The following is a 55,990-nucleotide window of genomic DNA, read 5'->3' on the forward strand; positions in this document are numbered from 1 at the left end:
GTTCCGGGGCGGTTCCCCAGTTCCGCGTGCGCGGCCCGGACGGCGTCGGCGAAGGCGGCGATGAACAGCGGATGGTCGAAGAACTGCCGCAGCTTCACCAGTTCCGGCGCGCCGTCGCCGACCGCCGCGCGGGCACGCTCGATGTCCTCGTCGTACTGACGGCACGCGGAATACCCGCCGTACGCGCTCGTCGGGAAGACCAGCACGCGCCGGGCCCCCGCCTCGGTGATCTCGGCGAGGGTGTCCTCGACCATCGGCCGCCAGTTGCGGTTGCCGAAGTGGACCGGCAGATCGATCCCGGCGGCCGCGAGCTGCTTCTCCACCGCGGAGATCGCGTCCCGGTTGAGCCGGTTGATCGGCGAGACCCCACCGAAGTGCTGGTAGTGCTCCGAGACCTCGAGCAGTCGTTCCCGGGGGACCCCACGGCCCCGCGTGACGTTCTCCAGGAACGGCATCACCTCGTCGGGCCCCTCGGGACCACCGAACGAAAGCCAAAGCAGCGCGTCGTAACCCACCCCGCCATCTTGCCGCTGTGGCGCCCCGCACGCTGACCCGGCCCTTTTTGAACCGATCGATCCAAAACCTGGTACGGTCACCTCCATGGCCAGGCCGAAGGAATTCGACGAGCGCGCCGCGATCGGGCGTGCCATGGACGCGTTCTGGGCACGCGGTTACGAGGCCACGTCGACCCAGACCCTGTGCGAAGCCACCGGTTTGGGCCGCAGCAGCATCTACAACACCTTCACCAGCAAGCACGAACTGTTCATGCGCGCGCTCGATCACTACGCCGAACGCGGGATCGTGGCCAGGACGGCTCTGCTGGAGGAATCCGGGACCGGCGTCGAGCGGTTCCGGGCCCTGTTCGCGTACACGATCGACGAAGAAGCCGAACATCCCGGACGAGGCTGTCTCGTGGTCAACACGGTGGCCGAGTTCGGCGAGCGCGACGCCGAGATCAAGGCGCGGATCGACGCCGACACCCGGCGGCATCTCGCCCTGCTTTCGGCCTGCGCCAAGGAAGGGCAAGTCGACGGAACGATCGACCGCGGCCGCGACCCCGGTGCGATCGCCGAGTTCGCCCACAGCACCGTCGCCGGCCTCCGGCTGATGTCCCGCCGAGGTGCCGGCCGGGCGGCCATGGAGGCCGTAGCCGCCATCGCGATGGACGCGATCGCCGCGAAGTAGACCGAAACAATTCCCGTGCGTAACGCTGCCCACATTTTGGACTGATCAATACAAAACTGGAGGAAGTTCCGTGCCTTTGGCAGTCTGCGTACTCGGACTGAGCGTGTTCGCGCTCGGCACGTCCGAGTTCATGATCACCGGCCTGCTGCCGGGGATGGCGGCCGATCTGAACGTCGGCATCCCGGAGGCCGGGCTGCTCATTTCGGCCTTCGCGATCGGCATGGTCGTCGGCGCTCCCCTGCTCGCGATCGCGACCCTGAGGGTGCCGAGGCGCGCCACCCTGATGGCCTTGCTGGTCGTCTTCGGGGTCTCGCACGTCGTCGGTGCGCTGGGCTCGGGGTACGCCCTGCTCTTCGCGACGCGCGTCGTCAGCGCGGTCGCCTGCGCCGGATTCTGGGCGGTCGCGGCGGCCACCGCCGTGGCGCTGGTCCCGGTCGAGCGCCGTGGCCGCGCGCTGGCCATCCTGGTCGGCGGACTCACCGTCGCGAACATCGCCGGCGTCCCCGCCGGGACCTTCCTCGGCCAGCACGCGGGCTGGCGGGCGGCCTTCTGGGCGGTCACGGCGCTGACCGTCGTCGCGTTGATCGGGGTCTTCGCCCTGGTCCCGGAGACCCAGAACGGTCAGGACAAGACCGACGTCGCGACCGAACTGCGGCTCTACCGCGGCGGCCGGTTCTGGCTGGCGCTCGGCGTGATCGCGCTCGCGCAGGCGATGATCTTCGCGACCTTCAGCTACCTCGCGCCCTTGCTGACCGAGGTCGCCGGCCTGCCGGAAAGCTGGGTGCCGGGGGTCCTGTCCCTGTTCGGACTCGGCGCGCTGATCGGCATCACCGCCGGCGGCAGGCTCGCCGACGCGAGGCCCTTCGCGACGCTCTACGGCGGCCTCGCCGTCGCCTTGGTCGCCCTGGTCCTGCTCGCGCTCTCGGGCCCGGCGACCCCGCTCGCGATCTTCGCCGTATTCCTGTTCGGCGTCGCCGGATTCGGGGTCAATCCCGCCTTGAACGTCCGCGCCTTCGCCGTGGCGGGCAACGCCCCGACGCTCGTCGGCGCGAGCACGACCGCCGCGTTCAACGTCGGGAACACCGTCGGCCCGTGGCTCGGCGGCGAGTCGATCGACGCCGGTCTCGGCTATCCCAGCGTCGCGTGGGTGAGCGTCGGACTCGGCGCCGCCACCGTCGTCGCACTGACCTTCGCCGCCGGTGTGCAGCGCACCGACGACACCCGTCTGCTCCGCGAACCCGTTACCCAGTAAGGAGAATCATGTCCGAACGAACCCGATCCACCCTCGACGAGTTCTTCCGCCGAATGTCCACAGGAGACACTGACGGCGCCACGGAACTCTTCGCCGACGACGTCGCGTGGGACATCCCCGGTGCGACCGAGCTGGTCCCCTGGATCGGCCCGCGCCGGAACCGGGCGGAGATCCGCGAGTTCTACGAGCTGCTCGACAAAGGGCTCGTCAAGGACCGGTTCGACGTCGAGCGCGTCCTCGTCGACGGGCCGCACGCGGTCGCGATCGGCAGCCTGCGCTCGACTATCCGCAGCACCGGCAAGGTGATCGAGACCGCCTTCACCATCGAGTTCGAGGTGAACGACGACGGCCTGATCACCAAGTACCTGCTGCTCGAGGACTCGTGGCACGTCGCGAACGCCGTCCTCTAGCCCGCCGCCGCGGGGAGGATCCCGGTGGCCTGCGAGTACCGGCACCGCCACTGCCCGTCGTCGGCGCGGATGTAGGTGTCGATGTGCCAGCACTCGTGGGCGGGGATGTCGGTGCCGTCGACGCGTAGGGCGATCACGCAGCGGTAGCGCAGCACGGCGAGCGTCTCGGACGTCAGGACATCGATCTCGGACGTCGTTTCGAGTCGGCTGTAGGCCAGGTCGCCGGTGGTCAGACGCCGCCGGTACTCGGCCTTGTCCCAGACCGTTCCCGTCGGGTTGCACAACTGGTAGGCGGGGTCGTGCAGCGCGTCGAATACGGCCGTATCGACGGTGAGCAGCGCCTCGACTCGCTGCTGTTCCAGCTGGGCGAGGTGGCTGGTGAGACTGTCGGACATGGCCGCCAGCGTAGTGAGCCATGCGCGTGAAGGCCCCCTTCCCTCGGCTGAGCCGAGGGAAGGGGGCCTTCACGCGCATCGAAACTCAGATGCCGAGGGCGTGCACTCCGCCGTCGACCATGATCATCGAGCCGGTGGTGGCGGGCAGCCAGTCCGACAGCACGGCGCAGACGGACTTCGCCGTCGGGTCCGGGTCGGAGCTGTCCCAGCCGAGCGGCGCGCGGTCGCCCCAGCCCTCCTCCAGTTCCGAGAACCCGGGGATGGACTTCGCGGCCATGGTCTTCATCGGGCCGGCACTGACCAGGTTGACCCGGATACCCTTCGGGCCGAGGTCGCGGGCCAGGTACCGGTTCACCGACTCCAGCGCCGCCTTCGCCACGCCCATCCAGTTGTAGACGGGCCACGCGACGCGCGCGTCGAAGTCCATGCCGACGATCGACGAACCGCGCGAAAGCAGCGGCAGCGTCGCGACGGCCAGGGCCTTGAAGGAGAACGCCGAGACGTCGACGGCCACCTTCACGTCCTCGCCCGGCGCGTCCAGGAACGGCGCGCCGAGGCAGGACTGCGGGGCGAACCCGATCGAGTGCAGCACGCCGTCGAGCCCGTCGACGTGCTCACGCACGCGGTCGGCGAGCGAGTCGAGGTGCTCCTGGTTGGTGACGTCCAGCTCCAGCACCGGCGCCTCCTCGGGGAGGCGCTTGGCGATGCGCTCGACGAGCGACAGCCTGCCGAAGCCGGTGAGCACGACCTTCGCGCCCTCCTGCTGCGCGATCTTGGCCGCGTGGAACGCGAGCGAGGCGTCGGTGATGACGCCGGTGATCAGCAGGCGCTTGCCTTCGAGCAGTCCTGGCACGGGACCTCCAGTCCGGAGTGGTTTGTGATCGGTACGGGAAAACGGGGACGTCAGTGGCCCATGCCGAGGCCGCCGTCGACCGGCAGCACCGCGCCGTTGACGTAACCGGCCTCTTCGGAGGCGAGGTAGCGGACGGCGGCGGCGATCTCCGACGGCTCGGCGTACCGGCCGGAGGGAACCTGGGCGAGGATCTCCTTCTTGCGGTCCTCGCCGAGTTCGTCGGTCATGTCCGTGGCGACGAAGCCCGGCGCGATGACGTTCGAGGTGATGTTGCGCGAGCCCAGCTCACGCGCGAGCGAACGGGCGAGACCGACGAGACCGGCCTTGCTCGCCGCGTAGTTGACCTGACCGGCGGACCCGGTGAGCCCGACGACGGACGAGATGAAGATGTAGCGCCCCCACTTGCCGCGCAGCATGCCGCGGGAAGCACGTTTGGCGACCCGGTACGCGCCGGTGAGGTTGGCGTCGACCACGCGGGTGAACTGCTCCTCGCTCATGCGCATGAGGAGGGTGTCGTCGGTCATGCCGGCGTTCGCGACGAGGACCTCGACCGGGCCCTGGTGCTCCTCGACGAGCTTGAAGGCGGCGTCGATCTGCTCGGCGTCGGTGACGTCGGCCTGCACCCCGAAGAGGCCTTCGGGCGCGCCGGAACCGCGGTGCGTGATCGCGACCTTGTGCCCCTGCGCCGCGAGGTCCTTCGCGATCGCCAAACCGATGCCGCGGTTGCCGCCGGTGACCAGTACCGACCGTCCCACTTCAGCTCTCCTCGCCTCGTCTTTTCGCGCTGACGGCACTGAGGTTATCGGCTCGCCAGGTTCGCGCCGGAGCCGCGCCACCCCTACCTCCGGGTAACCGCGACCGTCCTAAGCGGATGTTAGGAAGCGCGCCGAAACCTTGCCCGGCCGTCACGGATTGTTCACCGTGAGCCGGAACACAGGAGGTCAAAGATGACAACCCGGATCGGCGAATCCACGCCGCCCGTGAGCGAACGTCGAGTCGTCGGCAACGTGCTGCGCGGCTCGATCGGCAACCTGGTCGAGTGGTACGACTGGTACGCCTACGCCGCCTTCACCACGTACTTCGCCAAGTCCTTCTTCCCCACCAAGGACACGACGGCGGCCTTCCTCGGCACCGCGGCGGTGTTCGCCGTCGGGTTCCTCATGCGGCCGCTCGGCGGCTGGATGCTGGGCCGGTTCGCCGACCGGTTCGGGCGACGAAGCGCACTCGTGCTTTCCGTCACGTTGATGGCGGCGGGGTCGCTGATGATCGCGCTGACGCCGACGTACGCCACGATCGGGATCGCCGCGCCGATCCTGCTGCTGGTGGCCCGGCTCATCCAGGGCCTCTCGGTCGGCGGCGAGTATTCGACCTCCGCGACCTATCTGTCCGAAGTGGCCACTCCGGGCAAACGCGGTTTCTACTCCAGCTTCCAGTACGTGACGCTGTACGGCGGCCAGCTGCTGGCGCTCGGTCTCCAGCTGCTGCTGCAGGCCATCCTGACCGAGCAGCAGCTGACCTCGTGGGGCTGGCGGATCGCCTTCGTCGTCGGCGCGCTCGCCGCCGTCGTGGTGATGGTCCTGCGCCGCGGGATGGACGAGTCGGCCAGCTTCGAGGAGACCAAGTCCTCCGGCACCGGCAAGGACGCGGGCGACAAGGGCACGCTGCGGGCACTGATCAAGTACCCCAAGGAGATCGCGCTCGTCGTCGGCCTCACCCTCGGCGGCACGGTGTCGTTCTACACCTTCGCCACCTACAGCCAGAAGTTCATGGAGAACACCGCGGGCATCCCGCGCCGGACGGTCACGCTGATCCTGTTCTGCGCGATCCTCGTCGCCGCGATCCTGCAGCCGTTCGCGGGCAAGCTCTCCGACCGGATCGGCCGCCGCCCGCTGCTGATGTTCTTCGGGATCGCCGGCAGCCTGCTGACCGTCCCGATCATGACACTGATGGGCGGCACGAACGAGCCGGTGCTCGCCTTCTTGCTGATGCTGGCCGGCCTGGTGATCGTGACCGGGTACACCTCGATCAACGCGATCGTGAAGGCGGAGCTGTTCCCGACGAAGATCCGCGCGATCGGCGTCGGCCTCCCCTACGCGCTCACCGTGGCGATCTTCGGCGGCACGGCCGAGCTCATCGCGCAGGCGCTGAAGGGGGCAGGCCACGAATCGGTGTTCTTCTACTACGTCGCGGGCTGTGTCCTGGTGTCGCTCATCGTGTACGGCACAATGCGGGAAACCTCGAAGACCTCGGAGCTGGACAAGAAGAAGCAGCCCGAGCCCGAGCTCGTGTCCGGCCGCGAAGGCTAGGCGGGAAGGTGTGGCCGTGCGGGTGCTGCTCGTCGAGGACGACGCCGGTGTCGCCGACGCGCTCGCCGAAGCGCTGCAAACGCGCGGCCACACCGTCTCCCACGCGATCCGCGGCAGCGACGCCCTGCACCGGCATCGCGCCGCCGACGTGATCCTGCTGGATCTTAACCTGCCCGACATGAACGGGCTCGACGTGCTCAGGAAGGTCCGTCAGGTGTCGCCGGTGCCGGTGCTCGTGCTCACCGCGAGCGGGGACGAACGGTCCGTGGTGCGCGGGCTGCGACTCGGCGCCGACGACTACCTGACCAAGCCCATCCGCCTGGCCGAACTGCTGGCGAGGATGGACGCGGTCGTCCGCCGTGCCGCCGTCTCCGCCGCACCGCAGGACGGCGTCGTCCGGATCGAGGACGTCGAGATCGACCTCGGCGCGCGGCGTGTGCTGGTCGGCGGGAACGACGTCGGGCTCACCGCCAAGGAGTTCGCCGTGCTGGCCGTGCTCGCCGCCCGGCCGGGCACGGCGGTGAGCCGCCAGCAGCTGATGGACGAGGTCTGGGGCGACGCGTATCTCGCCGTCTCCCGTTCGCTCGATGTCCATCTGACCCAGTTGCGCGCGAAGCTCGACAGGCCGGGATTGCTGACCACGATCCGGGGTTTCGGCTACCGGCTGGGCCGGGACTGACCGGTGCGCACCCGGCTGCTGGTCGTCCTCGTCGCGCTCGCGCTGACCGTGGTCGCCGCGTTCGCGATCCCCCTGTTCGGGTCGACCGCCGCGCAGCGGACCCAGCAGCTGGTGATCGCCCGCAACGCCGACGTCGACCGCTTCGTCGTCCTCGCCCAGCAGGCCGTCGACGCGGGTGACACGACCGCGCTGGCGGTCGACGCCGAGCGGTATTCGTCGTTATACGGCGAGGCCGTCGTGGTGGTCGACGCGCGCGGGGTCCCGCTGGTGGAGACCGGCGGGATGACCGCGGCGGAACCCGTGGTGCGCTCGCTCGTCGAGGCCGCGCTGCGCAACCAGCCCGCCAAAGGCCCCGAACAGCTGAGCCCGTGGTCGGCCGATCCGGTCCATTTCGCCCGTCCGGTGGGCACCGGGACCCGGGTGGCCGGTGTGGTGGTGCTCCGCGCGTCGGTGACCACGGCGGCCGCCGACGTCGCCGCGCGCTGGTCCGCGATCGTCGCGGGCGCGGTACTGGTCGCGGCGGTGTTCGTGCTGCTCGCCGTCCTCCTGGCGCGCTGGATGGTGCGGCCGTTGCACGAACTGGAAACCGGCGTGCAGGCGGTGACCGAAGGGCATCGCGCCCAGGTTCCCGACCGGGCCGGGCCCCGCGAGCTGCGTTCCCTCGCGACGTCGTTCAACCGGATGTCCGACGCCGTCGTGGAGGCATCGGAACAGCAACGGCGGCTTGTGGCGGACGCGTCGCACCAGCTGCGGAATCCCATGGCCGCCCTGCGGTTGCGCGTGGATTCTCTGGCCGCGCAGGTCGACGGCGACGGCCAGCGTGCCTATCGCGCGACGGTCGCGGAGGTCGAACGGCTGGAGTCCTTGCTCGACGGCCTGCTCGCGCTGGCCCTCGCGGAAAGCACCGCGACCCGGCTCGCCGCCGGTGAATCCGGCGACGAGCCCTGCGATCTCCCGGCCGTCCTGGCCGAACGGGTCGACGCGTGGCGTCCTTCCGCCGAAGACGCGGGAGTCGCCCTCGCGGCGGCGGAAGGCCACGACGAGCCGGTTCCGGTGCGGTGTGAGGAAAGCGAACTGGCCCAGGTCCTGGACGTCCTGCTGGACAACGCGGTGCACTACGCGGGACGCGGCGCCACGATCGCCACCGGCTACGAGATCGGAGACACGACGGCCACACTCTTCGTGTCCGACAACGGCCCCGGACTGTCCACAGAGGACCGCGAACGCGCGACCGAACGGTTCTGGCGGGCCGGGGGCGACGGCGCGCCACGCGGCACGGGCCTCGGCCTCGCGATCGCGAGCCAGCACGTGCTCGCCAGGGGCGGGAAACTCGAATTGCGTGAGGCGAAACCACACGGGCTTGAGGTCCGCGTCGAACTTCCTCTCGCGGCAAGGGAAAAGGCATGACGGTCACCAGGCGCACCGCGCTCCTCGCCGGGCTCGCGACACTCGCGGGCTGTTCGAGCGCGGGCTACCGGGGCCCGGAGCGTGAGGTCGTCATCGCGGCGGGCGAGAGCGGCGGGTTCTATCTCGCCTTCGCGGAACTCCTCGCCCAGCAGCTGAACCGGGCGGAACCACGGCTGCGGGCGACCGCCGTCGCCACCGAAGCCAGTGTCGAGAACCTGCGGCGGCTACGGGACGGCCGCGCCGATCTCGGACTCGTCCTCGGTGACGTCGCCGAGTCCGCCTTCGCCGGCGCGGAGCCGTTCTCCGTGCCGATCGCGTTCTCGGCCATCGGCCGCGTCTACGAGAACTACCACCAGCTCGTGGTCCGGGTGGACGGCGGGGTGCGCTCGGTCGCCGATCTGACCGGGCGGCCGGTGGCGATGGGCGCGAGCGGATCCGGCGTCGCGGTGTTCAGCACGCGCCTGTTCGCCCGCGCCGGGGTCCCGGTGAAGGCGAAGAACCTCCTTCTGGGTGAAGCGATCAACGCGCTGGCGGCGCACGAGGTCGACGCGCTGCTCTGGTCCGGCGGAATTCCGACCCCCGCGCTCACCGAACTGAACCGGACCACCCCGATCACCCTTCTCCCGCTCGACGCCCACCTCCCCGCCCTGCGCACCGGCTACGGCCCGGTGTACGACCAGGTCCACGTCCCGGCGCAGGCCTACCAGGGAGTGGGCGAGCTCCGGACGATCGGCGTGGCGAACCTGCTGCTGGCGGCCCCTTCCCTGCCGGACGACGTCGCCGCGGCGGTGACCCGGGTTCTGGCCGGGCACGCCGCCGATCTCGTCCCGGCGGCCGCGGTGGGGACGCAGTTCCTCGACGTCCGGACGCTGATCGGCACCGGCAAGGTCCCGCTGCATCCCGGTGCCGCCTCGGCCTACCGTGCCCTGCACGGGTGACCCTGGCTCCATCTTCAGAGGGATGCGCGTCGCACCGGGGCGCTGCCATGGTCGGAAACAGGCGGCCGTCGGGCCGCCCCGATCCGGAAGGACCTCCCGCAGTGGACGAATTCATGCGGTCGTCGCGACAGGGTCCAGTGGGGACAGTGTCATCGAGACGCACCAGGGTGGCGCGGGGTTCGGCGCTGATCGCGGGCCTCGCGCTCGCGGGCGGGCTCGCCACGGCGGCCCCCGCCGTCGCGGCCGACCAGGCCAAACTCACCGCACCGGCCCTCACCGGCCACCACGAGGTCGGCACGACCGACCTCCACCTCGTCGACCCCTCCCGCCCCGATCCATGGAAACCGGAGCGGCGCCGGGAACTCATGGTCACCGTCACCTATCCGGCGGACCGGTTCGCCGAGGGACCGCGCGCGCCGTGGTTCACGCCCGGGATGAGCTCCGTCATCGACCAGGTGCTGGCGAGCGAGGACTACCTCGGTCTTCCCGCGGGCTCCATCGACTGGGCGTCGGCGAAGCGGCGGGCCGAGATCGGCGTCCCCGCGGCGCACGGCGCACCGAAGCCGGTGGCGCTCTTCTCCCCCGGTTTCGGCGGGCCGAGGGAGACGTACACGGCGATCGTCGACGACCTGGCGAGCCGCGGATACGTCGTCGTCTCGCTCTCGCACACCTACGAGAGCGCCGCGGTCGAGTTCCCCGGCGGGCGGCTCGAAACGGCCGTCTCGGGCGAAGGGCCCGACTTCATGAAGAAGGCGCTCGACGCGCGGGTCGCCGACAGCCGGTTCGTCCTCGACCAGCTGGCGAAGATCACCCGCGGACAGAACCCGGACGCGGAGAACCGGCCGCTCCCCCGCGGGCTCGGCTGGTCGCTCGACCTGTCCAAGGTCGGCGCCTACGGTCACTCCTACGGCGGGTTCACCGCGGGCGAGACGATGGTCCACGACCGCCGTGTCGACGCGGGGATCAACCTCGACGGCGCGATGGCGACCGCGTTCGGGTACCCGCCCGGCAGCGCGTACGTGCCCGGTGAGGTCACGAAACGCGGTCTCGACCGGCCGTTCCTGCTGATGGGCGCCGAGGGTGTCGACGAGAACGGCAAACCACTCGAGCACACGCACCGACAGCCCGACTTCGACCGCAGCTGGGCGGATTTCTGGGCCAATCAGCAGGGCTGGAAGCGAGATCTGCTGCTGCGCGGCGGAAGCACGCATATGGCGTACAGCGACCTGCAGGTCGTGGTGCCGCAGCTCGGCTCGCGGGTGGCGCCGGAGAAGCGTGAGGCGGTCATCGGCACGATCGATCCGCGTCGGTCCGTAGCCGCGCAACGGGACTACATCGGCGCGTTCTTCGATCTGCACCTGAAAGGCCGGGACCGGCACCTGTTCGACGGCGAGTCGCCTCGCCACCCGAACATCGATTTCATCGACTGACCGGACGCGCGTGAAGGACTCCAGGCAGGCGCTCACGTGAGTGGCCGCGGTCCGTGGGGATGTCGTGAAGGGCCCCTTTGAGACGATGAAGGTCTCAAAGGGGCCCTTCACGACACAAGAGCTCGACGCCAGGCCATCGGAACCACTGAACGAGCCGCCCACTCATCCTCGAACCAAGGGAAGAAGCCCTTCACGTAGGTTGGAACCGTGACCGAGCCTCGGAAACCGATCGTCGAAATGCCGCTGCGCGTGCGCTACCACGAATGCGACGGGCAGGGCATCGTGTTCAACGCCAACTACCTCGCCTACGTGGACATGGCCATGTTCGAAGTGGAGAAAGCCCTCTTCGGCTCCCACCAAGAGGCGCTGGCCCGCGGTGTCGACGTCGTCGTCGCCGAATCCAACCTCCGCTACCGCGCGCCCTGCCGCTACGACGACGAACTGGTCGTGGCCGTGTACCTGGACCACCTCGGGACGACCTCGCTGATCATCGATTTCGAGATCACCCGCGGCGGCGACTTGTGCACCGAGGTGAAGACCCGGTACGTCTTCGTCGATCCGAAGACGCTCAAGAAGGCGGCGCCACCCGCGTCGGTGCGCGAGGTGTACGCCGCCCTCCTGCCCGCTCAGCCGGACTGAACGCCGGGCCGCCGGTCTTCGACGACGTAGCTGGCGCGCGTGCTGATCGGCGCGCCGGGGGTGTTGACGAACGGAACCACCCGGAAGTCGCTCCGCCAGCGCTGCCGGTTGACGTTGACCCGGACGTACCCGCGCTGGCTGTTGAAGAACTTCATGTGAGGGTTGGCCTTCAGCAGGTTCTCACCGGCCGGCGTCATGTCGGCGCCGTTGCCACCGCTGGTGATCGACGTCCCGACGAACTCGCTCGCCACCGTGGGCGAATCGGGGTCGGTGAAGTCGCGCTTGAGGTCCCAGGCGTAGTTCTGGTGCCGATCGCCGGTGATGACCACCAGGTTCCGTACCCCGCGGTCCTGCGCCGCGGCGAGCACGCGGTCGCGGTCGGCGACGTAGCCGTCCCACGGGTCGAGGTGGACGTTCGTCGCCTCGCCCGCGTCGGTGTCGGTCTGGCCCATGGGCGCCTGGTTGCCGAGGATCTGCCACCGCGCGCGCGACCGGGAGAAGCCGTCGAGCAGCCAGTTCCGCTGCTCCGAGCCGAGCAGCGTGCGGTTCTCGTCGAACCGTTCCGTGCAGTTCGCCGACTGGCCGTCACCGCACGGCTGGTCGTCGCGGTACTGGCGGGTGTCGAGCATGGTGAAGTCGGCCAGCGTGCCGTAGCTCAGCCGCCGGTGGAGACGCGCGTCCGGCCCCTTCGGCAGCTGGGCGATGCGGTACGGCAGGTGCTCGTACATCGCCTGGAACGCCTCGGCCCGCCGCTGCCGGAACACCGCGCGGTCCTGGTCCGGTTCCTTGTCGATCTGCGAGATGTCGCCGGCCCAGTTGTTCTCCACCTCGTGGTCGTCGTTGACGTGGATCCACGGGAAGGCGGCGTGCGCGGCCATCAGCGGCGCTTCGGACTTGTAGAGCGCGTACTGGAGCCGGTAGCGGGCCAGGTCGAAGGTCTCACCCTTGAACTGCGGGCCCACCGGCGTGCCGCGGCCGACACCCGTGACACCGCTTTCGTAGAGGTAGTCGCCCAGGTGCACGACCAGGTCGAGATCCTCCGCCGCCATGTGGTCGTACGCCGTGAAGTGGCCGGCTTCCCAGCTCTGGCAGGACGCGAACGCGAAGTTCAGCTCGCGCGGCGACGACCACGCGACCGGCGCCGTGCGGGTGCGCCCGACCGGCGAGATCTCACCGCCCGTGCGGAAGCGGTAGAAGTACTCGTGGTCCGGCGCGAGGCCATGGACCTCCGGGTGCACGGAGTGACCGAGTTCGGGCGTGGCGACCACGGATCCGCGGCGGACGACGGCGCGGAAACGCTCGTCGAGCGACACTTCGTACTCGACCCGGACCGGCGTCCGCGGCATCCCGCCGAAGCCGTCGGCCTCGTACGGCTTCGGCGCGAGCCTGGTCCAGAGCACGACACCGCCGGGCAACGGGTCGCCCGACGCGACACCGAGGGTGAACGGGTTACCGGCACCGCTGGCGAGCGGCATCGCGCCGGCGGCGTTCCAGGCACCGGTCCCCAGCAGGACTGCGGCCGCGCCGGCGGAGCCATATCCGAGGAAGCGACGCCGCGACAGGGGGTGAGGGAGCGAAGGCATGAAGCCCTCCTGTGGTGGGATGGTCACGGGCGGGCCTCATGCTCGTCCGGCTTGATGGCCGCCCGGCCGCGCTCAGGCGAAGCGCCCGTGAACGAAAGACGATCAACCCTCGTGTTCCGCATCCTGTTCTACCGCCCGGAAATCCCGCCCAACACGGGTAACGCGATCCGCTTGACCGCGAACACCGGCTGCGAACTCCACCTGGTGGAGCCGCTCGGTTTCACGCTGGAGGACAAGCAGTTACGGCGAGCCGGGCTCGACTACCACGACCTCGCGCGCGTCCACGTGCACGCGGACCTCGACGCGGCTTGGGCGGCGCTGCTGCCCGCCCGGGTCTACGCGTTCAGCGCTTCGGCGACGCGGCTGCACACCGACGTCGCGTACGAACCCGGGGACGTCCTGATGTTCGGGCCGGAGTCGGCGGGGCTGCCCGCCGAGATCCAGGAGTCCCCACAGGTGACCGACCGGGTGCGGCTGCCGATGCTGCCGTCGAGCCGGTCGCTGAACCTGTCGAACACCGCGGCCATCAGCGTCTACGAGGCCTGGCGGCAGAACGGCTTCGCGACTCCGTAGCTCCCGCCACAGGGCGTCACAGGTGTCGCGAAAGCCACTTTCGGGACATCAGACGTCGCGAAAGTGGCTTTCGCGACGTCGACGCGGGAAGGACCCGGAAGCTGTCGGGTCACGTCCGGATCGCCCGAGCCCGCGTTGCGAAAGCCGCCACTCCCGGCAAGGCCGCTACGGCAGTCTCTGCCCCAAGAACAGCGAAGCTGCGGCACCGATCATCAACACCAAAGTCCCGAGAATCACCCAAGGACGGCTCGCGTCCGCGTCCTTGAGCTCGTACCCGATCTGCTCACCGAGGTCGTCGTACACGCGTTTCAGCTCTTCGGCGCTGGCCGCCTTGTAGAAGTCGCCACCCGAAAGCCGCGCGATCTCCTCCAACGACTCGACGTCGACCTTGACTTCCTGCGGTTTGCCGTCGATGTCGACCGAGCCGTGCGTGGTCCCGAACGCGATCGACGAGATCGGCACCTGGGCCTGCTTCGCCGCCTGCGCCGCCGTGTAGCCGCCACGCGGGGCGTACAGGTCGTCCGGAACGGTCTGCTTCCCGTCACTCATCAGGACGATCCGGGCGGGCGGCGGGCCTTCCGCGCCGCCCACGATCGCCGAGAAGCTCTCGATCGACTGCAGCGCGGCGAAAATCCCTTCACCGGTGGCTGTCGACTGCGCCAGTTTGAGGTTGTCGATCGCCTTCACGACGCCGCCGCGGTCGGTGGTCGGCGCGACCAGCACGGTCGCCGTCCCCGCGAAGGAGATCAGCCCGAGGTTCACCCCAGGGGTCATGTTCTGCGCGAACGAACGCGCCGACTCCTGGGCCGCCTTCAGCCGGGTCGGGGCGACGTCGGTCGCCTCCATCGACAGCGAGGTGTCGATCACCAGCATCACGGTGGCCCGGTTGCGGGGCACCTTCTGCTCGGCCGTCGGCCCGGCGAGCGCGACGGTGAGCACCAGCAGCGAAAGCACGATCAGGATGGCGGGGACGTGCCGCACCCATCCCTGGCTCTTCGGCGCGACCTTCTCCAGCAGTTCCAGGTTGGCGAACCGCATGGTGCGCTTGCGCCGCGCGCGCTGGGAAAGCACGTAGCCCACGGCCACTGCGGCGACCACCAGCAGCAGCAGGAACCACCACGGCGAGGCGAATCCGGTGAGGCTCACGCGACACCTCCGGACCAGCGGCGCTTGCGGGCCACCACGAACCGGACCATGTCCGCGATCCAGTCCGAATCGGTGCGCAGCACGAGATGCGCGGCACCGGCGCGGCGCAGCGCGGCCGCGACCTCCTGCCGGTGAGCGTGCGCCGCGGCGCCGAATTCCTTGCGCAGCAAGGCCGAAGCGTGCACTTCGCGCTGTTTCCCTGTCTCCGGGTCGGCCAGCACGACGGTGCCCACGTCGGGCAGGTCGATGTCGCGCGGGTCGAGGACTTCGATGGCGATGAGATCGTGGTGCCCGCCGAGCGCACGCAGCGGCCGCTGCCATTCGGTGTCGCCGAGGAAGTCGGAGATCACGACGGCGAGGCCGCGACGGCGGGGCGGGCGCCGCAGCTTCTCCAGCGCCGCGGCGAGATCCCCGCGGACACCTTCTTCGGCACGCGGGGTTTCGGCGATCTTGCGGACTAGTCCCCGCGCGTGCGGGAGCCCGCCGCGCGCTGGGATCCGCGTGATGCTGCCGGCCCCGTTGGAGACGAGCGCGCCGATCCGGTTGCCGCCACCGCCGGTGAGATGCGCGACCGCGGCCGTCGCGCAGACGACCAGGTCGCGCTTCTCGCACAGCGCGGTGCCGAAGTCGAGGCTCGCGGACACGTCCGCCACCAGCCACGTCTCCAGTTCACGGTCGGCGACGGTCTCCCGGATATGCGGGCTCGTCGTCCGCGCGGTGACCGCCCAGTCCATCCGGCGGACGTCGTCACCGGGCTGGTAAGGCCGGGCCTCCCCCGGTTCCGAACCGGGCCCCGGCACCAGGCCGAGATGGTTCCCCTGCAGCAGGCCGTCGAGACGGCGGCGCACGTCGAGTTCGAGCGTGCGCAGGCCCGCCTCCATCCGCTCCCCGCGGAGTACCGGCGGAGCCCAGGAAGGACGTTCGCCCTTCTCGTTCTTCACGCTTCCCTACCTGACCGGTGCGCCGGCCGGGACCGGGCCGCCCTGCCCGGCGCCGCCCTGCGGACGGGCCGAGACCTGCGGCAACGGCACGGTCTGCAGCACCCGCGTGATGATGTGGTCGATGGGCACGCCGTCGGCGAGCGCGTCGTAGGACAGCACGAGCCGGTGCCGCAGCACGTCCGGAACGACGTCGACTACGTCCTGCGGCAGCACGTAGTCCCGGCCGCGGACCAGTGCCAGCGCACGGGCCGCGGCGATGATGCCGAGGCTGGCGCGCGGCGAGGCGCCGTAGGACACCCAGCCCGCGACGTCGGCGAGACCGTGGTCGTTCGGCGTACGGGTGGTGAGCACGAGGCGGACGACGTAGTCGACCAGCGCGTGGTGCACGAAGACCTGCGAAGCGACGTTCTGCAGCCGCACCAGTTCGGCCGGGGTCAGCACCTCTTGCGGGGTGGGCGGGGTGACGCCCATGCGATAGATGATCTCCCGCTCCTCCTCCGCCGTCGGGTATTCGACGACGATCTTGAAGAGGAAGCGGTCACGCTGCGCCTCGGGCAGCGGGTACACACCCTCGTTCTCGATCGGGTTCTGCGTGGCGAGCACGAGGAACGGGTCGGGCATCGGGAAGGTCTGGCCGCCGATCGACACGTGCCGCTCGGCCATCACCTCGAGCATCGCCGACTGCACCTTCGCCGGCGCGCGGTTGATCTCGTCGGCGAGCACGAAGTTCGCCACCACCGGGCCGAGTTCGACGTCGAACCGCTCGGCGCCCTGGCGGTAGATCCGGGTGCCGAGGATGTCGGCGGGAACGAGGTCCGGGGTGAACTGAACCCGCGAGAACGAACCGCCGACCACGCGCGCGAAGGTCTCGACGGCGAGCGTCTTCGCGACACCGGGAACGCCTTCGAGCAGGAGGTGCCCCCTCGCCAGCAGGCCGACCAGCATCCGCTCGACCAGCCTGTCCTGGCCGACGATGATCCGCTTGACCTCGAACACGGTCCGCTCAAGCAACTGGGCGTCCCGCGCCGGCGTTCCGGGCTGCTGCTGCGCGCCGTCGGCGTAGCCGGGCTCGGTCACTGTGCCTCCTGTGTTCCCCGCTTGCGTACATGCGTCCGGATGTGACCGTAGTGGTCGGTGACACAGCCGTTCGTGACGGTAGCCAACCCGATCAGCGGTATGACGGCTGTGAAGCTCTAAGAGAGGCGGTCCAGATCCTCGGGCGTGTCGATGTCGTCGCTCTCGCCCGGTTCCCCCGGCACCTCGACGATCTCCAGCCCGCCCAGCGTCCGCCGCAGCGACGCGTTCTCCACCGTCTCCGGCAGAGCCTCGCGCAGTGCCTCCGCACGCCAGGCGCCGAGCAGCCATTGCCGCTCCCCCGAGGCGTCGACCAGCACCGCGCCCGCGGCGGTCCCGAGACCGGCCAGCAGCCTGTCCACAGTGGACTTCCGGATGCCCGCGAGATCACCGGCCAGCACCACGACGAGCTCGGTGCGCACCAACGCGAGACCGGCGGCCAGCGCGGCCACCGGCCCCGTTCCCGGCGAAGACTCCCGGGTCCAGACGACGTCGCCGAATCCGGGCCGTTCCGGGCCGACGACGATCACCGGGTCGGCGTCCGCGAGCGCGGCCAAAGCCCTGGCCAGCAAGGGCTTCCCGCCGACGGGGAGCGCGGGTTTGTCCACACCGGACAGGCGACGCGCGGCGCCGCCCGCCAGCACGATGCCCGCGTACGTCATGACTAGCCGATCAAGCGGGTCGCGTACGGCATGATGCCGCCGTAGCGCACCGGCGCGATGCGGACCCGCAGACCGGACTGCGGCGCCTCGACCATCTGCCCGTTGCCGAGGTACATCGCGACGTGGTGGATGCCCCGCGCGCTGCCGCCCCAGAAGAGCATGTCGCCGCGGCGCATCTGGGACAGCGGCACCTTTCGCCCGGCGTTGTACTGGTAGCCGCTGTAGTGCGGGAGCGACTTCACCCCGGCGAACGCGTAGATCATCAGGCCCGAGCAGTCGAAGCCGATCTTGTTGTAGTCGCCGTAACGGTCCGCCGTGCCACCGTCGCGGATACCGCGCGTCGGCCCGGACGTGTTGCCACCGCCCCAGGCGTACACCACTCCGAGCTGCGACAAAGCCCGCCGGACGACGGCTTCGACGCTCGCCCCGGCGGGAGCGGACTGGACGGGCCTGCCGGTCGGACGGCCACCGCCGCCCTGACTGGGGCTGGGCCTCGACGCGGCGAGAGCGGCCTGACGGGCACGTTCCTCGTCCTCGCGAGCCTTCTGCGCCTTCCAGTCCTCGTAACGCTGGCGCTGCCCCTGCAGGCCGCTGACCTTCTGCTGCGCTTCGAAGAGCTGTTTCTCGACGCTCGCGCGATCGGCTTCGAGCTTCTGGTTCTGCGCGGCCTGGGTGTCCTGCGCGTGCTGCGCGGCGCTTTGGGCGTTGTCGGCCTCGTGCTTGGCCGCGTCGGCAGCGCGCTTGCGCTCCTGCGCGATCTCCAGCTTCTTGCGCGCGGTCGCGTCCTTGTTGGACTTGTCCGTCTGCGCGCGCTTCATCGTGTCGAGCGCGTTGAGCCTGCTGCCGCCGACCGCGTCGAGCATCTGGGCGCGGCCGAGCAGCTCCTTCGGGCTGTTGGCCGTCAGGTAGGCCGAAACCGAGCCGATCTTGCTGCCCTGCTGGAAGCTGGCGGCGGCGAACCGGTCGAGGTCGGCGCGGGCCTTGTCGATGGCGGCCTGCGCGGCGTCGGATTCCGTGCGCGCGGCCTTCGCGTCGCGATCGGCCTGCGCGGCTTCGTCCTGCGCGGTCTCCGCGTCGACCCTCGCCTTGTTGGCCTCTTCCATCTTCAGCTGGACGTCGTCGTTCAGCTGCGCGAGCTTCGACTCGGCCTGGGCCAGCTGGTTCGTGAGCCTGCCGACGTCACCCGCCTTGGCGTTGGCCTCGGCCTTGCTGGAGTTGATCTCGGAATCGCTGGGGTTCGGCGGGGGCGGCGGTACCGCGATGGCGGTACCCGTCACCCCGAGCAACAGGGCGATGCCCAGCGCGCCGATGGTCGCGCCACGGCGGACACCGGCCCCAGACCCGGTTTCACCACGCACGATCCACCCACCTCCCGATCTTGAACAACGACCTCACTGTGCCACTGCCGTCACAGCATTACCAGAAGCACCACCAGGAACTTACACACCGTAGGCACCATTTCCCCTCAACGGGGGACGAACAGACGAACGCTTCGTCACTCGAACGGCCGCAGGTCGATGAGACCTTCGTGACCCGCGTGTCGGCTTGCCAGGTAAAAAGGACGGGCGTACTGTTTGAAGAGACGAACGAGGTGTGCCATCCCGCGTCCGGACCTACGGTGGGGGTGCGCAAGACTCGCTCCCGGCCGACCCGAACGGCCTGGAGAACTCACCGAACTGACCCGCCACTGGAGTTAGAAGTGACCGCACCCGCCAGCAAGGACAGCTTCGGCGCCAAAGACACGCTGAAGGTGGGCGACGCCTCGTACGAGGTGTTCCGCCTGAACAAGGTCGAGGGCTCCCAGCGCCTTCCCTACAGCCTGAAGATCCTGCTCGAGAACCTGCTGCGGACCGAGGACGGCGCGAACATCACCGCCGACCACATCCGCGCCCTCGGCAACTGGGACGCCAAGGCCGACCCGTCGATCGAGATCCAGTTCACGCCCGCCCGCGTGATCATGCAGGACTTCACCGGTGTCCCCTGTGTCGTCGACCTCGCCACCATGCGCGAGGCCGTCACCGACCTCGGCGGCGACCCGGACAAGGTCAACCCGCTCGCCCCCGCCGAGCTGGTCATCGACCACTCCGTCATCATCGACGTCTTCGGCCGCGCCGACGCCTTCGAGCGCAACGTCGAGATCGAGTACGAGCGCAACCGCGAGCGCTACCAGTTCCTGCGCTGGGGCCAGGGCGCCTTCGACGAGTTCAAGGTCGTCCCGCCGGGCACCGGCATCGTGCACCAGGTCAACATCGAGCACCTCGCGCGCACGGTCATGGCCCGCAACGGCCAGGCGTACCCGGACTCCTGCGTCGGCACCGACTCGCACACCACCATGGTCAACGGCCTCGGCGTGCTGGGCTGGGGCGTCGGCGGCATCGAGGCCGAGGCGGCCATGCTGGGCCAGCCGGTCTCCATGCTCATCCCGCGCGTCGTGGGCTTCAAGCTCACCGGCGAGATCCCGACCGGCGTGACCGCGACCGACGTCGTGCTCACTATCACCGAGATGCTGCGCAAGCACGGTGTGGTCAGCAAGTTCGTCGAGTTCTACGGCGAGAGCGTCGGCGCGGTGCCGCTGGCCAACCGCGCCACCATCGGCAACATGAGCCCGGAGTTCGGCTCCACCGCGGCGATCTTCCCGATCGACGAGGAGACCGTCCGCTACCTGAAGCTCACCGGCCGCTCCGAGGAGCAGGTCGCGCTCGTCGAGGCCTACGCCAAGGAGCAGGGCCTCTGGCACGACCCGTCGCACGAGCCGGAGTACTCCGAGTACATCGAGCTGGACCTGTCGACGGTCGTGCCGTCGATCGCCGGCCCGAAGCGCCCGCAGGACCGTATCGAGCTCACCGACGCGAAGAACTCCTTCCGCAAGTCGATCCACGACTACGTCGGCGGCGAAGAGGTCCCGCACACCAACGTGGACGAAGCCGTCGAGGAGTCCTTCCCGGCCAGCGACCCGGCCGCCCTTTCGTTCAAGGACGAGGGCGCGGTCGACATCCAGTCGGCGGCGAACGGCCACAGCGGCCGGCCGACCAACCCGATCAAGGTCAGCAGCCCCGACCGCGGTGAGTTCATCCTCGACCACGGCGCCGTGGTGATCGCCTCGATCACCTCCTGCACCAACACCTCCAACCCGTCGGTCATGCTCGGCGCGGCGCTGCTCGCCCGGAACGCGGTCGACAAGGGCCTCGCGGTCAAGCCGTGGGTCAAGACCTCGATGGCGCCGGGTTCGCAGGTCGTCACCGACTACTACGACAAGGCCGGCCTCTGGCCGTACCTGGAGAAGCTGGGCTACCACCTGGTCGGCTACGGCTGCACCACCTGCATCGGCAACTCCGGTCCGCTCTCGGACGAGATCTCCGCGGCGATCCAGGAGAACGACCTCACGGCGGTTTCGGTGCTCTCGGGCAACCGGAACTTCGAAGGCCGCATCAACCCCGACGTGAAGATGAACTACCTCGCGTCGCCGCCGCTGGTCATCGCGTACGCGCTCGCCGGCACGATGGACTTCGACTTCGAGAACCAGCCGCTCGGCCAGGACACCGACGGCAACGACGTCTTCCTGAAGGACATCTGGCCGTCGGCCAAGGAGATCCAGGAGACCATCGACTACGCGATCACGCAGGAGATGTTCACCAAGGACTACGCCGACGTCTTCGACGGTGGCGAGCGGTGGAAGTCGCTGCCCACCCCCGAGGGCAAGACCTTCGACTGGGACGCGGAGTCCACCTACGTCCGGAAGCCCCCGTACTTCGAGGGCATGCAGGCGGAGCCCGCCCCGGTCACCGACATCTCCGGCGCGCGCGTGCTGGCGAAGCTGGGCGACTCGGTCACCACCGACCACATCTCCCCCGCCGGCGCGATCAAGCCGGGCACCCCGGCCGCGCAGTACCTGACCGAGCACGGCGTGGAGAAGAAGGACTTCAACTCCTACGGCTCGCGTCGCGGTAACCACGAGGTCATGATCCGCGGCACCTTCGCGAACATCCGGCTGCGCAACCAGCTGCTGGACGACGTGCAGGGCGGCTACACCCGCGACTTCACCCAGGACGACGCCCCGCAGGCGTTCATCTACGACGCGGCGCAGAACTACGCGGCGCAGGACATCCCGCTGGTCGTCCTGGGCGGCAAGGAGTACGGCTCCGGATCGTCCCGTGACTGGGCGGCCAAGGGCACGCGCCTGCTGGGTGTGCGCGCGGTGATCACCGAGTCGTTCGAGCGCATCCACCGGTCGAACCTGATCGGCATGGGTGTCATCCCGCTGCAGTTCCCGGCGGGCGAGTCGGCCTCGTCGCTCGGCCTCGACGGCACCGAGACTTTCGACATCTCGGGTATCACGAAGCTGAACGACGGCGAGACCCCGCGCACGGTCCACGTCACCGCGACGAAGACCGACGGCACCAAGGTGGAGTTCGATGCGGACGTCCGCATCGACACCCCGGGTGAGGCGGACTACTACCGCAACGGCGGCATCCTGCAGTACGTCCTGCGGAAGATGACCCAGGCGTAAGCACGGCACACGAAGGGCCCCTTTCCCCGCACTTTGGGGAAAGGGGCCCTTCGTGTTCTTCGGTAGCGTGGCCGTATGACCACGGGGAGAGTTCAGGTCGAGAACGGCGAATTGGCGTACGAGGTCAGAGGTGAAGGCGATCCGGTGATCCTGCTGCACGGCGGGATACTCGACTCCCGGATGTGGGACACGGAGATGACGGCGCTCGCACGTCACCACACCGCCATCCGGTACGACGCGCGCGGGCACGGCGATTCCTCGACGCCGGCAGCGCGATTCAAGCACTACGAGGATCTCCGCGAGCTGATGACCGCGTTGGGACTCCCCCGCGCTTCGCTGGTCGGGTTGTCCGGCGGCGGGCGGATCGCGGCCGATTTCGCGCTGACCTACCCGGATCTCGTCGAAAATCTCGTCCTGGTCGCCACCGGGCTCAGCGCGATGGTGCCGAAGGATCCTTTCGTCCTGGAACAGACCAAGAAGCTCGAAGGGGCGGGCGCCCGGGGTGATCTTCCCGCCGCCATCGAGTGCATCCTGCGCATGTGGGTGGACGGGCCGAAGCGCGCGCCCGCGGACGTCGATCTGCGGGTCCGGAGCCTGTGCCGAGAGATGTACACGCAGACGGTCGTCCGGCACGGTCTGTCCGGCTTCACGCAGATGGATGAGCTACGCGCCATCGAACGTACCGGCGAGCTGACCCCGCGCACGCTGACCTTGGTGGGAGACCTGGATTCCACGGATATCGCCGCCATCGCCGACCAGATCGAAAGCGAAGCACGCGACGCCCGGAAACTGGTCGTCCCCGGGGTCGCGCACATGATCAATCTGGAGAAACCCGCCGAGTTCTCCCGGATACTGCTGGACTTCCTGGCCTGCTCGTAAGTGGCGTCGCGTCCGCCACGAGTCGTCCGCCTGGACACGCGTGTCGTCCGTCTGATCGCGTGTCGTCCCTGCAGTCACGCGAAACCGCCCGACTGCAGGGGCCGAGACACGGCGACACGGCGGGTTCCCCCGCCCCATAAGACGAAGGTGGCGACGCTCCGGCGCCCCAGCAAGACACGAAGGGGCCCATCACCGCATCAGATGCAGCGAAAGCCCTTCAGCCCGGCTGACGAGCACGCCACCATGCCATGAAGGACCCCTTCATTGCGCTTAGCGCAGTAAAGGGGGCCTTCATGTACTTGGGAAGGAGCCCTTCGCGCTAACCGTCATTACCACTCACGAGGTCGTCTTCCCGGTGCTCCGGACGGCGGTCGACGACGCGGCCGAGCGGGCGCAGCAGCACGTTGACCCCGACGATCACCACGGTCCCGGCGAGCGCGACGACGTAAAGTCCCGCTCCCGCAAGGGATCCGACGGCCGCCGAGCACCACAGCGTGGCCGCGGTGTTGAGCCCGCGCACGTTCAGCCCGTCCCGCAGGATCACCCCGGCGCCGAGGAAACCGATACCGGAGACGATCTGGGCTGCGACGCGCGTCGGGTCCGCGTCACCGCTGGTGTTCAGCCCGCCGAAACCGTGGGCGGACAGCAGCACGAAGAGGGTCGCTCCGACGGCGACGAGGGCGTTGGTGCGGAGTCCGGCCATCCGGGCGCGGTACTGGCGCTCGATGCCGATGACGGCGCCGAGGCCGACGCCGGTGCCGACCCTGAGCAGCATTTCGAAGGTGTTCATGATTCCGGCTCTTTTCTGGCGTGCGTACACAAAGCCAGACAGGGAAAGGAGGCCGGAGAAGGTCAGCGCACCGCGCACACGGGTGAACGGCGACCACGTCCGGCCGGTCCAGGACTGTCTTCCGGCATGTGCCGCTCACCTCGCTTTCGTACTCGATCGGTGTTGATCAACCTTCGGGACTTTACCACCGGACGCTCCGAGCGCGGCGTGGATCGTGTCACGTAGCCAGCGCTGGGCCGGGTCGGCGTCGAGCCGCGCGTGCCAGAGCTGGCAGACCTCGATGGGCGGGAGATCCGCGGGGATCGGGAACCAGCGGATGCCGAGCGACCGGCCGTACTGCTCGGCGAGCCGCTGCGGCGCGAGCCCGATGTAGTCGCTCGACGAGACCAGGAACGCGGCGACGGCGGAGGTGGGGACGACCGCCGCGACCCGGCGCTGGAGACCGGCCGCCTCGAGCACGTCGTCGAGCGGTCCCCTGCCCCGGCCGCGCCGTGAAGCGGACACGTGCGGATACCGGCAGAGCTGCGCCAGCGTCGGGCGGCGCACGCCGCCGAGCGGCCCGTCCGCCCTGACGATCGCGACCACGCGTTCGTGGTACAGCCGCGTCGAACGGATGTCGGGCGCGGTGATGTCGCCCGCGCCGATGTCGAGATCCACCGAACCGTCTCGCAGCGCTTCGGCGCTTTCGCTGCCTTCGGCGACGAAACGCAGGACGACACCCGGCGCGACCGCGGCGGTCGCCTCGGCGGCGGCCGTCACCAAGGTCGCGGCGACACCGTCGTTGATGCGGATGGTGAAGGTGCGTTCGAGGTCTCCGATCGCCAGCTCGCGGTCGGCGCTGATGAGGGCCGACGCCTCGTCGAGCAGGGATCGCACCCGCGGGGCCGTCCGGAGCGCGAACGGCGTCGGCACCATCCCGCGGCCGGCGCGCACCAGGATCGGGTCGCCCATGGCCCGCCGCAGCCGGCCCAGCGCCCGGCTCGCCGCCGGGATCGACAGATGCAGCCGTTCGGCCGCCGCTGTCACGCTGCCTTCCCGCAGCAACGCGTCGAACACGCGCAAAAGGTTGAGGTCCAGCTGGTCGGCCATGGTTGCATCGTACGCAACTGTGGCTTGCCAAAGTTGCGTGGCACGAAGAGCCGGCAGGCCCATAGCGTCGTGGGCATGCCACTCCGACTTCGAATCCGCGACGTCCCCGAAGCCGCGACGAACCGGCGCGGCCTGCTGGCCGTCATGTGCGGCTGTGTCGTGCTCATGGTCGGCATGGTCGCCGCGATCAACCTCGCCGTCCCGATGCTGGCCGCGAGCGACCTCCATCCGTCCGCGTCGGCACTGATCTGGATCGTCGACACCTACGTCGTTTTCTTCGCCTGTCTCGTGATCCCCGGCGGAGCGGCGGGCGACCGCTTCGGCCGCAAAGGCGTCCTGCTCGCCGGTCTGGCACTGTTCGCGCTCGGCGCGCTGCTCTCGGCGCTCGCGCCGAGCGTGCCCCTCCTGCTCGCGGGCCGGGCGATCACGGGGATCGGGGCCGCCGCGGTGCTGCCCAACACGCTCGCCGTGCTGCTGCACGCCGTCCCCGCCGAACGCAAGGGCGTCACCATCGCGACCTGGGCTTCCATGACGGGCATCGGTGGCGTGGTGGGCAATGTGGGCGGCGGCGCGGTACTGGCGGGCGGATCGTGGCGCTGGCTGTTCGCGGCCGCCGTCCCGGTCTCGCTGACGCTCGTCGTGCTCGTCGCCCGGATCGCGCCGGTGTCACCAAGGCACGACCGCCCGCTCAGTCCGCTCGGCGCCGTCCTGCTGGTCGGCGCGTCCGTCGCGTTGCTGCTGGGCATCGTCGAGGGGCCTGAAGCGGGTTGGGGCAGCCCGATCGTCCTGGCCGGATTCGCCGGTGCGGTCGTGCTTTTCGCGCTGTGGACGTTCGTGGAACTGAAGGCCGAGCACCCGCTGCTCGACCCCCGGCTGTTCCGCGTACCCGCGTTGCGAAGCGCCTGCCTCGGCATGACCGCGATCTTCTTCGGGATGTTCGCGCTGTTCTACGTCAACGCGTCCTTCCTCCAGTACGGCAGGGGTTTCGATGTGCTGCGGACCGGGCTCGGGATCATCCCGCTGACCGTCCCGGTCGTCCTCGGCGCGCGGCACGTGGGCAAGCTCGTCCAGCGCTACGGAGTCGACGCTGTCATCGCCATCGCGTTCGTCTTCTGTGGCGGCGGCCTGGTCGGACTGTCCACAAGTGACACTTCGACGCTGTACCCGGTCTACGCCGCCTGGTTGGCGGTGACCGGCATCGGTGTCACGCTGGCCCTTCCGACCCTGTCCGCCGCCATCTCCGGTTCGCTGCCGCCGTCGCAGGCCGGTGTGGGCGCCGGACTGCAAGCCACCACCCGAGAATTCGGCAGTGCGCTCGGGGTCGCGGTCATCGGCACCGTCCTCACCGGACGGTTCGTCACCGCGCTGCCGTCCGACATCCGCGCGGACCACGATCCGCACACCGTGGCACAGGCGCTGTCGGCCGTGCCCGGGCGATCTCCCGAAGTGATCTCCGCGTTCGTCACCGCCGCGAGCACGGCGCTGCGGGTGATCGGTGTGAGCGTGCTCGTCCTCGGGGCGCTCGTCGTCCTCCAATCACGACTTTCCCGCGAAACCAAGTAGCTGACCGAAAGGAATCGTCATGTCCGAAGTGACCGCTTTCATGTTGGTGAAGATTACGCCGGAATGGCTCGGCCTCACCGTCGAACAGCGCGTGAAGGCCTTCAAGACCGAAATCCTCCCAGTGATCGAGAGCAAGGTGAAGGGTGTCCGGTCCCGGTTCTTCGACACGGAGTTCTACTCCGCGAGAGTGACCGACGTGTGGGTGTGGGAGGCCGACGACCATCACTCGTACCAGCTGCTCATCGAGGCGCTGCGCGAGACGCCCTTCTGGGACCGGTACTTCGAGGTCGTCGACCTTCTGGTCGGGGTCGAGAACGCGTACGCGGCGAATTACGGTCTCGACGCCTACGCGAGCGTCAACGTCTGAAGCCGGCCGGAGCGTCTCGCCGGTAGCCCACCAGAAGACGGCCTCCCACACCGTCGAGAACACCGGCGGCGACCCGCCACAGTGGAGCCGGATCCCCCGCGCACACGACCTGGCGGTAGCCGAGCAGGAGTTCCCGGCAGATCTCCGGATCGGCCTCTCTGAGCCGTCGCAGGAGCCACTTGCCGTGGGATCGCCACCGGCCACCTGTCAGGAGGACCAGCTCGGCGACCGCGATCAGCAGCCGATCGGCGATGAAGACCAGCTCATCGGGATCGCCGGCCCCGTCGAGATCGTCCAGGAGATCGGTGAGCAGGTAACGGCGGTCCTCCAGGTCTGCCGCGGACAACGGCGGAGGCCCGGCGCGCAGGCGCGCCCGGCGTCCGCCCGCGTCCTACGTCCGAAACCGTCGCGGTCGAGGAGAACGACGCCTTCGCCGCACATGTGCAGCAAAGGCGAGCGGCGGTCCGCCGTCTCCCGATCGGCGAAGCCCTCGTACGACTCGGCGGTATGGCAGAACAGTTCGACCGGGACGCCGTCCAGTTCGGTCGTTTCGCGGTACGGCGCGGGCGGTCCGTCGAGGAACACGACGACGTCGAGATCCGAACTCGCGGTGCGCCTTCCGGTGTTCGCGCTTCCGCCGAGGATCGCGGCCCTCGCCGCAGGGAAACGAGTCTCGACCACTTCGCGAGCGATACGGACGGCATCCATCCGTCCAGCATGCCGGGAGATGGGTGAGCCAGGCGCACCGGCGGCCGCGACCAAGCCGAAGCCGGTGCCCTGGTTACCCACCCGGATCTCCTGGACGAGCAGTTCGTCCGGCCGATCCGGCCCTCCCCGCCCGGAACACTAGGGCCGGGCGTTCGGGACCGGTCCCGAACGCCACGAAGGCCACCGCCGTGGGCGGTGGCCTTCGTGTTCATCGGCCCTGGATCAGGCGGTTTCGAACGGCTGGACGTTCGGCTGGAAGACCTGGCCGTTGGCAGGCACCTTCAGATCGATCAGGTAGTCGGCCGTCACCTTGTCCACCCCGAGCGAGTCGCCGAGGATGCAGTGCCCGAAGGCGTCGACCGAGAGCAGGCGGGCGTTGCCCAGCTGGTCGGCCATCCGCTTCGAGAACAGGTACTGGGTCGCCGGGTCGTAGTAGTTGCCGATGACCAGCACCGGGGTGTCGGTCTTGGCCTGCCACGGGCCGCGGTAGACGTCCGGCTTCTTCGCCGGCCACACGGGGCAGCCTGCGATATCCGAGAACGCCTGGTAGCGACCGAAAGTGGGCGATTCCTTCTCCCACTTCGCGGCGATCTCCGGAACCTTCTCCTGCTTGATCGTGATCTTCTTGTCGGAGCAGTTCACGGCGAAGTAGGAGTCGTCACCGGTGTAGGGGCTGTCCGGGTTCGCGTCCGCGCGCCCGTTCGCTCCCGACCGCAGCACCTTCAGCTCCACGGCCTGGGCCGCCTGCGTCTGCGCCGCGGGCGGGTGGACGATGTTGTACAGCGCCTGCAGGTCGTCGGCCAGCGGCGGGAACGACGTCGGCGAGTACAGCACCCCGGCCACCGTGCTGGTGAACGCGTTGATGTCGTAGCTGCTCCCGTCCGGCAGCTTGATCGGCTGCTGGCGCAGGTAGCCGCGGATCTCGTCGAACTTCTCCCGCGGCGTACCCGCGCTGAAGGAGCACTTCGGCCCGACCTGCGCGCACTTGCGCAGGAAGCCGTCCAGCGCGATCTCGAAGCCGCGAGCGCGCTCGCGGTCGTACTGCACGCCGTCGCTGGTGCGCAGTGCCGGGTCGACGTTGCCGTCGATTACGATCGCCCGGCTCTGCTTCGGGAACATCGACGTGTACGTCGACCCGATCAGGGTCCCGTACGAGAAGCCGACGAAGGTCAGCTTCTGGTCGCCGACGGCCGCCCGCATCTTGTCGAGGTCACGCACGACGTCCTTGGTGGACATGTGGTTCAGCAGCGCGCCCGCGTTGTTCTTGCAGAACTGGCCGTAGTCGCGGTACGAGGCCAGGGTCCCGGAGATCTCCTGCCGGGTCAGCGGCACGGGGATCTGCGCGGAGAAGACGTCGTCCGCGTCTTCCTGCGTGGTGAAGCACTTGAGCGGGTTGCTGGCCCCGACCCCGCGCGGGTCGAACCCGATCAGGTCGAACCGGTCGAGCACCTGCGGCTGGAAGTAGTTCGCCGCGCCGATCGGCATCCGGAACCCGGAACCGCCGGGACCGCCCGGGTTGAGGAACAGCGAGCCGACCTTCTTGTCGGGCGTCTTCGCCGCCCGCTTCAGCATCGCGATGTCGATGGTGCCGAGCGCCGCGTTGTCGTGGTCGATCGGCACGCGATACCGCGCGCAGCTGTAGAACTTGGCCTGGTCGGCGGGAACACCGCGGATCTGGTCCGCCGTGCAGGTGCCCCAGTTCACCGGCGCCGTCGCGCCGACCTGGGCGGCGGGCGGCCCGGCCTCCGGGGTGGCCACCGCCGTTCCGGACGCCCCGGTCAGCGCGGCGCCGGCCACGAGTGCCCCTACCAGTGCGAAACCGCGCACCGGCCTCCTTGTGGATCTCGGCAAAACGACTCCTCCCTCGGCTGGCGACGTGTCGGACCACGTCGCACGATGCGCCGCCGACGTCACGGCGCGTAACACCCAAGGAGCCTCGCACAGGCCGGTAACCCAGTCACCGGCCGAAAGGATGGTACGAACCTATCGAGTGGTTGTCTTCAACTCGAAAATCGGTAACACACGGCGAGCGGCTTGCTCCTCCATGGAGTAACCGGGCCAGAACTCCAGCAGCAGCTTCCACATCGCTTCGTACTCGTCTCCGCGCAGTTCCCTGGCCCTGACCGGGATCTCCTTGCCCGCCAGCGCGACGACCGCGCCGGGATTCGACCGCAGGTTGTGTGTCCACGCCGGATCGTTGGGCCTCCCCCAATTGGAGCCGACGAGCACGAAGTCTCCGTCGTGCGGGAAGTACAGGAGGTTGGTACTACGGGGCAGCCCACTCTTGCGGCCGGTCGTGGTCAGGCGCAGGGAAGGTAGCCCGGCCAGCGCGACCAGGCTCACCTTCCCCTTGAACAGCCGGTGGAGTCTCTTGTCCACCCAGATGATCCCGCCCGCGAGCCCCATCAGCCACGGTTTGGTGCCGAGGACGCGGGCGAGCGACGTGAGAGGGTTAGGCACGGACAGATCTTGCCAGGCTCACCCCGAACCGCGATTCCGAGTCCGTCCACCATTTCTCCACGGAGAAACCGGCTTCGGCCAGTTCCGCGGCGATTCCCTCCCGCCGGAACTTCGCGGAGATCTCGGTGCGCACGTACTCCCCCTCGGCGAACTTCACCCGCAGGTCGGCGCCCGGGATGTCGACGGTCAGCGGCTCGCGCGCACGCAGGCGCATTTCGATCCATTCGTTCTTCTCGTCCCAATACGAGACGTGGTCGAACGCGGCCGGGTCGAAGTTCGCGCCGAGGCCGTTGTTGATCACGTGGAGCATGTTGCGGTTGAACTCGGCGGTCACGCCGGCCGCGTCGTCGTACGCACGCTCCAGGGTCTCCCGGTCCTTCACCAGGTCCGTCCCGAGCAGGAACCACTCCCCTTCGTCGAGCACCTCACGGACCGAGCGCAGGAAGGTGGCGCGGTCGGCGGGAAGGAAATTGCCGATCGTGCCGCCGAGGAAGACCACCAGCCGCGGACGGTCACCCGGCAACAGGTCGAGATGCCGGGTGAAGTCGCCGACCACGCCACGGACTTCAAGGGACGGGTAGTCGGCCGTGATGGCTTCCGCGGCCTCGGCGAGCGCGGTTTCCGAGACGTCGAGCGGAACGAATTCCTTCAACGTGCCATGGCTCGTGAGCGCGTCGAGCAGCAGCCTCGTCTTCTCGCTCGATCCGGAACCGAGTTCGACGAGGGTGTGCGCGTCCGAGCTTTCGGCTATCTCGCCGCCACGCGCGGCGAGGACCTCCCGCTCGCTCCTGGTCGGGTAGTACTCGGGGAGGGCGGTGATCTTCTCGAACAGTTCGCTGCCGCGCGCGTCGTAGAACCATTTGGGCGGCAACCACTTCTGGTCCGCCTCCAGGCCGGCGCGGACGTCCGCGCGCAGTTGCTCGGTGATGTCCGATTCGCTGTGGTGTACGTCGAGGTCGACTTCGGTCATCGTGCCTCAGGGCTCCGATCGGCTTCGAGGGGAAGGATTTCCACGCCCGCGCCGGTGACGCGGACGGCGTGGCGGTCAGGGACGGGAGTCCAGCCGGGATCGTCGTCGCACGGTTCCGACGCGACGAGCACACCACCTCCGGTGTCCCGGTAGGACAGCGAATGCGTCCACGCGGTACCGACCAGCGTCCGGCCGTCGGTCAGCAGGAAATTGAGCCGCGAACCCGGCCCGGCCTCCTCGACCACTCCGGTGAGCCACGTGACGGCCGCGAGCGGGTCTTCGCCCGCCTCCAGCCGCTCACGCAGCAACGCCCACAGCAGTACCGAATCCGTGGTCGCCTCCAGTGTCAGCAGCCGGGTGATCGGCAGCTTCGCGGCGAGCTCGGCCATCGACTCCGGCCAGCCCCGGATCAGCCCGTTGTGGCTGAAGAGGTAGCCGCCGCCGGTGAACGGCGCGTTCGCCGCCTCGACCACGGGCATCGCCGTCGTACCGTTCCGGACCGCCGCCAGGAAGGCGTGCGACCGGACCGATCCGGCCAGCGCCGGCAGATCTCCGTCCGTCCACAAGGGAGCGGACCTGCGCAGGCGGAGCGGTTCCGCGCCGTCGGCGTACCAGCCGAGGCCGTACCCGTCGGCGTTGACCGAGCCGCCGCCCCGCATGTCACGGGGGGCGTAGGACTGCACGAGCAGCGAATGAGGGGCGTGAAAGAGCATCTCGGCGGGCGAACGCGGCTCGCCGAGATACGCGAGGTGACGGCACATGCCCCTCAGGCCACCTCGCTCGGCCGGGCGTCCCGGGCGCAGCGGAACCCGGAGAAGATCTGCCGCCGGATCGGGTGATCCCAGTTGCGGAACGTGCCGCGGATGGCCGCCGCGTCCGTCCCGAACGAGCCACCGCGCAGGATCCGGTAGTCCCCGCCGAAGAAGACCTCCGAGTACTCCTTGTACGGGAACGCGGCGAATCCCGGATACGCCTCGAAGCCACTGCTGGTCCACTCCCAGACGTCGCCGATCAGCTGGTGCACGCCCAGCGGTGAGACACCCGCCGGGTACGCGCCGGCCTCCGCGGGCCGCAGATGCCGCTGCCCGAGGTTCGCGTGATCGGGAGTCGGTTCCTCGTCGCCCCAAGGGAACCGGCGCGACCGGCCGGTCGCCGGGTCGAACCGGGCGGCCTTCTCCCATTCCGGTTCGGTCGGCAGGCGACGCCCCGCCCAGGCGGCGTACGCCTCGGCCTCGTGGAAGGAGACGTGGACGACGGGTTCCGCGGCGGGCACCTTCTCGTACACGCCGAACCGCGTCCGCCACCAGCCGTCCTGCTCTCGTTTCCAGAAGCGCGGCGCCTGGATGCCGTGCTCGCTCCGGTACGCCCAGCCACGCTCGCTCCACCACTTCGGGTCTTCGTAGCCCCCGGAGTCGAGGAACTCGGCATACGCCCCACAGGTGACCGGTGTGGTGTCGATGAAGAACGCCTCCACCGCGACCTCGTGCGCCGGACGCTCGTTGTCCAGCGCCCACGGCTCGGCGGAGGTACCCATGGTGAAGACCCCGCCGGGTACGAACACCTCCGAGGGCAGCGGCCCGGACCGCGACGGCGGAGGCGCGGGCGCGTGCAGTACCGGATCGCCCTTGCGGAGCTGGTGGGTGGCCAGCATCGTCTCGTCGTGCTGCTGCTCGTGCTGCGTGATCATGCCGAAGGCGAAGGCGTCCTCGGTGAGCCGCCTGCCTTGCAGCGGAACGGTTTCCAGGATGTCGAAGGACTTCTCCCTGACCTCGCGGACGTACTTGCGCGCCTCCTCCGGGCCCAGCAGCGGCAGGGCCGGACGATCCGCGCGGGCGTGCTGGAACGCGTCGTAGATGTCGTCGATGTCGGGCCGGAGCGCCTCCCGGCCGCCCACGTCGCGCACCAGCCAGAGCTCCTCCTGGCTGCCGATGTGCGCGAGGTCCCAGACCAGCGGTGACATCAGTTTCGAATGCTGGCGGACCAGGTCTTCGTCGTCCACGTCCGTCAGCGCGACGCTGCGCTCGCGGGCCCTGGTGAGCGCCTCGGCCGCGTGCGCCCGCAGGTCTTGCGGGCTCAGCGCGCGAAGCGGGTTGGTCTCGGTGCTTTCCACGCTCATGACTGGTGGCTCCTCGAACCGCGCAAGAGGGACTGCACGCCCTCGCTGATCTCCGTGATGGTCTCCGGCGGCAGACCGGTGGTGCCGAGTTCGGCACAGCCGAGGTCCACCACCTTGCTCGCGACGGTGGCGATCGCCGGGTCGGCCAGACCGCGCCGGGCCGCGCGCTCCCATCCGCCCGCGACCGGTTCGCACAGTTCGAGCACCTTGTCCACTGTGGACGGTCGCGCGAGCAGTGCGGCCAGCAGGGCCACCGGATGCAGCCACCTGGCGGCGGGCTGGGCGTCCAGATACCGGATCTCCAGATACCCCTGTGGCCGGACCGGGGTGAAGAAGGTCGTCAGGTGATAGGCCAGGTCTTCCTCGGTCGGCCTGCCGAGCCCGGCGCCCTCACCCCGCCCGTCGATCCAATCGGCGAAGGTCAGGGAATCGGGCGCGTCCCAGCGGCCGTCACCACCGGGCAGCACCATCAACGGCGTGTCCAGGATCCGGCGCGCCCATTCACCCGCCGGATCCCGGGTCGGCTCCGCCGACCGGGTGCGGACCTTTTCCGTTTCCATCACGGCCAGCCAGCGCGCGGACGCGTGCCCGGTGTCGTGTCCGGCGTGGACGCGGGAATTGGCGAAGGTGGCCAGCAACGGCGGGCCGAGCGCGTGGACGGCGGCCCAGCGGTCGGCCAGGTCGCCGGCCTCGCCGGTGTCCACACAGACCTGAAGGCCGGCGGTACTGCACATCATGGTCGCGCCCCCAGCACCCATGGGGGCGAAGCGGCGTTCCATCGCGGCGTAGCGCGGTGTGCCCAGTTTGCGGGCGGGGGGCCGATACCTGTCTATCCCGGAATCACCCAGGTACAGGCCTCGCGTGGCGAGAAGGTTTTCGAGGTGGGCCAGATCGGCCGAGACGACGGCGTCCAGGTGGCGCAGCGTGGTCTGTGGTTGCGCGGAGATCTCCACCTGACATCCGGGCTCGAGGCTCAGCGGCGAGCCTGCCGGAAGCGGGAGGGCGGGGCTGTCGGGGCGCAACGTCCGCGGGGTGTGCGGGCCGAGCGCGGTGGCGAGATCGTCGGGGTCGAGAGGCCGGGCGGGCTCGTCGGCGTAGTGCACGGTGAATTCCAGCTCTACGCCGAGAAGTCTCGGTGGCCCGTGCTTGAAGCACACGGAAGCCACATACGCCTCGCCCTCGGCGCGGTCCGAAAGGACCTTCGCCGTCGCGTTCGACGCGCTCCCGGACTTCTCGGGGAAATCATGAACAGTAGTCATCTTTCCGCCGTCCAGTCGGTTGTCCGATAACTGAGATACCTTGACTTCGGACGCTACACGCGGGGTCCGACAAATTCAGGCCGGTTCTCGCGGGGCAGGATCCCCCGACCACCTCTCAGGACCGGGCGATTCCGGGCAAAGCGGGCTCCGTGCCCAGTCCCAGCGCGGCCGCCGCGTCGCGGACCGCCTCGATCACCAGCTGCAGCGCCGGTCGCCGCGACGAGGTGGTCCGGTAGGCGATCGAAACCGTCCGGAGCAACGGTGTGGTCAACGCGACGACGTCGATCCCCGGCGGCCGGAGGCCGAGTCCGAGATCCGAAACGAGGGTCACTCCGAGCCCCGCCCGGACCATGGCCATGGCCGTCGACTGCTCCTCGACCTCGTGGTTGATCTTCGGCTCGAACCCGTGACGGAGACACGCCGTGCGCACCGCGCGGCCGAAATGGCTCTTCGGGCTGGCGAGGATCCACGGGTGCTCGGCCAGTTCGAGCAGCGACGCGCTCCCCGCGGGGACGGCGCCGGCGGGCACCGCGGCGTGCAGCCGTTCGACCGCGATCACCGCGCGTTCCAGACCGGCGTCCCACGGCATCGGCGCGTCGGAGTAGTCGATCACGAACGACAGGTCCAGTTCACCGTCGCGGACGGCGTCGGCGGTGTCCTCGGGTGCCAGCTCGCGGGTCCGGACCTGGATCCCCGGATGCGCACCCGCCAGCGCGGTCAGCGCGTGCGGAAGCAGTCCCGAAGCGACCGACGCCCACACCCCGGCCATGAGCCGCACTGAAACGGTCTCCTGCGCCTCTTCCAAGGCCAGTGTCGCCCGCTCGACGGAACCCAGGATCTCCTCGGCGTGCTCGGTGAGCAACAGCCCCAGTTCGGTCAGCTGAACACGCCTGCCGAAGCGTTCGAACAGCTTCGCGCCCACGTCCCGCTCCAGCTGCGCCAGCTGCTGCGACACCGCCGAAGCGGTGTAGTGCAGCGAAGCGGCGGCCGCCGTGACGGTGCCACGACGGCTCAGCTCGCGGAGCATCCTCAGGCGGTGCAACGAAAGCTCCATGACCCCAACGTAATCGGGCGCGGTCACCGACGCCCGATGGCGCGTTACACCAGTTTCTCTGCACGACATCGTTCAGATTCGGTAAATGGACGCCCGCGGCAGGCAGGGCGCACCCTCGGAAGTGGCGCAGGACGACCCCGAATCCCGAAGGAGGTGGCCGCATGGCCGCGAGGAACGCCGAACCGCTGATGAGGCTCATCTGGACCGACCCCGTCACCGGTGCCACCGGCTACCTCGTAGTGCACAGCCTGGTCTCCGGTATCGCGACCGGCGGGACCCGGATGCGCGCGGGCTGCACGATGTCGGAGGTCGAGGACCTGGCGAGGGGGATGGCGAACAAGACCGCGACCTTCGGCCTGCCGGTCGGCGGGGCCAAGGGCGGGATCGACTTCGATCCGAAGGACGAGCGCGCTTTCGGTGTGCTGGAACGGTTCTGCGCGTTCCTGCGGCCGTGGATCGACAACCACTGGGTGACCGCCGAGGATCTCGGCGTACCCCAGCACCTGATCGACGAGGTGTTCGCGAAGCTCGGGCTCGAGCAGTCGTACCACGCGGCGATCCGCCGTTCGGCCGATCCGGCGCACACCCTTCGCCGCGTGCAGGCCGGGTTGAGCACACCGGTCCCCGGCGGCCTCCTGCTCGGTGACGTGATCGGCGGTTACGGCGTCGCGCAAGCCTGCCTCGGCGTCGCGGACGCGTGGGAATGGGCCGCCGAGAACACCACGGTCGCCGTCCAGGGCATCGGCACCATGGGCGGCGGCGCGGCCTGGTACCTGCACGAAGCCGGGATGAAGGTGGTCGCGGTCGCCGACGCGGCCGGGACGCTGTACCGGCCCGAAGGCCTCGACATCCCGGCGCTGCTGGAGCTGCGAGACTCTTATGGCGAGATCGACCGCAGCCGCCTTCCCGCCGGCGTCCGGCTGCTTCCGCGCGACGAGATCGTGGCGACGGACGCCGACATCCTCGTCCCGGCGGCGATCTCCTACGCGCTGCGCGCCGGGAACCAAGGCGCGGTCAAGGCGAAGGTCGTCATCGAAGCCGCCAACGCGGCGACCACTCCCGACGCCGAAGCCGGACTGGCGGCTCGCGGCATCCCGGTGATCCCGGACTTCGTCGCGAACGCGGGCGCGGCCGCCTGGGCGTGGTGGCTCCTGCTCGGCGAGGTCGGCGCCGATCCGGCCGATTCGTTCCTGCGCCTGCGGACCGAGATGCGGGCGAAGGTGGCGCTGCTGCTGAGCTCGTGGAATCTCGACCGGATCGCCCCGCGCACCACCGGCCTGCGGCTGGCCGAAACCACCCGTTCGGACGCCACCACTCCTGCGACCGCTCCCGTCCTGGTCATCCCCTGACGTCATGCGCGTGAAGGCCCCCTTCCCTCGGCTCAGCCGAGGGAAGGGGACCTTCACGCGCGATCCGCCGCTCAGGAGGCGAAGCGGTCCGTCGCGCCGATGAGGACTTCGCGCATCGGCTCGTCCTGGGTGCTGTGGCCGACCTCGTCGATGATCACCAGTTCGCTGCCAGGCCACGCGTGGGCGAGTTCCCACGGCGTGCCGATGAGGTTGCCGAGGTCGAGGCTTCCTTCGGCGAGCACGGCCGGGATGTGGGCCAGCTTCCCGGCCTCCCGCAGGACCACGCCGTCGTCCAAAAAGGATCCATGGCTCCAGTAGTGCGTCACCAGCCTGGCGAAGGCGAGCCGGAACTCCGGCGTCTCGAAGCTCTTGTAGGGCGGGGAGGTCGGGACGATCGCGTCCTCCCAGGCGCACCAATCCGCCGCTGCCTTCTCGTGCACCGCCGGATCCGGGTCCATCAGCAACTTCAGATAGGCCGCCGCCAGATCGCCGTCGCGATCCTGTTCGGGAACGCCGTCGCGGAACTTCGCCCACGCTTCGGGGAAGACACCGCCGAGGCCGCGGGTGAGCAGGTCGGTCTCGCTCCGGCGGCCGGTGGCCAAGCCCATCAGGACCATCTCCGAGACCCGGTCCGGATACCGCTGGGCGTAGACCAGCGCGAGCACCGAACCCCAGGATCCGCCGAAGAGCAGCCACTTCTCGATGCCCAGATGCTCGCGAAGCAGCTCCATGTCGGCGAGCAGGTGGTCGGTGGTGTTGGCGGAGAGGTCGGCCTCGGGCTCGCCCGCGTGCGGCGTGCTCCGGCCGCAGCCGCGCTGGTCGAAGAGCACGACACGGTACTTGGCCGGGTCGAAGTACCGGCGCAGACCGGTGCTGCACCCCGTCCCCGGGCCGCCGTGCAGCGTGACGGCGGGCTTGCCCTCGGGATTCCCGCAGACCTCCCAGTACACGAGGTGCCCGTCGCCGACGTCGAGCATCCCGTGGTCGTACGGTTCGATTTCCGGATACAACCGTGTCACGTTCTCGTCCTCCCAGACCCGCGCGAAATACAACAGCGCTGTCACAATAGCCGGGACGGATCTCCCGGCGCGCGTGCTTTAAGTACGTGAAGGCCCCCTTCACTGCGTCCAGCGCAGTGAAGGGGGCCTTCACGTACTTGCCTCTGGCTAGCCTGGCAGAGTCCCGGAGACGTGCCGGAGCGCGTCGGCCAGCTCCGCCGGGCCCGCGGGCCCGATGTGGACCACCGCGTCGTTGCCGTGCCCGGTCGTGTAGCTGAGGTACCGGCCCCAGTCCGTGTCGGCGAAGTGCAACGGATCCTCGACGGCCACATGCCTGCCGATCTCGTCCCGCTTGCCGACGTAGAGCTCGCCGCTCCCCTCGACCGGCCGCTGCACGAGGCTGACGATGTCCGCGATCACCGGCGGCAGCGAATGCGTGTCCGGGCCGCGCCGTGCCGCCTCTTCGAGCTCGTACGCGCGGACCGTGCGAAGCCTGCCGCCGCCCGCCGGAACGGGCGGCAGCTGTTCGATCAGCGTTTCCGGCAGCCGCCGCCGATCGATCTCCTGCAGTCCGACCCAGTCACCCGACGCCACGGCCAGCACCGCCTGCAGGCCGAGCGAGGCGGCGAGGACGCCGTAGGTCTGGCCTCCGGTGTTCACCCAGCCGTAGTACTCGATGGCCGGTTTCGTGAGCACCGGAAGCCAGTCCAGGAAGTCGACCGACGCACGGCCGCTCGAATCCAGCAGCCCGGCCTGCGCCAACGCCGCTTCCACTCGCTTGTCCGCCTCCGCGCGGGCCGTCCTGGACAGCCAGCGCGGTTCGGGTCGCAGCGTGATGTGCAGGTCGCCGACGCGTTCGCGTTCGGCGAGCGCCGCCAAGGCTTCGACCGGGACGTCCACCCGGCCCGTTCTGACGGTCATCCGCTACTCGCCGATGACCGGCGGACTGGTCCGCTGGTCGGTGCCGAAGATCGCGTCGGGGTCGGCCTCGATCAGGTAGTCGGGACGCTGGTGCTCGTCGTCATCGTCACCGTCGGCACGCCTGCCGCCGGCGCCCATCGGGCCCATCGCGCCCGCGCCACCACGACCGGCGGCGCCACCACGCCCACCGGCCAGGTCTCCGCCACCCAGGCCGCCGAGCCCGCCCATGCCGGAACCCCGGCCGGCACCCAGACCACCGGAACCGGGCCCACCGGGACCGCCCGCGCGGCCGCCGGTGCCACCCTCGCCGCCGAGAAGCCTGCCCGCCGCGCTGTTGGGCCCGGGGACGTTGCGTCCGCTGGTTCCGCCGGGCGGGTTCTGCCCGGTGTTGCCGCCGGGGTTGTAGTTCTGGCCCGGCCCGTTCGGGAGACCGATGACGTTGTCCGAGTCACCGGGTCCGCGTCCGGGGACCCGGCCCGGGATGTCGGTCGTCGGTCCGGGCTTGCCCTTGCCGCCGCCGGTCGGGCGCGTGGTGTCGTCGTCGCCGGTACCCGGCGGCTTCCGCGTCGGCGTCGTGATGTTGCCGTCGGGCCTGTCCCTCGGCGGCACCGGACGGTCCTCGTTGGTGCCCGGCCTGTTCTGGTTCTGGTCGCCGCCCGGCCTGTTCTGGTTCTGATTGGTGCCGTTGTCGTCCGTGCCGCTGGTGTCGGTGCCGTCGTTGTCGTCACCGCCGCCGTTCCTGCCGGGCTTCACCGGGGGGTACGGCGGGATCACGATCGGGGGCGTACCGCCGGGGGTCTTGACGCTGACGTTCGCGCCGTCGTTCTTCAGGACGCCGTAATCGGTCGGCAGGCTGGAGCTCGTGCTGCTGGTGACCGAGTCGTACTGGTCCATCACCCGGACGTTGTTCTGGTTCGCCGCCTCGTGCTTCGCGACGCCCTCTTGGTAGTTCTTGATGTCGTTGTTGACCATGAACGGCCCGGCGATGGGAATGGCGCCCTTCAGGCCGGTGGTCCAGGGGTTGGGCTTGTCCGGCTTCGGCGGCACTGGCACGACCGACGACCCCGAGTCGTCGAAGCTGTCGGCCTGGGTCGTCACCGAATCCCTGGTCTGGAACAGCGGATCGGCGGTCTCCTTGAAGGCCTGCTCGAGCGGGCCCGCGCCGGCGTTCGCCGCGTCGGCGGCGGAGCCCGTCCAGGAGGAGGTCATCCGCGTCTGCAGGGACTTGATAGCCCTCCCACGCTCGACGTAGGCCTCCGAGAGTTTCGCGATGCGATCGGCCGCCGAACGCAGGTTGCGGGTATCGCCCTGGGTGAAGTTCTCGAAGATCTGTTTGCCGTCCACCCTCATGCCCCCTTGAGTGTCTTGATCAGGGCCGACGCGACCTTCTGCGCGGTCCCACAGGAATCCTGCTCGTTCTCGTAGCCCTCGGCTTGGGCGCTGATCGCCAGGTCGTCGGCGACGCCGACCGAAAGGTCGCAGTTGCCACGCGCTCGCCGGTCCTGCAGTCCGTAATAGACGGTCGGATAGCCGTCGACGTCGGGGCCGGGCTCCAGGAACTTCAGTTGCCCGGCTTCCTTGGCCTTGTGCAGGCCTGTCAGGCCACCCATGCCCTTTTCGCGGTTGCCACTGCCGAGGATGATCTGCAGACTTTCGGCCTTGCCCCGGATTCCCCAGCTGCAAGCGGGGTTACTGGTGTCGTTCTTCGCTTCTCCGGGCTCGGTGAACCCCAGTTCCGCAGCCGCGCCTGCCGGGAGCAGCTTGCACGCGTCACCGACGAACGCCGAGGCGTCCAGGGGATTCGTCACCTTCGGGACGTTCGGGTCTTCCGGCGCGGCCGAGGGAGCCGATGACGGTGCTGTTCCCTGGGTGGGGCTCGGTGTACCTGGAGTCTCCCCCGTGCACCCTGCGACCACGGCGGAAACGAACAAGAGCGCCACCGCGGCGGCACGATTTCTCAACACGTTCGGCATCCTCAGGTCGTGCGCAGGGTGTTGGCCTGATCGGTGGCCATCGTCTTCGTGCGAGCGAGCTCGAGTTTCTTGATGTACCCCTCGATGTAGTCCTTCATCGAGTCGTTCTGGTTCTGCAGGGCGATCAAGGAGGTGATCCCGGAATCGACGTAACTCGAGCTGGCTTCGTCCTTTCCAGGCGGCATCAGGTCCTCCGAGATCCGGCGGATCTCGTCGCCGTCCTTCACGACCTTTTCCAGCTCGTCTTCCCACAGCCCGATGACGGTCTTCAGCTCCTCGGGGCTCATCTCGAACCCGCCGCCGCCACCGCCGCCACCGCCGTAAACGGTCGGCTCCTTCGGCGTGGTCAGGTCACCCCAGACGGCCTTGATCGCGCTCGCGGCGTCGCCGATGATGTTCACGCCCGCACCTTCCCCTCAGCATTCACGCACCGTGACGGACAAAGCGTAGCCAAGCGGCGGACGGCGTGTCAGCCGATCCGGCCGAGTAGTCCGACGTGTCGCGAAGCCGTTCGGTTCCCGCGACGGCCGATCATCCCGCGAACCGGTCACAGTACGTACGTACGGATTGCATTGAGCGGGTCCTCGGTGACAGGATTCCAGGATGCCACGGGTCAGCCAGGATCACCTCGACGCACGCCGGCGCCAGATCCTCGACGGCTCCCGCGTGTGCTTCGCACGCTATGGCTACGAGGGTGCCACCGTCCGGCGGCTGGAGGAAGCCACCGGCCTCTCCCGTGGCGCGATCTTCCACCATTTCCGGGACAAGGAGTCCCTCTTCCTGGCCTTGGCCGAGGACGACGCGGTGCGCATGGCCGACATCGTCGCCGAGCAGGGTCTCGTCCAGGTGATGCGCGAGTTGCTGTCGAACCGCAGCGAGCATCCCGCCGACTGGCTCGGCACGCGGCTGGAGGTCTCCCGGCGGTTGCGCACGGACCCCGAGTTCCGCGCCCGCTGGGCCGAGCGGTCCCATCAGCTGACCGCCGCGACCCGCCGCCGTCTGCTGCGTCAGCGTGACGCCGGGATCCTGCGAGACGACGTCGACGTCGATGTCCTGACCGCGTATCTGGAGCTCGTCCTCGAAGGTCTCGTCTCGCACCTGGCGATGGGCCAGCCGGGTGACGATCTCGGCCCCGTCCTCGACCTGGTCGAGGAGAGCGTGCGGCGGCACCGGGCCCACGCGGCCGGGGGAACGCGTTAAGATTGTCCCATCGTCGCAGTACAGCGGCGGTATCTGTTGGTTTCCGATCGAGGAGTGACTCTTTTCGTGCGCGACGCGCAGTCACCTGGTGACAGTATCGAGCCGGGTGGCGAACCCGGCTGTTCCGTGACACTTCCCGCCGACCCCGCCGGCAGGGAATGATGGAAGTCCTGCTCGCCGTTCTCGGCATTCTCCTGTTCCTCCTGCTGACCGTCGGCACCGGCCTCGCCGTCGCCGCCGAGTTCTCCCTCACCGCGCTCGAGCGCAGCACGGTCGACGCGAACGTCCGCCAGGTCGGCGACAAACGCGCGCACACCGTGCAGAAGGCGCACCGCACGCTCTCGTTCCAGCTGTCCGGCGCGCAGGTGGCGATCACCATCACCACCCTGATCACCGGTTATCTCGCGGAGCCGGTGATCGGTGACCTGCTCCACCCGCTGTTCACCGCCGTCGGGTTCTCCGAGGGCGTGGCGAACGGGGTGTCGCTCGCGGTCGCGCTGATCCTGGCCACGTCGCTGTCGATGATCCTCGGCGAGATGATGCCGAAGAACCTCGCGATCGCCCGGCCGCTGCAGACCGCGCGCGCCGTCGCGGGGTACCACTCACGGTTCTCGTCGCTGTTCCGCTGGCTCATCACCCTGATGAACAACAGCGCCAACTTCCTCGTCCGCAAGTTCGGCGTCGAGCCGCAGGAGGAACTGCGGTCGGCCAGGTCGCCGCAGGAACTCGGCTCGATCGTGCGGTCCAGCGCGGAAAGCGGCACGCTCGACACGTCCACGGCCGAGCTGTTGGACAAGTCGCTGCGCTTCGGCGAGCGGACGGCCGACGAGCTGATGACGCCCCGCGTCCAGCTCGAATCGCTGACCGTCGACGACACGATCTCCGACCTCATCGAGATCTCCCGCCGCACCGGCTTCTCGCGCTTCCCGGTCTACACCGAGGATCTCGACGACGTGCAGGGCGCGGTGCACATCAAGCAGGCCTTCACCGTCCCGGCCGCCCAGCGCGCCGCGGTACGGATCGGCTCGGTCATGCGGCCGATCCCGACGGTGCCCGAATCGCTCCCGGGCGACTCGCTGCTCAACCGGCTGCGCGATTCCCGGTTCCAGCTCGCGATCGTCGTCGACGAGTACGGCGGCACCGCGGGCCTCGTGACCCTGGAGGACGTTGTCGAAGAGATCATCGGCGACGTCCGCGATGAGCACGACGAGCGGGAAGCGCCCTCCTCCCAGCAGGTCGGCGCCGACAACTGGCTCGTGTCCGGGCAGCTTCGCGCCGACGAGGTCACCGACGAGACCGGGTTCCGGATGCCCGACGGCGACTACGAGACCATCGCCGGGCTGATCCTCGAACGGCTCGGCCGGATCCCCTCCCCCGGTGACGCCACCGATCTCGACGCGTGGCGGCTCACGGTGACCAAGATGGACCGGCTCCGCATCGCCGAGGTCGAGGTCCGGCGGGTCAGCGAGACCGCCACGTCCGCCGAGCAGGAGCCCGCCCGATGAACGACTGGTTCAACATCTTCCTCGTCGTGGTCCTGCTGCTGGCCAACGCGTTCTTCGTCGGCGCCGAGTTCGCGCTCATCTCCTCGCGCCGCGACCGGCTGGAAGCCTTGCTGGAGCAGGGAAAGACCCGCGCCCGGATCGTCATCAACGCGAGCAAGAACGTCTCGCTGATGCTCGCGGGCGCGCAGCTCGGCATCACCATCTGCTCGCTGCTGCTGGGACGGCTCGGGGAGCCGGCCGTCGCGCACCAGCTGGCCGGATTCTTCGAGCTGTTCGGGATTCCCGACGTCCTGCTGCACCCGATCTCGTTCGCGATCGCGCTGGCGTTCATCACCATCCTGCACGTCCTCATCGGCGAGATGGTGCCGAAGAACCTCGCGATCGCCGAGCCGGAACGGCTGGCGCTGTGGCTGGTCCCGGTGCACGTGGCCTGGGTGAAGCTCGCCAATCCGTTCATCTGGTTGCTGAACTTCGTGGCGAACTCCCTGCTGCGGGTGTTCAAGGTCGAACCGAAGGACGAACTCGAAACCGCCTACACCTCCGACGAGCTCGCGGAGCTGCTCAGTGAGTCGCGGCGCGAGGGGCTGCTGGAGCATTCCGAGCATCAGCGGCTGAGCAAGACGCTGTCCTCGGTGGAGAAGACGGTGGCCGACGTGCTGGTCCCGACGGCCCAGCTGACCACGCTGCCCTGCTCGCCCACGTTGGGCGACGTCGAGCGTGCGGTGTCCTCGACCGGGTTCTCCCGTTTCCCGGTGTGCACCGACGACGGGACGCTGACCGGCTACATCCACGTCAAGGACATCCTCGACCTCGTGGGCGAGGACCCGACCACCGTGGTGCCGCCGGACAAGACACGCGCGCTCACCGAACTGCACGCCGACGCCCGGCTCGACGAGGCGTTGTCGGCGATGCGCAAGGAAGGCAGCCACCTGGCGCGGGCGCTGAGCCCGGCGGGGGCGGCGGTCGGCGTCGTCGCGCTGGAGGACCTCGTCGAGGAATACGTGGGGACTGTCCGCGACGGTACCCACGTCAGGGCATGACCGGCCCGATCGTCCTTCCCGAGCCCGTCTGGCGGGCTCGGGAGGACGAGCACGTCACGCGGATGCGGCGCTGGACGACACCGCACCAGCTCCGCCGTTCACGGGGCGAAAAGCATCCGGTGCTCGACTTCCTCTTCACCTACTACTCGCACCGGCCAGGGCATCTCGAACGCTGGCAACCGGGTCCGGGGGTCGTGCTCGAAGGCGCGGCCGCCCGGCGGTTCCTGGAGCGGAAGGGTTACCTGGAGACCCCGGAGGGCGTCATGCTCGATCCGGCGGGCTTCACCGAGGGCCGGGCCAAGACCGCGGAATTCGTCCTCGGACTGCTTTCCGCGACCGCGTCCCGCTCTCCGAGACTCAGTTGTTTCGGGTTGCATGAATGGGCAATGGTTTACCGGGAATCGGCGGATGAGGTTCGTCACTCACAACTTCCGCTCCGGCTCGGTTCGGCCGGAACCGACGGCGTGGTCGAATCGCTCGAGATCCGGTGCGGGCATTACGACGCGTTCCGGTTCTTCACCGAGCCCGCCCGGCCTCGCAACACGCTGCGGCCGGCACGGGAGAACCAGACCGAGTTCGAGCAGCCGGGCTGCCTGCACGCCAACATGGATCTCTTCAAGTGGGCGTACAAACTCGATCCGTTCGTGCCCGCCGAGCTGGTCGGGGACTGCTTCGAGCTGGCGGCGGACATCCGGGAACTGGACATGCGGGCCAGCCCCTACGATCTGGCGGAGTTCGGATACTCACCCGTGCGGATCGAGAGCCCCGAAGGCCGTGCCGAGTACGCCCGCGCGCAGGCCGCGTTCGCCCGCCGGGCCGCGCCGCTGCGTGAGCACCTGATAGCGCATTGCCAACGGCTCCTCGCCGAGTTAAAGAAGGTGCCCGCGACACGCGGAAAACAACTGTGAGTCGTCGCATTCCCCGTAACATCCTCCCCTGTTAGAGTGATAACGGTTTGATTGCATACGCAGCGCGAGCGCGCACGTTTCGAAAGGACAACGATGGGGCGACACAGCGTGGCCGAGGAGCCGGTGCCGCATCCCCTCGACCCGCCGAAGCGGCCTCAGGGCCGCGGTGAGGCGACCGGTTCACACCGGATCGTCGGGAAGAAGGCCCCGCGGCGCCGGATCGCCAAGTGGCCGATCGCCTGCCTGGTCCTCTTGGTCCTGGTCGCGATCGGCGTGTTCGGCTGGAACTGGGCCGACGGCGAGCTCAACACCCGTGCCGAAGCCCAGGCCAAGGCGTGCAGCGCCGGCGACACCCCGATGCGGATCATCGTCACCCCCAGCATCGAAAAGCCCGTGCGAGCGGCGGCCGAGCGGTGGAACAACGCCGCGACCGTGGTCCGCGACCACTGTGTGGTCATCCAGGTCGACGCGCTGTCCTCCGCTTCCGTGCTCGACGGCCTCGTCGGCCGGACCAACCTCGACTCCATCGGCGGCCTCCCCGCCGCCTGGATCCCAGAATCCACCTACTGGGTGACCGAGCTGAACACCGCCAAACCCGCACTGGTCGGGTCGCCCGCCCAGTCGGTCGCGACGGCGCGTTCGGCCGACTACCCGCTCGTCGGCCTCGCCGGCAAGAGCATCGACGAGGTCCAGATGCGCGCCGCTCAGACCTTCCGTCAGTACCTGCAGCAGCCGGCCCAGCAGGCCGACTTCGCCGCCGCGGGTATCAAGGCCACCTGAGCCCCTCGAACCGCGGGAAAGGCCCCTTCGCCGCTCGGGAAGGGGCCTTTCCCGTACCTCGACCCTCGTGAGCGGTGCCACGGCGGTAACCCCGCATCGCAAGTCCGTGACGGACTGACCCAGGGTCTCCTGGAGTTCCCCTCATCCGCCCGGGACTCGGCGACCTCGCCCGCCGCAACGATGTCGCATGCTCACCAAAGTTCGGTCGTGGGAATGTCGTGAAGGGCCCCTTTGAGACGATCAAGGTCTCAAAGGGGCCCTTCACGACATGGGAGTTCGACGCCGGGCCATCGGAAGCTGACGGAGCCGCCCGCCCACTCCCGGGTCTCGTGAGTGGTATGGACGGTTAGAGCCAACCGTGTCCTGGTACCTACTGAGGGTCTTGCGTGACTGGATGGACGACACACGTGTCTGGACGGACGGCTCACGGTGAAGGCTTCGCCACGGCCGTGTCGTTCATCCGGTCCCGTGTGTCGTCCGCCGGATCACACGTGCCGTCCGGTCAATCACGCGAAGCCGCCGTTCGGCCCAGGTAATCGTGAGTGGTAAGGACGGTTAGAACCGTCCTTACCACTCACGAGCCGAAGGTGTCCGGGTCCGGCCCGGTGCGCGTCCCGTCGTCGAACTCCGCGAGGGCCGCGAGATCGTCCTCGGCCAGTTCGAAGTCGAATACGTCGAAGTTCTCGCGAATCCGGGACGGCGTCACGGATTTCGGGATCGCGACCGCGCCGAGCTGCAGATGCCAGCGCAGCACCAGCTGTGCCGGACTCTTGCCGTACTTGGCGGCGAGGGCGGTCAGTGTCGGGTCCGAGAGCAGCGATCCCTGCGCGAGCGGGCTCCACGCCTCGGTGACGACGCCGTGCTCGGCGTGGAACTCGCGCAGTGCCTTCTGCTGCAGCCGCGGGTGCAGCTCGACCTGGTTGACCGCGGGCACGATGCCGGTCTCGTCGAACAGCCGCCGCAGATGCGGGACGTGGAAGTTCGAGACCCCGATGGCGCGCGCCCGGCCGTCCGCGTAGAGCTTTTCCAGCGCACGCCAGGTTTCGACGTACTTCCCGCGGGCGGGTGTCGGCCAATGGATCAGGTACAGGTCCACACGGTCCAGGCCGAGTTCCGCGAGGCTCGCGTCGAACGCCCGGAGCGCCTCGTCGTAGCCGTGGCCCGGATTCGGGAGCTTCGTGGTGATGAACAGTTCGTCGCGGGGTACTCCCGCCGAACGGATCGCCTCGCCGACACCGGCTTCGTTCCCGTATGACGCGGCGGTGTCGATGCTGCGGTACCCGGCCTCGATGGCGGTCCGGACGACCTTGGCCGTGTCACCCGCGGGGACCTGCCAGACGCCGAAACCGAGTTGGGGGATGGCTACCTCGTTGTTCAGGACGACGGAAGGCACGGCCATGGAAGAGGAATCCTCACTGGAGTCTGTGGCGGGACTTCTTGCCCGGCATCATTCCACCCCGCGCGCCGCGTACGCGCGCAGATATTCCGCCGTGTCCGCGTCCGCCGGGAAGAAGGACTCGATCACCAGCTCGGCGACCGTGACGTCCAACGGCGTCCCGAAGGTGGAGACCGTGCTGAAGAAGGTGAGCTCGGCGTCCTCGTGCCGAAGCTTCAACGGAACGAAGATGTCACCCGGCCCGGGGACCTCCACTTCGGGAACGGGGTCCGCGCACGGATAGGAGAGCAGTTCCTCCAGGAGTTCGGTCAGCGCCGGGTCGGCCGTCTGGGTCACCTGCCGCCGCAGCCTGCCGAGCAGATGGGCGCGCCACTCCCCCAGGTTCAGCACGTGCGGCGCCATCCCCTCCGGATGCAGCGTCACCCGCAGGACGTTGACCGGCGGCGTCATCAAGGCCGGCGAGACCAGGCCGGTCATGATCGAGATGCTCGCGTTGGCGTCGACCAGGTTCCACCAGCGGTCGGCGACGGCGGCCGGGTACGGCTCGTGGCTGGTCATCAGCTGCCGGACCGCCTTGCGGACCGCCGCCATCTCCGGGGCGCCGAGGCCGCTTTCGGCGTACGCGGGCGCGTAACCCGCCGCCAGCAACAGCTGATTGCGTTCCCTCAAAGGCACCTCCAGGTGCTCGCCGAGCCGCAGCACCATGTCGCGGCTGGGCTTGGACCGGCCGGTCTCCACGAAGCTCAGATGCCGGGTGGAGATATCCGCCGAGATGGCGAGGTCCAGCTGGCTGATCCGGCGGCGGTCACGCCATTCGCGGAGGAGCTCGCCGACAGGGCGGCCCGCGGTCACTGTGGTCGTCACGATCACGAACCTACGGACCCGCGCGCGGAGCCGCCATTACCTCCCGCGTAATCGACGGGACCCACCCCCGGCCGACATTGTTGCGGCATCGAACAACCCCGAACGAAACGAGGAGACACACCATGTCGGACATCCAGCGCGTCGCCGAGCAGTACATCGCCGTGTGGAACGAGACCGACGCGGACAAGCGCCGCGCGCTCATCGCCGAAGTGTTCACCGAGGACGCCGCCTACACCGACCCGCTCGGCGCGGTCACCGGCCATGACGGCGTCGACGGCTTCATCGCCGGCGCCCAGGCCCAGTTCGCGGGGCTGAAGTTCAGCCTGCCCGCGGCGCCCGACGCGCACCACGACATCGCGCGGTTCCAGTGGTACCTCGGCCCCGACGGCGCGGAAGAGCCGCTGGCGATCGGGTTCGACGTCATCACCGTCGAGGACGGACGGATCAAGCAGGTGCTGGGCTTTCTCGACAAGATGCCCGGCTGACCCCTCAGGCGAAGGCCTCCGGTGGCGGGCAGGAGCAGACGAGGTTGCGGTCGCCCGCGGCCCCGTCGATCCGCCGCACCGGAGACCAGATCTTCGACGCGGTGAACCCGGCCGGGAAGACCGCGATCTCCCTGCTGTACGGCCGATCCCACTCGCCCGCGAGGCAGCGCGCGGTGTGCGGGGCGTTGCGCAGCGGGCTCTCGGCCACCGGCCACTCCCCCGCGGCGACCTTCTCGATCTCGTCGCGGATCGCGATCATCGCGTCGCAGAACCGGTCGAGTTCGCCGAGGTCCTCGCTCTCGGTGGGCTCGACCATGAGCGTGCCCGCGACCGGGAAGGACATCGTCGGTGCGTGGAGCCCGTAGTCGGCCAGCCGCTTGGCCACGTCGTCGACGGTGACGCCGGTCCGTTTGGTGAGCGCGCGGAGGTCGAGGATGCACTCGTGCGCCACGAGCCCCTCATGCCCGGAATACAGCACCGGATAGTGCGCGGCGAGACGTTTCGCAACGTAGTTGGCGTTCGCGACCGCGGTCAGCGTCGCCCGCCGCAGGCCGTCGGCGCCCATCATCCGGACGTAGGCCCACGAGATCGGCAGGATCGACGCGCTCCCCCACGGCGCGGCGCTGATCGGGCCCACGCCGGTGGCCGGGCCGGCGTCCGGCTGCAGCGGGTGGTTCGGCAGGTACGGCGCCAGGTGTGCTCGGACGCCGATCGGGCCGATCCCCGGGCCCCCGCCACCGTGCGGGATGCAGAAGGTCTTGTGCAGGTTCAGATGGGAGACGTCGGCGCCGAACTTGCCGTACTGCGCCACCCCGATCAGCGCGTTCAGGTTCGCGCCGTCGACGTACACCTGGCCGCCCGCGTCGTGCACCAGCGCGCAGACCTCGCGGACGGTGTCCTCGTAGACGCCGTGCGTCGACGGGTAGGTGATCATGATCGCGGCGAGGTCGTCCGCGTGCCCGTCCACAGTGGACCGGAGGTGGCCGAGGTCGATGTTGCCCTCGTCGTCGCATTTCACGACGACCACCCGCATCCCGGCCATGACCGCGCTGGCCGCGTTCGTCCCGTGGGCGCTGGACGGGATCAGGCAGACGTCACGTGCCGCGTTCCCGCGCTCGCGGTGGTACGCGCGAATCGCCAGCAGCCCGGCGAACTCGCCCTGGCTTCCGGCGTTCGGCTGCAGGGAGACCGCGTCGTAGCCGGTGATGCCGGCGAGCCACCGCTCCAGATCCTTGACCACGGTGAGCAGCCCGGCAGCGTCCTCGGCGGGCGCGAACGGGTGCAGTCCGGCGAACTCGGGCCAGGTGATCGGCTCCATCTCGGCCGTGGCGTTCAGCTTCATCGTGCAGGAGCCGAGCGGGATCATGCTCCGGTCGAGCGCGATGTCCTTGTCGGACAACGACCTCAGGTACCGGAGCAGCGCCGTCTCCGAGCGATGCGCGTGGAAGACCGGATGCGTCAGGTAGTCGCTGGTGCGGCGCAGATCCGGCGGGAAGCCGTCCGCGGTGTCCGCGTCGAGCGAGTCCACATCGGACACCGCGACCCCGAACGCCTTCCACACCAAGGAAAGATGCTCACGGGTCGTCGTCTCGTCGCACGCGACGGCGACGTGGTCGGCGTCCACGAGCCGCAGGTTGACCCCGAGCTCCCTGGCCGTGCCGACGATCCCCGCCGCACGCCCCGGGACGGAAACCGTCACGGTGTCGAAGAACTCGCAGTGCACGACGTCCACACCGCTCTCGGCGAGGCCCGCCGCGAGCACGGTGGCCATCCGGTGCGCGCGGTTCGCGATGGCGCGCAGGCCTTCGGGACCGTGGTACACCGCGTACATCGACGCGATCACCGCCAGCAGCACCTGGGCGGTGCAGATGTTGCTCGTCGCCTTCTCGCGGCGGATGTGCTGCTCGCGGGTCTGGAGCGCGAGCCGGTACGCGGGCGCGCCGTCGGCGTCCTTCGACACCCCGACCAGCCGTCCGGGTAGCTGCCGTTCCAGCCCCTGCCGGACGGCGAGGTACGCCGCGTGCGGCCCGCCGAAGCCCATCGGGACGCCGAACCGCTGCGTCGACCCGATCGCGACGTCGGCGCCGAGCTCACCGGGCGGGCGCAACAGGGTCAGCGCCAGCGGATCCGCGGCCATCACCACCGCCGCGCCCAGTGCCTTGGCCTCGGAGATGGTGTGGTCCCATTCGCGGACGGCTCCCGACGCGCCCGGATACGACAGCAGCACGCCGAAGAAGTCGCCGCCGAGCCCGAGCCCGGTGATGCCCTGGGACAGATCCGCGGTCACCAGCTCGATGCCGAGCGGTTCGGCGCGGGTGCGCAGGACCTCGATCGTCTGCGGAAGGGTGTCCTCGTCGACCACGAACCGGTTCGACTTCGCCTTGCCCGCCCGGCGGACCAGCGTCATCGCCTCGGCCGCCGCGGTCGCCTCGTCCAGCATCGACGCGTTGGCGATCGGCAGGCCGGTCAGATCGGACACCATGGTCTGGAAGTTCAGCAGCGCTTCGAGGCGGCCTTGCGAGATCTCCGGCTGATACGGCGTGTACGCGGTGTACCAGGCCGGGCTCTCCAGCACGTTCCGGCGGATCACCGGCGGGGTCACGGTGTCGTGATAGCCGAGGCCGATCATCTGGACCATCGGCCGGTTGCGCGCGGCCAGTGCGCGGAGCTCGGCGAGCGCGCGGGTCTCGGTGGCGGGCGGCGGCAGCTCCAGCGGTGCCGCGGACTTCCGCAGCGACGCGGGGACGGCCCGCTCGGCGAGTTCGTCCAAGGAGGTGACGCCGACGACGTCGAGGATGCGCGCGAGCTCTTCGGTGCCGGGACCGATGTGCCGGTCCGCGAAGGGGGTTCCGGATTCGAGAGCGGCCAGTGAAACGGGCTCCATCGGGGACCTCCCAAGACGCGGGGGTGGGGCCGGGACGATTGTCCTGGCCCTCCCCACTCTGTCCGTACCCCCGTGGGGGCGCCTGAGAGTTTCGCCCGAGTGTTGAGCCGGGCTTGCACCGTCGGCGGGGCCGCCAGGCTGTGACCTGGCGAACCACTTTCCAGAGGCGTCTCTTCCGCGCGGTCCAGGGTGCCTGAGAGGTTCCGGGGAGGACTTGCTCCTTCGGCGCCGAGCTCAACGGTTATCGGCTCGGTCTCTCCCGCGCGGATTCGTCGACCGCGGAAGTGAGCCTACCCTGCCGCGTCCGCGGCCTCATGATCAGCCGGTGCGACGGGCGTTGCGGCGCTGCGTGAGCTCGTCCGGTGTGACCGTTTCGATCACGCCGCCGTCGGCCCGCTCGGCCGGGAACTCGTGGATGGTGCCGCTGATCTCCTGCATCGCCCCGCTGACCGCGATCCCGAAGACACCCTGCCCGCCCTGGAGTAAATCGACGATCTCTTCGGGCGAAGTGCACTCGTAGACGGTGGTGCCGTCGGAGAACAGGGTGACCTTGGCGAGGTCGCGGACGCCGCGCAGGCGCAGGTGGTCGACGGCGACGCGGATGTTCTGCAGGGAGACACCGGTGTCCAGCAGCCGCTTGACGACCTTCAGGACGAGGATGTCCTTGAACGAGTAGAGCCGCTGCGAACCGGAGCCGTGCGCCGTGCGGATGCTCGGCGCGACCAGCTTCGTGCGGGCCCAGTAGTCGAGCTGCCGGTAGGTGATCCCGGCGATCTGGCAGGCGGCGGGACCGCGGTAACCGACGAGTTCGTCCGGGAGGGAAGAGTCGGGGAACAGCTCGCCCTGCTCGCCGTCAGCGACCGGAACGAGCGGCTCTTGAGGGCTACCAGCCTCGACCACGCCATGCCTCCCCTCGCCCGACCTGGCGGCCGGCGAACAAAGCCGCGCGGACCCACGTGAGCCCGCACCGGAGTTCCTCGTCAAGACGAATGCCCCAGACATCCGAATCACACCTTGGCGATTCACCTTCATTGACGGTAAGCGCGTCCGGCAAAGCGGTCAACGCGACGCGCGGTCCACCTCAAGCTCTTCTTGAGGCTTGTCGAGCACAGTCCCCCGTTCGGCTGCACCGTTGCCACTTTTACTCAGTCGTGTTATTTTTTACTCATGCAAGTAACTCCCTCCACGCAGAGCGCCATGCAAGAGGTCCAGGCGGAGCTGGGACTGTCGGTCACCGAGGCGGCCCGGCGGGCCCAGATCATCGGGGCGACGATCGCGACGATCTCCGACCTCGGATATCACAAGACGTCGTTCGCGAAGATCAAGGAACGGGCCGGGCTGTCCAGCACCCGGATCGTCTCGTACCACTTCACCAACAAGGCGGGCCTGATGCAGGCCGTGGTCACCACCGCGACCGGGATGAAGGACAAGTTCCTGGAGGAGCGGATCCAGGGCACCACCGACCGGCCCGGGCTGCTGCGCGGCTACATCGAATCGGAGATCGCGTTCCTGGGCTCGTACCCGGAACTGGTGCGGGTCATGGTCGAGATGGGCGCGAGCGGCTCGGACGCCGAGGGCTGGTTCATGTCGGCGCCGCTGGTCGAGGAGTTCCGGACCGGCCGGCTCGAACGTCAGCTACGCCAGGGCCAGCAGGAAGGCGCTTTCGGCGGCTTCGCGGCGGACGTGATGGCGTTGTCGATCGCGCAGGCCATCGACGGCGTCGCGGCGAAGTTCGCGGCGGATCCGAAGCTGGACCTGGAGCGGTACGGGCGCGAGCTGGCGGACCTGTTCGTCAAGGCGACCGCGGCCTGATCCGCATTCAGAGGACTAAACGCGCATGAAGAAGGGGCGGCACCAGCAGGCGCCGCCCCTTCGGTCAAGTTATCGGGATCAGGTGTCCGCGCCGCGGAAGTCCTCCGGCGAGACCGAGTCGAGGAACTCGCGGAACTTCTCGACCTCGTCCTCCTGCTCGTCGGGGATGATGAGACCCGCTTCCTCCAGCACCGCGTCCACGGCGTGGATGGGCACCCCGACCCGCAGCGCCAGCGCCACCGAATCGCTCGGACGCGCCGAAACCCGGATGTCCCCGTCGAAGACCAGCTCCGCGAAGAACGTGCCTTCCTTCAGATCGGTGATGACGACCTGCTCCAGCTCGCGGCCCAGCGCTCCGATGACCTCCTTGAGCAGGTCATGGGTGAGCGGACGGGCCGGGCGGACTCCCTGCTGCTCCAAGGCGATGGCGGTGGCCTCGACCGAGCCGATCCAGATCGGCAGGTAACGCTCGCCTTCGGTTTCCCGCAGCAACAAGATCGGCTGATTCGCGGGTAGCTCCACCCGCACGCCGACGACGCGCATCTCGCTCATCGGGCTTCGCCTCCCTCTCGTGCGCACGGGCTGCAACGCTTGTCTCGACGACCAAGCGACGGCAGTCCCGACGCTACCCGTCTTCCGAGCGCTGTGCTCGCTGTCTCCGACATTCTCGGTTCGCCCGTGGCAAACCCAACTCTCACGGTACGGCATAGGGTGCCGAACATTCAGGCATTGACAAGTGGCCGCACAACGGCTCCCGGCTCCTCGAAGCCGTTCAACCGCCTGTGACAGCCCGTATTCCGGCCTTCACCAAGAGCGTGTGCAACGCCACGGTCAAGGCGGCCAGCTCCCGGACGACCTCGTCGCCCCTCGCCTGGGCGTCCTCGTCACGATGCCGATACACCGGGGTCACGATCTGCTCCAGCAGGCCCACCTCGCGGTCGGCCGCGGCCCGGAAGGCACGCAGATGTCTCGGCTCGATACCGAATTCGGTCATCGCCTTCACGGTCTTCGCCACGAGGACGGCGTCCGGGTCGAAGAACCCCGCCGCTCCCGGACGGACAAGACCGTATTGCCGCAGCTCAGCCAGGGTGGCGGCGTCGATCCCGGCCTGGCGGAGCAGATCTTCCTCGGTCAGCCTGATCTCGCGGTCGGTCTCGAAATCCCCCGGGGACGGCAGTCCGCCGTTCTCACCGGGGGCGTCGAGCGACACGAGTTTCCGCGGCAGCCGCGGCATCGCCGCGGTGTGCTCGGCGGACGCGGCGCCCTGATCCGCCGCGTCCAGCTGTTCCTTGATGACCTTCAGCGGGAGGTAGTGATCCCGCTGGGCGGACAGGACGAACCGCAACCGCTCCACGTCCGCCGGAGCGAACTGCCGGTACCCCGACGGGGTCCGGCCCGGCTGGACCAGACCCTCCGCCTCGAGGAACCGGATCTTGGAGATGGTGACATCGGGGAAGTCGCCGCGCAGCTGTGCCAGCACGGCCCCGATGCTCAACCCATCGCGCTGCGACGCATCCCGATCAGGCCGCCCGGCCGCCGTCACCGTGCCCCCTGGCCCCCGTGACCCGGGCCGGTCAGGAAGACCAGGCGGAACTTGCCGATCTGCACCTCGTCGCCACCGGCGAGGACGGCCTGGTCGACCGGCTCGCGGTTGACGTAGGTGCCGTTGAGGCTGCCGACGTCGATGACGACGAACTCGCCACCCTCACGGCGGAACTCGGCGTGGCGCCGGGAGACCGTGACGTCGTCGAGGAAGATGTCGCTGTCCGGGTGCCGTCCCGCGCTGGTGGTGTCGCGGTCCAGCAGGAAGCGCGAACCCGCGTTCGGGCCCCGCTTGACGACCAGCAGCGCAGAACCCGCGGGCAGCGCGTCCACACCCTGGACGGGGGCCTCGGCAGCCGGAGGAGCCTCGGTGCCTTCGACGTCGGCCAGGAAGTCGGCCCGGAAGACAGAAGTCCGCTCCGGAGACTGCTCCGGGGGAACGCCGGGCCCGTCGTTCGTGCTCACCTGAGCTCTCCTAACGCATGTGTGTTGCCACTACTCAAGAACGTGTGGAGTCAAACGTACCGTGCCTGATCGAATCTCCGGCCCGCGGCTCCCCCTACTCTTCCCGAAGGGCCGCGGCCTGCGGCTATTCCTTGATCAGCGCCTGGTACGCCTCGGCCTCCAGCAGGGATTCCACCGAGCTCGCGTCGTCGAGACGGAGCTCGATCAGCCAGCCTTCGCCGTAGGGGTCGCTGTTGATCAGCTCGGGTGACTCGGTCACCGCGTCGTTGACCGCGACCACCTCGCCGTCGAGCGGGGCGAACAGCTCCGAAACACTCTTGGTCGACTCGACCTCGCCGAACGCGTCGCCCGCACCGACCTGCTTGCCGACCTCGGGCAGTTCGACGAACACCACGTCACCGAGCTGGTCCTGGGCGTACTCCGTGATGCCCACGCGCACGAGCCCTCCGTCGCGCACGGAGACCCACTCGTGTTCCTCGGTGTACCGCAGTTCTTCTGGAGTGGACAACGCCGCTCCCCTTTCTGATGCCCTCGCTCGAAACCGACGCGCGCAGTTTCGCATCCCGCCGGGTCACGCGCCCGGCGCCTCCCGCAAGGCGCGCACGGTCTGGACGATGTACAGCACGCCCGAAT

General features: G+C 69.2%; 57 protein-coding genes and 1 riboswitch (2 of these 58 running past the window's edge). Of the genes, 22 read left to right on the forward strand and 35 right to left on the reverse strand.

All coding sequences use genetic code 11. The features are described 5' to 3' along the window. Positions 1-515: the 5' portion of a ferrochelatase gene (locus H4W30_RS21090; RefSeq protein ID WP_192744439.1), read on the reverse strand. The gene continues 532 nt to the left of window position 1, outside the view; 515 of the gene's 1,047 nt are visible here — the first part of the coding sequence; the start codon lies at positions 513-515; its stop codon lies off the left edge, out of view. 85 nt (positions 516-600) lie between these two features. On the opposite strand from H4W30_RS21090, the gene H4W30_RS21095 reads away from it, so the two are divergent. The 3 genes from H4W30_RS21095 (at position 601) to H4W30_RS21105 (ending at position 2,847) form a co-directional block, all read left to right on the forward strand. Then, positions 601-1,185, forward strand: a complete 585-nt coding sequence (locus H4W30_RS21095; protein ID WP_192744440.1) for a TetR/AcrR family transcriptional regulator — start codon at positions 601-603, stop codon at positions 1,183-1,185. A 70-nt stretch (positions 1,186-1,255) separates the two neighbouring features. Next, the gene (locus H4W30_RS21100) at positions 1,256-2,437 is read left to right on the forward strand and encodes a Cmx/CmrA family chloramphenicol efflux MFS transporter (protein ID WP_192744441.1); all 1,182 of its coding nucleotides are present in this window, start codon (positions 1,256-1,258) and stop codon (positions 2,435-2,437) included. A gap of 8 nt (positions 2,438-2,445) precedes the next feature. Next, positions 2,446-2,847 carry a nuclear transport factor 2 family protein gene (locus H4W30_RS21105; protein WP_192744442.1) on the forward strand — a complete coding sequence of 134 codons (402 nt, stop codon included), beginning with the start codon at positions 2,446-2,448 and terminating at the stop codon, positions 2,845-2,847. On the opposite strand, the gene H4W30_RS21110 is transcribed toward H4W30_RS21105, so the two are convergent. The 3 genes from H4W30_RS21110 to fabG all read right to left on the reverse strand — a co-directional run bounded on the left by H4W30_RS21110 (position 2,844) and on the right by fabG (position 4,850). Then, the gene (locus H4W30_RS21110; RefSeq protein ID WP_192744443.1) at positions 2,844-3,242 is read right to left on the reverse strand and encodes a nuclear transport factor 2 family protein; all 399 of its coding nucleotides are present in this window, start codon (positions 3,240-3,242) and stop codon (positions 2,844-2,846) included. The genes H4W30_RS21105 and H4W30_RS21110 overlap by 4 nt on opposite strands. 85 nt (positions 3,243-3,327) lie before the next feature. Beyond that, entirely contained in the window at positions 3,328-4,095 is a 768-nt protein-coding gene (gene fabI / locus H4W30_RS21115; protein ID WP_192744444.1) for an enoyl-ACP reductase FabI, read from the reverse strand. Positions 4,096-4,145: 50 nt separating this feature from the next. Continuing rightward, positions 4,146-4,850: a beta-ketoacyl-ACP reductase gene (fabG, locus tag H4W30_RS21120; RefSeq protein WP_016334125.1), complete on the reverse strand. Its 705-nt coding sequence runs from the start codon at positions 4,848-4,850 to the stop codon at positions 4,146-4,148. A gap of 192 nt (positions 4,851-5,042) precedes the next feature. Here fabG and H4W30_RS21125 point away from each other — a divergent pair, with 192 nt between their 5' ends. From H4W30_RS21125 to H4W30_RS21150, 6 genes are all read left to right on the forward strand, one after another. After that, positions 5,043-6,401 carry an MFS transporter gene (locus tag H4W30_RS21125; protein WP_192744445.1) on the forward strand — a complete coding sequence of 453 codons (1,359 nt, stop codon included), beginning with the start codon at positions 5,043-5,045 and terminating at the stop codon, positions 6,399-6,401. 16 nt (positions 6,402-6,417) lie between these two features. Then, the gene (locus H4W30_RS21130; RefSeq protein WP_192744446.1) at positions 6,418-7,080 is read left to right on the forward strand and encodes a response regulator transcription factor; all 663 of its coding nucleotides are present in this window, start codon (positions 6,418-6,420) and stop codon (positions 7,078-7,080) included. Between the two features lie 3 nt (positions 7,081-7,083). Continuing rightward, entirely contained in the window at positions 7,084-8,487 is a 1,404-nt protein-coding gene (locus tag H4W30_RS21135; protein ID WP_192744447.1) for a sensor histidine kinase, read from the forward strand. Further along, positions 8,484-9,425 carry a TAXI family TRAP transporter solute-binding subunit gene (locus tag H4W30_RS21140; RefSeq protein WP_192744448.1) on the forward strand — a complete coding sequence of 314 codons (942 nt, stop codon included), beginning with the start codon at positions 8,484-8,486 and terminating at the stop codon, positions 9,423-9,425. Before H4W30_RS21135 ends, H4W30_RS21140 begins: the two co-directional genes overlap by 4 nt. Positions 9,426-9,571: 146 nt before the next feature. Further along, positions 9,572-10,855 carry an alpha/beta hydrolase family protein gene (locus tag H4W30_RS21145; protein ID WP_318780636.1) on the forward strand — a complete coding sequence of 428 codons (1,284 nt, stop codon included), beginning with the start codon at positions 9,572-9,574 and terminating at the stop codon, positions 10,853-10,855. 207 nt (positions 10,856-11,062) lie between these two features. Further along, positions 11,063-11,494 carry an acyl-CoA thioesterase gene (locus H4W30_RS21150; RefSeq protein ID WP_192744449.1) on the forward strand — a complete coding sequence of 144 codons (432 nt, stop codon included), beginning with the start codon at positions 11,063-11,065 and terminating at the stop codon, positions 11,492-11,494. Here H4W30_RS21150 and H4W30_RS21155 read toward each other — a convergent pair. After that, on the reverse strand, positions 11,482-13,077 hold the full coding sequence (locus H4W30_RS21155) for an alkaline phosphatase D family protein (protein WP_192744450.1): 1,596 nt from the start codon (positions 13,075-13,077) through the stop codon (positions 11,482-11,484). The genes H4W30_RS21150 and H4W30_RS21155 overlap by 13 nt on opposite strands. A gap of 111 nt (positions 13,078-13,188) precedes the next feature. Here H4W30_RS21155 and H4W30_RS21160 point away from each other — a divergent pair, with 111 nt between their 5' ends. Continuing rightward, on the forward strand, positions 13,189-13,650 hold the full coding sequence (locus H4W30_RS21160) for a tRNA (cytidine(34)-2'-O)-methyltransferase (protein WP_037337394.1): 462 nt from the start codon (positions 13,189-13,191) through the stop codon (positions 13,648-13,650). Positions 13,651-13,815: 165 nt separating this feature from the next. Here H4W30_RS21160 and H4W30_RS21165 read toward each other — a convergent pair whose 3' ends face one another. From H4W30_RS21165 to H4W30_RS21185, 5 genes are all read right to left on the reverse strand, one after another. After that, a complete protein-coding gene (locus H4W30_RS21165; protein ID WP_034306538.1) occupies positions 13,816-14,796 on the reverse strand; it encodes a VWA domain-containing protein in 981 nt (326 codons plus the stop codon). Then, the gene (locus tag H4W30_RS21170) at positions 14,793-15,677 is read right to left on the reverse strand and encodes a DUF58 domain-containing protein (protein WP_225950060.1); all 885 of its coding nucleotides are present in this window, start codon (positions 15,675-15,677) and stop codon (positions 14,793-14,795) included. Before H4W30_RS21170 ends, H4W30_RS21165 begins: the two co-directional genes overlap by 4 nt. Positions 15,678-15,743: 66 nt before the next feature. Further along, on the reverse strand, positions 15,744-16,814 hold the full coding sequence (locus H4W30_RS21175) for an AAA family ATPase (RefSeq protein WP_034306533.1): 1,071 nt from the start codon (positions 16,812-16,814) through the stop codon (positions 15,744-15,746). 116 nt (positions 16,815-16,930) lie between these two features. Further along, positions 16,931-17,473 carry a molybdenum cofactor guanylyltransferase gene (gene mobA / locus H4W30_RS21180; protein WP_192744451.1) on the reverse strand — a complete coding sequence of 181 codons (543 nt, stop codon included), beginning with the start codon at positions 17,471-17,473 and terminating at the stop codon, positions 16,931-16,933. 2 nt (positions 17,474-17,475) lie between these two features. After that, positions 17,476-18,831: an NlpC/P60 family protein gene (locus H4W30_RS21185; RefSeq protein WP_192744452.1), complete on the reverse strand. Its 1,356-nt coding sequence runs from the start codon at positions 18,829-18,831 to the stop codon at positions 17,476-17,478. Between the two features lie 341 nt (positions 18,832-19,172). Here H4W30_RS21185 and acnA point away from each other — a divergent pair, with 341 nt between their 5' ends. After that, the gene (gene acnA, locus H4W30_RS21190) at positions 19,173-21,980 is read left to right on the forward strand and encodes an aconitate hydratase AcnA (protein WP_192744453.1); all 2,808 of its coding nucleotides are present in this window, start codon (positions 19,173-19,175) and stop codon (positions 21,978-21,980) included. A gap of 75 nt (positions 21,981-22,055) precedes the next feature. After that, entirely contained in the window at positions 22,056-22,859 is an 804-nt protein-coding gene (locus H4W30_RS21195) for an alpha/beta fold hydrolase (protein WP_192744454.1), read from the forward strand. 319 nt (positions 22,860-23,178) lie between these two features. On the opposite strand, the gene H4W30_RS21200 is transcribed toward H4W30_RS21195, so the two are convergent. Continuing rightward, the gene (locus H4W30_RS21200) at positions 23,179-23,649 is read right to left on the reverse strand and encodes an MgtC/SapB family protein (protein WP_225949801.1); all 471 of its coding nucleotides are present in this window, start codon (positions 23,647-23,649) and stop codon (positions 23,179-23,181) included. A 135-nt stretch (positions 23,650-23,784) separates the two neighbouring features. Further along, positions 23,785-24,738 carry a LysR family transcriptional regulator gene (locus tag H4W30_RS21205; protein ID WP_192744455.1) on the reverse strand — a complete coding sequence of 318 codons (954 nt, stop codon included), beginning with the start codon at positions 24,736-24,738 and terminating at the stop codon, positions 23,785-23,787. Between the two features lie 144 nt (positions 24,739-24,882). On the opposite strand from H4W30_RS21205, the gene H4W30_RS21210 reads away from it, so the two are divergent. Both H4W30_RS21210 and H4W30_RS21215 read left to right on the forward strand, forming a co-directional pair. Beyond that, positions 24,883-26,301 carry an MFS transporter gene (locus H4W30_RS21210; protein ID WP_225950064.1) on the forward strand — a complete coding sequence of 473 codons (1,419 nt, stop codon included), beginning with the start codon at positions 24,883-24,885 and terminating at the stop codon, positions 26,299-26,301. 19 nt (positions 26,302-26,320) lie between these two features. Further along, positions 26,321-26,668, forward strand: a complete 348-nt coding sequence (locus tag H4W30_RS21215; RefSeq protein WP_192744457.1) for a darcynin family protein — start codon at positions 26,321-26,323, stop codon at positions 26,666-26,668. Here the strand turns inward: H4W30_RS21215 and H4W30_RS43755 are convergent. The 9 genes from H4W30_RS43755 to H4W30_RS21255 form a co-directional block, all read right to left on the reverse strand. Continuing rightward, a complete protein-coding gene (locus tag H4W30_RS43755) occupies positions 26,658-27,014 on the reverse strand; it encodes a hypothetical protein (protein WP_225950755.1) in 357 nt (118 codons plus the stop codon). The two genes, H4W30_RS21215 and H4W30_RS43755, sit on opposite strands and share 11 nt — an antisense overlap. After that, positions 26,903-27,376 (reverse strand): nucleotidyltransferase domain-containing protein, encoded by a 474-nt coding sequence (locus H4W30_RS21220; RefSeq protein WP_225949802.1) that lies wholly within the window; start codon positions 27,374-27,376, stop codon positions 26,903-26,905. Before H4W30_RS21220 ends, H4W30_RS43755 begins: the two co-directional genes overlap by 112 nt. 222 nt (positions 27,377-27,598) lie before the next feature. Beyond that, the gene (locus H4W30_RS21225) at positions 27,599-29,203 is read right to left on the reverse strand and encodes an alpha/beta hydrolase (RefSeq protein ID WP_192744458.1); all 1,605 of its coding nucleotides are present in this window, start codon (positions 29,201-29,203) and stop codon (positions 27,599-27,601) included. A gap of 156 nt (positions 29,204-29,359) precedes the next feature. Beyond that, on the reverse strand, positions 29,360-29,782 hold the full coding sequence (locus tag H4W30_RS21230; RefSeq protein WP_192746741.1) for a nitroreductase family deazaflavin-dependent oxidoreductase: 423 nt from the start codon (positions 29,780-29,782) through the stop codon (positions 29,360-29,362). 46 nt (positions 29,783-29,828) lie between these two features. Beyond that, entirely contained in the window at positions 29,829-30,806 is a 978-nt protein-coding gene (gene egtD, locus H4W30_RS21235; RefSeq protein ID WP_192744459.1) for an L-histidine N(alpha)-methyltransferase, read from the reverse strand. Continuing rightward, a complete protein-coding gene (gene egtC / locus H4W30_RS21240) occupies positions 30,803-31,567 on the reverse strand; it encodes an ergothioneine biosynthesis protein EgtC (protein WP_192744460.1) in 765 nt (254 codons plus the stop codon). The genes egtD and egtC overlap by 4 nt, the downstream gene beginning before the upstream one ends. 5 nt (positions 31,568-31,572) lie before the next feature. Continuing rightward, entirely contained in the window at positions 31,573-32,922 is a 1,350-nt protein-coding gene (egtB, locus tag H4W30_RS21245; protein WP_192744461.1) for an ergothioneine biosynthesis protein EgtB, read from the reverse strand. After that, on the reverse strand, positions 32,919-34,181 hold the full coding sequence (locus H4W30_RS21250) for a glutamate-cysteine ligase family protein (protein WP_192744462.1): 1,263 nt from the start codon (positions 34,179-34,181) through the stop codon (positions 32,919-32,921). The genes egtB and H4W30_RS21250 overlap by 4 nt, the downstream gene beginning before the upstream one ends. Before the next feature lie 115 nt (positions 34,182-34,296). Further along, entirely contained in the window at positions 34,297-35,235 is a 939-nt protein-coding gene (locus H4W30_RS21255; RefSeq protein WP_192744463.1) for a LysR family transcriptional regulator, read from the reverse strand. A gap of 161 nt (positions 35,236-35,396) precedes the next feature. On the opposite strand from H4W30_RS21255, the gene H4W30_RS21260 reads away from it, so the two are divergent. Next, positions 35,397-36,584, forward strand: coding sequence for a Glu/Leu/Phe/Val family dehydrogenase (locus tag H4W30_RS21260; protein WP_192744464.1), 1,188 nt, complete (start codon positions 35,397-35,399; stop codon positions 36,582-36,584). Between the two features lie 71 nt (positions 36,585-36,655). On the opposite strand, the gene pip is transcribed toward H4W30_RS21260, so the two are convergent. The 5 genes from pip to H4W30_RS21285 form a co-directional block, all read right to left on the reverse strand. Continuing rightward, entirely contained in the window at positions 36,656-37,603 is a 948-nt protein-coding gene (pip, locus tag H4W30_RS21265; protein ID WP_192744465.1) for a prolyl aminopeptidase, read from the reverse strand. 147 nt (positions 37,604-37,750) lie between these two features. Next, on the reverse strand, positions 37,751-38,482 hold the full coding sequence (locus H4W30_RS21270; RefSeq protein ID WP_192746742.1) for an ESX secretion-associated protein EspG: 732 nt from the start codon (positions 38,480-38,482) through the stop codon (positions 37,751-37,753). A gap of 24 nt (positions 38,483-38,506) precedes the next feature. Further along, positions 38,507-39,853: a WXG100 family type VII secretion target gene (locus tag H4W30_RS21275; RefSeq protein ID WP_192744466.1), complete on the reverse strand. Its 1,347-nt coding sequence runs from the start codon at positions 39,851-39,853 to the stop codon at positions 38,507-38,509. After that, on the reverse strand, positions 39,850-40,476 hold the full coding sequence (locus tag H4W30_RS21280; protein ID WP_192744467.1) for a DUF3558 domain-containing protein: 627 nt from the start codon (positions 40,474-40,476) through the stop codon (positions 39,850-39,852). Before H4W30_RS21280 ends, H4W30_RS21275 begins: the two co-directional genes overlap by 4 nt. 2 nt (positions 40,477-40,478) lie before the next feature. Further along, on the reverse strand, positions 40,479-40,877 hold the full coding sequence (locus H4W30_RS21285; RefSeq protein ID WP_192744468.1) for a hypothetical protein: 399 nt from the start codon (positions 40,875-40,877) through the stop codon (positions 40,479-40,481). 202 nt (positions 40,878-41,079) lie between these two features. On the opposite strand from H4W30_RS21285, the gene H4W30_RS21290 reads away from it, so the two are divergent. The 5 genes from H4W30_RS21290 to H4W30_RS21310 all read left to right on the forward strand — a co-directional run bounded on the left by H4W30_RS21290 (position 41,080) and on the right by H4W30_RS21310 (position 45,909). Beyond that, complete coding sequence (locus tag H4W30_RS21290) at positions 41,080-41,676, forward strand: TetR/AcrR family transcriptional regulator (protein ID WP_005150059.1); 597 nt, start codon at positions 41,080-41,082, stop codon at positions 41,674-41,676. A 158-nt stretch (positions 41,677-41,834) separates the two neighbouring features. Continuing rightward, positions 41,835-43,181 (forward strand): hemolysin family protein, encoded by a 1,347-nt coding sequence (locus H4W30_RS21295; protein WP_192744469.1) that lies wholly within the window; start codon positions 41,835-41,837, stop codon positions 43,179-43,181. After that, positions 43,178-44,221 (forward strand): hemolysin family protein, encoded by a 1,044-nt coding sequence (locus tag H4W30_RS21300; RefSeq protein ID WP_192744470.1) that lies wholly within the window; start codon positions 43,178-43,180, stop codon positions 44,219-44,221. The genes H4W30_RS21295 and H4W30_RS21300 overlap by 4 nt, the downstream gene beginning before the upstream one ends. Then, positions 44,218-45,129 carry a 3-methyladenine DNA glycosylase gene (locus tag H4W30_RS21305; protein WP_192744471.1) on the forward strand — a complete coding sequence of 304 codons (912 nt, stop codon included), beginning with the start codon at positions 44,218-44,220 and terminating at the stop codon, positions 45,127-45,129. Before H4W30_RS21300 ends, H4W30_RS21305 begins: the two co-directional genes overlap by 4 nt. Positions 45,130-45,222: 93 nt before the next feature. Next, positions 45,223-45,909 carry a hypothetical protein gene (locus H4W30_RS21310; RefSeq protein ID WP_225949805.1) on the forward strand — a complete coding sequence of 229 codons (687 nt, stop codon included), beginning with the start codon at positions 45,223-45,225 and terminating at the stop codon, positions 45,907-45,909. A gap of 574 nt (positions 45,910-46,483) precedes the next feature. Here the strand turns inward: H4W30_RS21310 and H4W30_RS21315 are convergent. Beyond that, entirely contained in the window at positions 46,484-47,308 is an 825-nt protein-coding gene (locus H4W30_RS21315) for an aldo/keto reductase (protein WP_192744472.1), read from the reverse strand. 48 nt (positions 47,309-47,356) lie between these two features. Next, entirely contained in the window at positions 47,357-48,175 is an 819-nt protein-coding gene (locus tag H4W30_RS21320; protein ID WP_185927032.1) for a helix-turn-helix domain-containing protein, read from the reverse strand. Positions 48,176-48,291: 116 nt separating this feature from the next. Here H4W30_RS21320 and H4W30_RS21325 point away from each other — a divergent pair, with 116 nt between their 5' ends. Continuing rightward, on the forward strand, positions 48,292-48,654 hold the full coding sequence (locus H4W30_RS21325) for a nuclear transport factor 2 family protein (RefSeq protein ID WP_192744473.1): 363 nt from the start codon (positions 48,292-48,294) through the stop codon (positions 48,652-48,654). Between the two features lie 4 nt (positions 48,655-48,658). Here H4W30_RS21325 and gcvP read toward each other — a convergent pair whose 3' ends face one another. Beyond that, positions 48,659-51,538: an aminomethyl-transferring glycine dehydrogenase gene (gene gcvP / locus H4W30_RS21330; RefSeq protein WP_192744474.1), complete on the reverse strand. Its 2,880-nt coding sequence runs from the start codon at positions 51,536-51,538 to the stop codon at positions 48,659-48,661. Between the two features lie 170 nt (positions 51,539-51,708). Beyond that, positions 51,709-51,810: riboswitch (glycine riboswitch) on the reverse strand. A gap of 46 nt (positions 51,811-51,856) precedes the next feature. Continuing rightward, positions 51,857-52,438 carry a MerR family transcriptional regulator gene (locus tag H4W30_RS21335; protein WP_005150040.1) on the reverse strand — a complete coding sequence of 194 codons (582 nt, stop codon included), beginning with the start codon at positions 52,436-52,438 and terminating at the stop codon, positions 51,857-51,859. A 297-nt stretch (positions 52,439-52,735) separates the two neighbouring features. Between H4W30_RS21335 and H4W30_RS21340 the strand changes: the two genes are divergently transcribed. Next, positions 52,736-53,350: a TetR/AcrR family transcriptional regulator gene (locus H4W30_RS21340; RefSeq protein ID WP_192746744.1), complete on the forward strand. Its 615-nt coding sequence runs from the start codon at positions 52,736-52,738 to the stop codon at positions 53,348-53,350. Positions 53,351-53,428: 78 nt separating this feature from the next. Here the strand turns inward: H4W30_RS21340 and H4W30_RS21345 are convergent, their stop codons facing one another. From H4W30_RS21345 to H4W30_RS21365, 5 genes are all read right to left on the reverse strand, one after another. Continuing rightward, positions 53,429-53,902, reverse strand: coding sequence for a bifunctional nuclease family protein (locus H4W30_RS21345; protein WP_005150031.1), 474 nt, complete (start codon positions 53,900-53,902; stop codon positions 53,429-53,431). Positions 53,903-54,122: 220 nt separating this feature from the next. Further along, positions 54,123-54,893 (reverse strand): transcriptional regulator FtsR, encoded by a 771-nt coding sequence (gene ftsR, locus H4W30_RS21350; RefSeq protein ID WP_192744475.1) that lies wholly within the window; start codon positions 54,891-54,893, stop codon positions 54,123-54,125. Next, positions 54,890-55,357 carry a glycogen accumulation regulator GarA gene (gene garA, locus H4W30_RS21355; RefSeq protein WP_005150023.1) on the reverse strand — a complete coding sequence of 156 codons (468 nt, stop codon included), beginning with the start codon at positions 55,355-55,357 and terminating at the stop codon, positions 54,890-54,892. The genes ftsR and garA overlap by 4 nt, the downstream gene beginning before the upstream one ends. A gap of 124 nt (positions 55,358-55,481) precedes the next feature. Next, positions 55,482-55,865 (reverse strand): glycine cleavage system protein GcvH, encoded by a 384-nt coding sequence (gcvH, locus tag H4W30_RS21360; RefSeq protein ID WP_192744476.1) that lies wholly within the window; start codon positions 55,863-55,865, stop codon positions 55,482-55,484. Positions 55,866-55,928: 63 nt separating this feature from the next. Then, positions 55,929-55,990, reverse strand: the 3' portion of a protein-coding gene (locus H4W30_RS21365) for a CDP-alcohol phosphatidyltransferase family protein (protein ID WP_378233321.1). It continues 550 nt past the right edge of the window; 62 of the gene's 612 nt are visible here — the last part of the coding sequence; its start codon lies off the right edge, out of view; it ends in the stop codon at positions 55,929-55,931.

The organism is Amycolatopsis roodepoortensis, from assembly GCF_014873915.1.
GTDB lineage: Bacteria > Actinomycetota > Actinomycetes > Mycobacteriales > Pseudonocardiaceae > Amycolatopsis > Amycolatopsis roodepoortensis.

Bases quoted from the DNA above. Each gene is read 5' to 3' on its own strand.
- H4W30_RS21315 (WP_192744472.1), bottom strand. From the start codon at position 47,308: ATGGCCGTGCCTTCCGTCGTCCTGAACAACGAGGTAGCCATCCCCCAA.
- H4W30_RS21095 (WP_192744440.1), top strand. From the start codon at position 601: ATGGCCAGGCCGAAGGAATTCGACGAGCGCGCCGCGATCGGGCGTGCC.
- H4W30_RS21215 (WP_192744457.1), top strand. From the start codon at position 26,321: ATGTCCGAAGTGACCGCTTTCATGTTGGTGAAGATTACGCCGGAATGG.
- H4W30_RS21325 (WP_192744473.1), top strand. From the start codon at position 48,292: ATGTCGGACATCCAGCGCGTCGCCGAGCAGTACATCGCCGTGTGGAAC.
- H4W30_RS21300 (WP_192744470.1), top strand. From the start codon at position 43,178: ATGAACGACTGGTTCAACATCTTCCTCGTCGTGGTCCTGCTGCTGGCC.
- H4W30_RS21275 (WP_192744466.1), bottom strand. From the start codon at position 39,853: ATGAGGGTGGACGGCAAACAGATCTTCGAGAACTTCACCCAGGGCGAT.
- H4W30_RS21125 (WP_192744445.1), top strand. From the start codon at position 5,043: ATGACAACCCGGATCGGCGAATCCACGCCGCCCGTGAGCGAACGTCGA.
- H4W30_RS21255 (WP_192744463.1), bottom strand. From the start codon at position 35,235: ATGGAGCTTTCGTTGCACCGCCTGAGGATGCTCCGCGAGCTGAGCCGT.
- H4W30_RS21230 (WP_192746741.1), bottom strand. From the start codon at position 29,782: ATGGGGCTCGCGGGCGGGATCATCTGGGTGGACAAGAGACTCCACCGG.
- H4W30_RS21170 (WP_225950060.1), bottom strand. From the start codon at position 15,677: ATGGAGGCGGGCCTGCGCACGCTCGAACTCGACGTGCGCCGCCGTCTC.
- H4W30_RS21340 (WP_192746744.1), top strand. From the start codon at position 52,736: ATGCAAGAGGTCCAGGCGGAGCTGGGACTGTCGGTCACCGAGGCGGCC.
- egtD (WP_192744459.1), bottom strand. From the start codon at position 30,806: ATGACCGAAGTCGACCTCGACGTACACCACAGCGAATCGGACATCACC.
- egtC (WP_192744460.1), bottom strand. From the start codon at position 31,567: ATGTGCCGTCACCTCGCGTATCTCGGCGAGCCGCGTTCGCCCGCCGAG.
- H4W30_RS21220 (WP_225949802.1), bottom strand. From the start codon at position 27,376: ATGGATGCCGTCCGTATCGCTCGCGAAGTGGTCGAGACTCGTTTCCCT.
- H4W30_RS21260 (WP_192744464.1), top strand. From the start codon at position 35,397: ATGGCCGCGAGGAACGCCGAACCGCTGATGAGGCTCATCTGGACCGAC.
- H4W30_RS21155 (WP_192744450.1), bottom strand. From the start codon at position 13,077: ATGCCTTCGCTCCCTCACCCCCTGTCGCGGCGTCGCTTCCTCGGATAT.
- H4W30_RS21195 (WP_192744454.1), top strand. From the start codon at position 22,056: ATGACCACGGGGAGAGTTCAGGTCGAGAACGGCGAATTGGCGTACGAG.
- egtB (WP_192744461.1), bottom strand. From the start codon at position 32,922: ATGAGCGTGGAAAGCACCGAGACCAACCCGCTTCGCGCGCTGAGCCCG.
- H4W30_RS21345 (WP_005150031.1), bottom strand. From the start codon at position 53,902: ATGAGCGAGATGCGCGTCGTCGGCGTGCGGGTGGAGCTACCCGCGAAT.
- mobA (WP_192744451.1), bottom strand. From the start codon at position 17,473: ATGACGTACGCGGGCATCGTGCTGGCGGGCGGCGCCGCGCGTCGCCTG.
- H4W30_RS21105 (WP_192744442.1), top strand. From the start codon at position 2,446: ATGTCCGAACGAACCCGATCCACCCTCGACGAGTTCTTCCGCCGAATG.
- H4W30_RS21200 (WP_225949801.1), bottom strand. From the start codon at position 23,649: ATGAACACCTTCGAAATGCTGCTCAGGGTCGGCACCGGCGTCGGCCTC.
- H4W30_RS21110 (WP_192744443.1), bottom strand. From the start codon at position 3,242: ATGTCCGACAGTCTCACCAGCCACCTCGCCCAGCTGGAACAGCAGCGA.
- H4W30_RS21310 (WP_225949805.1), top strand. From the start codon at position 45,223: ATGGGGCGACACAGCGTGGCCGAGGAGCCGGTGCCGCATCCCCTCGAC.
- H4W30_RS21140 (WP_192744448.1), top strand. From the start codon at position 8,484: ATGACGGTCACCAGGCGCACCGCGCTCCTCGCCGGGCTCGCGACACTC.
- H4W30_RS21210 (WP_225950064.1), top strand. From the start codon at position 24,883: ATGTGCGGCTGTGTCGTGCTCATGGTCGGCATGGTCGCCGCGATCAAC.
- H4W30_RS21280 (WP_192744467.1), bottom strand. From the start codon at position 40,476: ATGCCGAACGTGTTGAGAAATCGTGCCGCCGCGGTGGCGCTCTTGTTC.
- gcvP (WP_192744474.1), bottom strand. From the start codon at position 51,538: ATGGAGCCCGTTTCACTGGCCGCTCTCGAATCCGGAACCCCCTTCGCG.
- H4W30_RS21205 (WP_192744455.1), bottom strand. From the start codon at position 24,738: ATGGCCGACCAGCTGGACCTCAACCTTTTGCGCGTGTTCGACGCGTTG.
- H4W30_RS21295 (WP_192744469.1), top strand. From the start codon at position 41,835: ATGATGGAAGTCCTGCTCGCCGTTCTCGGCATTCTCCTGTTCCTCCTG.
- H4W30_RS21250 (WP_192744462.1), bottom strand. From the start codon at position 34,181: ATGACTACTGTTCATGATTTCCCCGAGAAGTCCGGGAGCGCGTCGAAC.
- H4W30_RS21305 (WP_192744471.1), top strand. From the start codon at position 44,218: ATGACCGGCCCGATCGTCCTTCCCGAGCCCGTCTGGCGGGCTCGGGAG.
- H4W30_RS21290 (WP_005150059.1), top strand. From the start codon at position 41,080: ATGCCACGGGTCAGCCAGGATCACCTCGACGCACGCCGGCGCCAGATC.